Source organism: Acinetobacter sp. MYb191 (assembly GCF_037572605.1).
Taxonomy (GTDB): Bacteria; Pseudomonadota; Gammaproteobacteria; order Pseudomonadales; family Moraxellaceae; genus Acinetobacter; species Acinetobacter johnsonii.
In genome coordinates this window covers 1-56,415 of the sequence record NZ_JBBGZP010000012.1, presented here as the reverse complement: position 1 = coordinate 56,415, position 56,415 = coordinate 1, and the positions used below count along the sequence as shown (strand labels likewise).

49 protein-coding genes, 2 rRNA genes and 2 pseudogenes are annotated in these 56,415 nt (G+C 42.4%); 26 read left to right on the top strand and 27 right to left on the bottom strand.

Annotated elements, in window-relative coordinates; translation table 11 throughout:
* Nucleotides 1-294 (bottom strand): 16S ribosomal RNA (locus WH214_RS06915); the annotation flags it as partial.
* Between the two features lie 428 nt (nt 295-722).
* Nucleotides 723-1,292, bottom strand: a complete 570-nt coding sequence (locus WH214_RS06910; RefSeq protein ID WP_087015069.1) for a peptidylprolyl isomerase — start codon at nt 1,290-1,292, stop codon at nt 723-725.
* Between the two features lie 96 nt (nt 1,293-1,388).
* Here WH214_RS06910 and WH214_RS06905 point away from each other — a divergent pair, with 96 nt between their 5' ends.
* On the top strand, nt 1,389-2,057 hold the full coding sequence (locus WH214_RS06905; protein ID WP_339421957.1) for an acetoacetate decarboxylase family protein: 669 nt from the start codon (nt 1,389-1,391) through the stop codon (nt 2,055-2,057).
* A gap of 48 nt (nt 2,058-2,105) precedes the next feature.
* On the opposite strand, the gene WH214_RS06900 is transcribed toward WH214_RS06905, so the two are convergent.
* Nucleotides 2,106-3,179, bottom strand: a complete 1,074-nt coding sequence (locus tag WH214_RS06900) for an alpha/beta hydrolase (RefSeq protein WP_339421956.1) — start codon at nt 3,177-3,179, stop codon at nt 2,106-2,108.
* A 198-nt stretch (nt 3,180-3,377) separates the two neighbouring features.
* Here WH214_RS06900 and WH214_RS06895 point away from each other — a divergent pair, with 198 nt between their 5' ends.
* Nucleotides 3,378-3,926: a hypothetical protein gene (locus WH214_RS06895; RefSeq protein ID WP_339421955.1), complete on the top strand. Its 549-nt coding sequence runs from the start codon at nt 3,378-3,380 to the stop codon at nt 3,924-3,926.
* A gap of 137 nt (nt 3,927-4,063) precedes the next feature.
* Here WH214_RS06895 and WH214_RS06890 read toward each other — a convergent pair whose 3' ends face one another.
* The gene (locus WH214_RS06890) at nt 4,064-4,291 is read right to left on the bottom strand and encodes a hypothetical protein (protein WP_004697397.1); all 228 of its coding nucleotides are present in this window, start codon (nt 4,289-4,291) and stop codon (nt 4,064-4,066) included.
* Between the two features lie 924 nt (nt 4,292-5,215).
* Between WH214_RS06890 and grpE the strand changes: the two genes are divergently transcribed.
* From grpE to WH214_RS06865, 5 genes are all read left to right on the top strand, one after another.
* Nucleotides 5,216-5,764: a nucleotide exchange factor GrpE gene (gene grpE, locus WH214_RS06885; RefSeq protein WP_168159922.1), complete on the top strand. Its 549-nt coding sequence runs from the start codon at nt 5,216-5,218 to the stop codon at nt 5,762-5,764.
* A 119-nt stretch (nt 5,765-5,883) separates the two neighbouring features.
* Nucleotides 5,884-7,824 (top strand): molecular chaperone DnaK, encoded by a 1,941-nt coding sequence (gene dnaK / locus WH214_RS06880; protein WP_086210894.1) that lies wholly within the window; start codon nt 5,884-5,886, stop codon nt 7,822-7,824.
* 114 nt (nt 7,825-7,938) lie between these two features.
* On the top strand, nt 7,939-8,763 hold the full coding sequence (gene blaOXA, locus WH214_RS06875; RefSeq protein ID WP_339421954.1) for an OXA-211 family carbapenem-hydrolyzing class D beta-lactamase: 825 nt from the start codon (nt 7,939-7,941) through the stop codon (nt 8,761-8,763).
* An 83-nt stretch (nt 8,764-8,846) separates the two neighbouring features.
* A complete protein-coding gene (locus WH214_RS06870) occupies nt 8,847-9,758 on the top strand; it encodes a matrixin family metalloprotease (RefSeq protein WP_339421953.1) in 912 nt (303 codons plus the stop codon).
* A gap of 114 nt (nt 9,759-9,872) precedes the next feature.
* On the top strand, nt 9,873-10,247 hold the full coding sequence (locus WH214_RS06865) for a hypothetical protein (protein WP_005401765.1): 375 nt from the start codon (nt 9,873-9,875) through the stop codon (nt 10,245-10,247).
* Between the two features lie 61 nt (nt 10,248-10,308).
* On the opposite strand, the pseudogene erpA reads toward WH214_RS06865, so the two are convergent.
* From erpA to WH214_RS06845, 4 genes and pseudogenes are all read right to left on the bottom strand, one after another.
* Nucleotides 10,309-10,644 (bottom strand): annotated as a pseudogene (erpA, locus tag WH214_RS06860) (iron-sulfur cluster insertion protein ErpA).
* A gap of 118 nt (nt 10,645-10,762) precedes the next feature.
* Entirely contained in the window at nt 10,763-11,764 is a 1,002-nt protein-coding gene (locus WH214_RS06855) for a putative solute-binding protein (RefSeq protein WP_376699584.1), read from the bottom strand.
* A gap of 231 nt (nt 11,765-11,995) precedes the next feature.
* The gene (locus tag WH214_RS06850) at nt 11,996-13,006 is read right to left on the bottom strand and encodes a putative solute-binding protein (RefSeq protein ID WP_087015054.1); all 1,011 of its coding nucleotides are present in this window, start codon (nt 13,004-13,006) and stop codon (nt 11,996-11,998) included.
* Between the two features lie 254 nt (nt 13,007-13,260).
* On the bottom strand, nt 13,261-14,271 hold the full coding sequence (locus tag WH214_RS06845) for a putative solute-binding protein (protein ID WP_339421952.1): 1,011 nt from the start codon (nt 14,269-14,271) through the stop codon (nt 13,261-13,263).
* Nucleotides 14,272-14,502: 231 nt separating this feature from the next.
* Between WH214_RS06845 and WH214_RS06840 the strand changes: the two genes are divergently transcribed.
* Nucleotides 14,503-16,443 carry an ATP-binding cassette domain-containing protein gene (locus tag WH214_RS06840; RefSeq protein WP_004977711.1) on the top strand — a complete coding sequence of 647 codons (1,941 nt, stop codon included), beginning with the start codon at nt 14,503-14,505 and terminating at the stop codon, nt 16,441-16,443.
* 641 nt (nt 16,444-17,084) lie between these two features.
* Here the strand turns inward: WH214_RS06840 and WH214_RS06835 are convergent.
* From WH214_RS06835 to dnaA, 5 genes are all read right to left on the bottom strand, one after another.
* Nucleotides 17,085-17,453 carry a hypothetical protein gene (locus WH214_RS06835; RefSeq protein ID WP_339421951.1) on the bottom strand — a complete coding sequence of 123 codons (369 nt, stop codon included), beginning with the start codon at nt 17,451-17,453 and terminating at the stop codon, nt 17,085-17,087.
* 169 nt (nt 17,454-17,622) lie between these two features.
* Nucleotides 17,623-20,094, bottom strand: coding sequence for a DNA topoisomerase (ATP-hydrolyzing) subunit B (gyrB, locus tag WH214_RS06830; RefSeq protein WP_004697421.1), 2,472 nt, complete (start codon nt 20,092-20,094; stop codon nt 17,623-17,625).
* Between the two features lie 52 nt (nt 20,095-20,146).
* Nucleotides 20,147-21,229: a DNA replication/repair protein RecF gene (gene recF / locus WH214_RS06825; protein WP_259234656.1), complete on the bottom strand. Its 1,083-nt coding sequence runs from the start codon at nt 21,227-21,229 to the stop codon at nt 20,147-20,149.
* 15 nt (nt 21,230-21,244) lie between these two features.
* Nucleotides 21,245-22,393 (bottom strand): DNA polymerase III subunit beta, encoded by a 1,149-nt coding sequence (gene dnaN, locus WH214_RS06820; protein ID WP_339421950.1) that lies wholly within the window; start codon nt 22,391-22,393, stop codon nt 21,245-21,247.
* A gap of 110 nt (nt 22,394-22,503) precedes the next feature.
* On the bottom strand, nt 22,504-23,883 hold the full coding sequence (gene dnaA / locus WH214_RS06815; protein ID WP_339421949.1) for a chromosomal replication initiator protein DnaA: 1,380 nt from the start codon (nt 23,881-23,883) through the stop codon (nt 22,504-22,506).
* 672 nt (nt 23,884-24,555) lie between these two features.
* Here dnaA and rpmH point away from each other — a divergent pair.
* From rpmH to mnmE, 5 genes and pseudogenes are all read left to right on the top strand, one after another.
* Nucleotides 24,556-24,690: a 50S ribosomal protein L34 gene (gene rpmH / locus WH214_RS06810; protein WP_000831329.1), complete on the top strand. Its 135-nt coding sequence runs from the start codon at nt 24,556-24,558 to the stop codon at nt 24,688-24,690.
* 33 nt (nt 24,691-24,723) lie between these two features.
* Nucleotides 24,724-25,113, top strand: coding sequence for a ribonuclease P protein component (gene rnpA / locus WH214_RS06805; protein WP_039890852.1), 390 nt, complete (start codon nt 24,724-24,726; stop codon nt 25,111-25,113).
* Nucleotides 25,114-25,122: 9 nt separating this feature from the next.
* Nucleotides 25,123-25,443, top strand: a complete 321-nt coding sequence (gene yidD / locus WH214_RS06800; RefSeq protein ID WP_004977726.1) for a membrane protein insertion efficiency factor YidD — start codon at nt 25,123-25,125, stop codon at nt 25,441-25,443.
* Between the two features lie 5 nt (nt 25,444-25,448).
* A pseudogene (yidC, locus tag WH214_RS06795) lies at nt 25,449-27,212 on the top strand (membrane protein insertase YidC).
* Nucleotides 27,213-27,311: 99 nt separating this feature from the next.
* Nucleotides 27,312-28,667 (top strand): tRNA uridine-5-carboxymethylaminomethyl(34) synthesis GTPase MnmE, encoded by a 1,356-nt coding sequence (mnmE, locus tag WH214_RS06790; RefSeq protein WP_339421948.1) that lies wholly within the window; start codon nt 27,312-27,314, stop codon nt 28,665-28,667.
* Between the two features lie 160 nt (nt 28,668-28,827).
* Here mnmE and WH214_RS06785 read toward each other — a convergent pair whose 3' ends face one another.
* The 4 genes from WH214_RS06785 to WH214_RS06770 form a co-directional block, all read right to left on the bottom strand.
* Entirely contained in the window at nt 28,828-30,525 is a 1,698-nt protein-coding gene (locus tag WH214_RS06785; RefSeq protein WP_445206358.1) for an NAD-dependent malic enzyme, read from the bottom strand.
* 210 nt (nt 30,526-30,735) lie between these two features.
* The gene (gene ttdB, locus WH214_RS06780) at nt 30,736-31,344 is read right to left on the bottom strand and encodes a L(+)-tartrate dehydratase subunit beta (RefSeq protein WP_339421947.1); all 609 of its coding nucleotides are present in this window, start codon (nt 31,342-31,344) and stop codon (nt 30,736-30,738) included.
* Nucleotides 31,341-32,240 carry a L(+)-tartrate dehydratase subunit alpha gene (gene ttdA / locus WH214_RS06775; protein ID WP_062031161.1) on the bottom strand — a complete coding sequence of 300 codons (900 nt, stop codon included), beginning with the start codon at nt 32,238-32,240 and terminating at the stop codon, nt 31,341-31,343. Before ttdA ends, ttdB begins: the two co-directional genes overlap by 4 nt.
* Nucleotides 32,241-32,292: 52 nt before the next feature.
* On the bottom strand, nt 32,293-33,594 hold the full coding sequence (locus WH214_RS06770) for an MFS transporter (protein ID WP_339421946.1): 1,302 nt from the start codon (nt 33,592-33,594) through the stop codon (nt 32,293-32,295).
* Nucleotides 33,595-33,841: 247 nt separating this feature from the next.
* Between WH214_RS06770 and WH214_RS06765 the strand changes: the two genes are divergently transcribed.
* Nucleotides 33,842-34,765, top strand: a complete 924-nt coding sequence (locus tag WH214_RS06765; protein ID WP_339421945.1) for a LysR substrate-binding domain-containing protein — start codon at nt 33,842-33,844, stop codon at nt 34,763-34,765.
* Between the two features lie 74 nt (nt 34,766-34,839).
* Here the strand turns inward: WH214_RS06765 and WH214_RS06760 are convergent, their stop codons facing one another.
* Together WH214_RS06760 and WH214_RS06755 are read right to left on the bottom strand one after the other, a co-directional pair.
* Nucleotides 34,840-36,024, bottom strand: coding sequence for an MFS transporter (locus WH214_RS06760; RefSeq protein WP_445206357.1), 1,185 nt, complete (start codon nt 36,022-36,024; stop codon nt 34,840-34,842).
* Nucleotides 36,025-36,157: 133 nt separating this feature from the next.
* The gene (locus tag WH214_RS06755; protein ID WP_004697473.1) at nt 36,158-36,424 is read right to left on the bottom strand and encodes a metal/formaldehyde-sensitive transcriptional repressor; all 267 of its coding nucleotides are present in this window, start codon (nt 36,422-36,424) and stop codon (nt 36,158-36,160) included.
* A 56-nt stretch (nt 36,425-36,480) separates the two neighbouring features.
* On the opposite strand from WH214_RS06755, the gene dmeF reads away from it, so the two are divergent.
* Nucleotides 36,481-37,452, top strand: a complete 972-nt coding sequence (gene dmeF / locus WH214_RS06750; RefSeq protein WP_339421944.1) for a CDF family Co(II)/Ni(II) efflux transporter DmeF — start codon at nt 36,481-36,483, stop codon at nt 37,450-37,452.
* 106 nt (nt 37,453-37,558) lie between these two features.
* A complete protein-coding gene (locus tag WH214_RS06745; protein WP_005401779.1) occupies nt 37,559-38,260 on the top strand; it encodes a DsbC family protein in 702 nt (233 codons plus the stop codon).
* A 57-nt stretch (nt 38,261-38,317) separates the two neighbouring features.
* On the opposite strand, the gene WH214_RS06740 is transcribed toward WH214_RS06745, so the two are convergent.
* From WH214_RS06740 to guaD, 3 genes are all read right to left on the bottom strand, one after another.
* Nucleotides 38,318-38,569: a GlsB/YeaQ/YmgE family stress response membrane protein gene (locus WH214_RS06740; RefSeq protein ID WP_004977734.1), complete on the bottom strand. Its 252-nt coding sequence runs from the start codon at nt 38,567-38,569 to the stop codon at nt 38,318-38,320.
* Nucleotides 38,570-38,741: 172 nt separating this feature from the next.
* On the bottom strand, nt 38,742-39,269 hold the full coding sequence (gene hpt / locus WH214_RS06735) for a hypoxanthine phosphoribosyltransferase (RefSeq protein ID WP_004697480.1): 528 nt from the start codon (nt 39,267-39,269) through the stop codon (nt 38,742-38,744).
* 225 nt (nt 39,270-39,494) lie between these two features.
* Nucleotides 39,495-40,811, bottom strand: a complete 1,317-nt coding sequence (gene guaD / locus WH214_RS06730) for a guanine deaminase (RefSeq protein ID WP_339421943.1) — start codon at nt 40,809-40,811, stop codon at nt 39,495-39,497.
* Between the two features lie 328 nt (nt 40,812-41,139).
* On the opposite strand from guaD, the gene WH214_RS06725 reads away from it, so the two are divergent.
* Nucleotides 41,140-41,613, top strand: a complete 474-nt coding sequence (locus WH214_RS06725) for a hypothetical protein (RefSeq protein WP_078426810.1) — start codon at nt 41,140-41,142, stop codon at nt 41,611-41,613.
* Between the two features lie 380 nt (nt 41,614-41,993).
* Here WH214_RS06725 and WH214_RS06720 read toward each other — a convergent pair whose 3' ends face one another.
* The 3 genes from WH214_RS06720 to WH214_RS06710 form a co-directional block, all read right to left on the bottom strand.
* On the bottom strand, nt 41,994-43,154 hold the full coding sequence (locus tag WH214_RS06720) for a glutathionylspermidine synthase family protein (protein ID WP_339421942.1): 1,161 nt from the start codon (nt 43,152-43,154) through the stop codon (nt 41,994-41,996).
* Between the two features lie 3 nt (nt 43,155-43,157).
* The gene (locus tag WH214_RS06715; RefSeq protein WP_339421941.1) at nt 43,158-43,520 is read right to left on the bottom strand and encodes a hypothetical protein; all 363 of its coding nucleotides are present in this window, start codon (nt 43,518-43,520) and stop codon (nt 43,158-43,160) included.
* A gap of 184 nt (nt 43,521-43,704) precedes the next feature.
* A complete protein-coding gene (locus WH214_RS06710) occupies nt 43,705-44,670 on the bottom strand; it encodes a TerC family protein (RefSeq protein WP_004697489.1) in 966 nt (321 codons plus the stop codon).
* A 400-nt stretch (nt 44,671-45,070) separates the two neighbouring features.
* Between WH214_RS06710 and WH214_RS06705 the strand changes: the two genes are divergently transcribed.
* The 3 genes from WH214_RS06705 (at nt 45,071) to WH214_RS06695 (ending at nt 46,149) form a co-directional block, all read left to right on the top strand.
* Nucleotides 45,071-45,355: a GNAT family N-acetyltransferase gene (locus WH214_RS06705; protein WP_062031177.1), complete on the top strand. Its 285-nt coding sequence runs from the start codon at nt 45,071-45,073 to the stop codon at nt 45,353-45,355.
* 39 nt (nt 45,356-45,394) lie between these two features.
* Entirely contained in the window at nt 45,395-45,679 is a 285-nt protein-coding gene (locus WH214_RS06700) for a GNAT family N-acetyltransferase (protein ID WP_131230955.1), read from the top strand.
* 92 nt (nt 45,680-45,771) lie between these two features.
* Nucleotides 45,772-46,149 (top strand): hypothetical protein, encoded by a 378-nt coding sequence (locus WH214_RS06695; protein WP_339421940.1) that lies wholly within the window; start codon nt 45,772-45,774, stop codon nt 46,147-46,149.
* A gap of 57 nt (nt 46,150-46,206) precedes the next feature.
* On the opposite strand, the gene mpl is transcribed toward WH214_RS06695, so the two are convergent.
* Nucleotides 46,207-47,574, bottom strand: coding sequence for a UDP-N-acetylmuramate:L-alanyl-gamma-D-glutamyl-meso-diaminopimelate ligase (gene mpl, locus WH214_RS06690; protein WP_062031185.1), 1,368 nt, complete (start codon nt 47,572-47,574; stop codon nt 46,207-46,209).
* A 255-nt stretch (nt 47,575-47,829) separates the two neighbouring features.
* Between mpl and WH214_RS06685 the strand changes: the two genes are divergently transcribed.
* The 4 genes from WH214_RS06685 (at nt 47,830) to WH214_RS06670 (ending at nt 52,084) form a co-directional block, all read left to right on the top strand.
* Entirely contained in the window at nt 47,830-48,168 is a 339-nt protein-coding gene (locus tag WH214_RS06685; protein ID WP_004977754.1) for a DMT family protein, read from the top strand.
* 192 nt (nt 48,169-48,360) lie between these two features.
* Nucleotides 48,361-48,873: a 5-(carboxyamino)imidazole ribonucleotide mutase gene (gene purE / locus WH214_RS06680; RefSeq protein ID WP_004697498.1), complete on the top strand. Its 513-nt coding sequence runs from the start codon at nt 48,361-48,363 to the stop codon at nt 48,871-48,873.
* Nucleotides 48,874-48,888: 15 nt separating this feature from the next.
* Nucleotides 48,889-50,010 (top strand): 5-(carboxyamino)imidazole ribonucleotide synthase, encoded by a 1,122-nt coding sequence (locus tag WH214_RS06675; protein ID WP_339421939.1) that lies wholly within the window; start codon nt 48,889-48,891, stop codon nt 50,008-50,010.
* Between the two features lie 790 nt (nt 50,011-50,800).
* Nucleotides 50,801-52,084 carry a lytic murein transglycosylase gene (locus tag WH214_RS06670; RefSeq protein ID WP_339421938.1) on the top strand — a complete coding sequence of 428 codons (1,284 nt, stop codon included), beginning with the start codon at nt 50,801-50,803 and terminating at the stop codon, nt 52,082-52,084.
* A gap of 112 nt (nt 52,085-52,196) precedes the next feature.
* Here WH214_RS06670 and WH214_RS06665 read toward each other — a convergent pair whose 3' ends face one another.
* Nucleotides 52,197-53,324: an anhydro-N-acetylmuramic acid kinase gene (locus tag WH214_RS06665; RefSeq protein ID WP_317455445.1), complete on the bottom strand. Its 1,128-nt coding sequence runs from the start codon at nt 53,322-53,324 to the stop codon at nt 52,197-52,199.
* A 63-nt stretch (nt 53,325-53,387) separates the two neighbouring features.
* On the opposite strand from WH214_RS06665, the gene tyrS reads away from it, so the two are divergent.
* Nucleotides 53,388-54,620, top strand: coding sequence for a tyrosine--tRNA ligase (gene tyrS / locus WH214_RS06660; protein WP_339401459.1), 1,233 nt, complete (start codon nt 53,388-53,390; stop codon nt 54,618-54,620).
* A 1,259-nt stretch (nt 54,621-55,879) separates the two neighbouring features.
* Nucleotides 55,880-56,415: ribosomal RNA gene (locus tag WH214_RS06655) — 16S ribosomal RNA — on the top strand; the annotation flags it as partial.

Sequence of the window (56,415 nt, the reverse complement as noted above, 5' to 3'; positions counted from 1 at the left end):
TCTCAGACCCGCTACAGATCGTCGCCTTGGTAGGCCTTTACCCCACCAACTAGCTAATCTGACTTAGGCTCATCTATTAGCGCAAGGTCCGAAGATCCCCTGCTTTCCCCCGTAGGGCGTATGCGGTATTAGCATTCCTTTCGGAATGTTGTCCCCCACTAATAGGCAGATTCCTAAGCATTACTCACCCGTCCGCCGCTAGGTCGTATAGCAAGCTATACTTCCCCGCTCGACTTGCATGTGTTAAGCCTGCCGCCAGCGTTCAATCTGAGCCATGATCAAACTCTTCAGTTAAAAATCATTAGTAGCTTATGGCTACAAATCTTGGCTCATCAATTTTCTGACAAATATTTCTCAAATAAACTTCGAGTAATTTTTACCATTCAATCAATGAAATATTTTCGATCGATCAATCAGTAAAAATCCACACAAGTTGTTCTTCATAATCTCTTAATGATCTTTCTAACACCTCGTCAGTGCTAGAAGCTGGACTTAATATACTCAACAACTCAGCACTTCGTGCTTCGTTCGTTTCCGTCTATCTCGTCGGTATGGGGTGCATTCTAGACCATTACGAAATCTTTGCAAGTGCTTTTAACTGGTTGTTTTATCGGGTGTTGTATTTTTATGCACTAAAAAGGTTCAAAAACATACAACCACACACTTAACCCAATAATTTTAAAGCAGAAATATAGATTTAATATTTCTGCTCTCTTTTTTCATTACTTTTGCACTGCTGCTGCTTTAATATTCACACTGAGAATTTTAATGGGTTGTTTTGGTACATCTTGATGTGGCCCTGCACGTCCTGTCGGTACTTTAGTAATCTTATCCACCACATCCATACCTTTAGTGACCTGACCAAAAACCGCATAACCTGCGTTATTGGTACTTCTATCTAGAAAGTTATTATCCACCACATTAATAAAGAACTGACTGGTTGCAGAATGCGGTAGGTTGGTTCGTGCCATCGCCAAAGTGCCACGTTTATTCGATAGACCATTGCTTGATTCATTTTGAATGGCTGGTCGGGTTGGCTTTTCCACAAGGTCAGCAGTCATACCCCCACCTTGCACCATGAAACCTGGAATGACGCGATGAAAGATCGTGCCGTTATAAAACTTAGCTTTCGTATAGTCTTCAAAGTTTTTTGCTGAGATTGGTGCTTTATCATTAAACAGTTCAATTTCGATGTTGCCCATTGATGTTTTCATTTCAACAATCGTGTTATTTGCCATGACCGCCATACTCATACATGTAGCCGCCACTGCAACTAAACTCTTCTTTAACATTTCGTTACTCACAGCATTCAGATGTTATTAGATTTCGGTATATTAATCGTTCAGTATAAATAAAACACTACTTCTTCTAAGAAAACGAGAATAACGATGAATGAAGCTTTAGCCCTGTCTCAATTGAGTCAATTTCCACCTTGGCATTTACAAGGTGAAGCCTTTATTTTGAATTATTGGATCAGTCCGCAATTTATCCGACAATATAAAGCGTTTCGTATCGCCCCGTCCCCAATTGGTCGTGTGGTTCAAGTCATGTTGGTTCGTTATCATCAATCCCCTGTTGGACCTTATGATGAACTACTTTTACTCGACCACCCTTTACTGAGCAAACGGCGTTTAAGTTCCATTCCTAAAATTTATGTGTCTACACAGATTTCAGTTGAACATGGTCAACAACTTTGGGGAATTCCGAAAGAGTTCGCTCAGTTTGATTGGTATACACAGAATGAAACTACACAATGCCAGCTTAAGACTCAAAACCAAACCTTGTGTTTAACACTCACCCAATGTAAAAAAGCACGTCCGTTTTATATTAATAGTCATCACATTCCACGTTCCATGCTCAAAATACAGCAAGCGTGGCAAGGTCAACGTTATGAGTTTTCTCCACAGTTTCGCGCGAAGCTAATGAAACTGAAAAAATTTGAATGGCAAAACCATACCACCCTCTTTCCAGACTTTGGCCAAGCCAAGGCTCTACAAAGTTTTTATGTCCCGAGCTTTCAGCTCGTTTTTCCAGAAGCCAAAATCCGCTCTAAATAAAAAAAGAATGTTCCACGTGAAACATTCTTTTTTCCAATTCATGCATCTTTATTTGGCATTCTTATCCCAAAATTTTCTAAAATCCTTTGCCATTTCTATGGTAATTTTTTTTGCTCGACGAGAAATGATGGTGAAGTTCACAAACCCATGGGGTTGATCTAGATAATTCTGATAATAAACCTTATTGCCCTGCTGCTTTAATTTGATGGCATAAATTTCACCTTCATCATGTAATAAATCATGACCTGCGGTGATGACAAAAGCGGGGGCGACACTTTTTAATACGCCATAGGTTGGCGAAACAATAGGATTATCTAAAGCTACCTGATGTTGTTCAGCATACAACGACGTCACTCTATCGACATCTTGCCCCGTTAAGGTCAGTCCATCTTTATAAGCAAAGAACGATGGATGGCGACTTTTGAAATCGACCACGGGGTAAATTAACAGTTGTGCACTTGGCGCATAAGCTTTTGCCGCAGTTCGCTGCGCCACCACGGCACTGATATTGCCACCTGCACTATCGCCTGCCACCGCAATTTGGTTTTTCAAAATTTTGAACTGACGACGGTTTTGATAGACCCAAGCCAAAGCATCTTCACAGGATTGAATCAATAAATTCGGACCAACTTCTGGCGCCAAAGGATAGTCAATACTGAGCACCTGCACTTTGGCATGGATTGCAAGTAAGCGACAGACTTCATCATGACTGTCGAGACTGCCGACCACGAAGCCGCCGCCATGATAAAACACCAGCATCGGAAGTTTCTTATTCGGTGCAGGATGATAATGCCGCGCAAACACAGTTCCACTTTGTAAAGGTAGACGTAAATCTTCCACTTGTTTTACCGTGCTGGGTTTGGCGGTCAACATTTGAATTTGATGATCAAACAATTTACGCGAACGGTGGTAGTCTTCAAAAATAAAGCCCGATTTTCCTTGCTTATATTGAGCCGCCATTAAGCATTTGATAAAGGGGTCCAGTTGTTCAAACTGGTGAGGATAACCCAGCGCTTTAACCAAGCCTTCTTGTGCTACCGTCGGTAAGCGATCAATTACTCGTGCCGCACTGCCTTGGCCTTGTTCCACCCATTGTTGTAAAGTTTGATTCAACACGCCCATGTCAATAATATCCTTTTATCGTTCTTCATATTCTCTACATGATCAGCACTTATGTGACCATTCTCTTATATAAGTCTTCACATCAAGATACATAGCAATACGCCCTATACGCTAATCTTCTTTTAAGAGCTTGTCATTGACAATTTTTATGCCGATTTAGGAGTGTTTTGCTACTCCGTTTTATGAAGGAGACCTGCCATGACTAAAAAAATAATATTCCTCTCGCTCATCAGCACCTTGTTTGTTGGTTGTGTGGCTTTTCCTGAGGATGGCTATTATGACGGACGCTATGACCACCGCTATGATTATGACGATCGACGCTACGACCAGCATGATCGCTATGAACGTGAACGAGACCGCCAACGTTGGGAATACCAGCAACGACAAAACCGCATTGAACGCGAACGTCGCGAGGCAGACCGAAACCGCCAAAGACATGCTGAATGGGAACGCCAAAACCGCGAACAAGAACGGCAACGTATTGAAGCTGAGCGCAAACGGATCGCCAATCAACGTCATCAAGACTGGCAACAGAAAAAGCGTGATCAAGAGCGATTAAATCAAGAACGGAAACGTTATGATACTGAACGTCAGCAACGACAAAATGCCGAACGCCAACGTCGTGAGCAAGAACATCAACGTACTGAAGATCGACGCAAACAATCCAATAACGATCGTAAGCAACGTACTGATGATCAACGCCGCGATCAAAACAAAGGTTGGGATAACTCACGTCAAGAACGATAAAATCGTCATCGCACATCAGACTGACGAAATAACACGGCTGAACAGCTTCTAATTATTTACTCCCTAAAAAAAGACCTTCACGGCATCCTGTGAAGGTCTTTAACAAAGCGAGTTTAAGAGAAGTTCTCTTTTAAGCTTTATTGTTGTGTTGTCGCAGGTGTAGATTGGATGGGTTCAATCTGAGCAGCAGGATCCGCTTGAACCTCTACTCCAGCACTTCCCTCAACGGTTGCTGTTGCATCTGGTGCAGTGGTCACTTGAGCGGACTCAGGTGCAGTACTGGTTTCATTTGAGCTACAGCCCACAATCGCAAATGCTGAACCTAAGAGCGCTAGAGACAATAATGCAGTTTTCTTATTTAACATTCTTTCATTTCCTTTTACGTCATACAAAATAGCAAAGCCAAACTTTGCCTTGCCTATCTTTGTCAAATCCGAAAACTTTTACACACGTGCTGAGTTGTAGTTTTTACAGTTTCGAGTACAACTTGTGCAATTTTTTATTAATTGGGCACAAATGCCGCCTTAGCACTACATCTCCACAACAGCTCAAGTTAATGTGCTGATTCTTCATTGTTTCTCTCTTCGGTGAGCAGCATAAATAGGAACTCTATGCTTAGCCCATCAACTCTTCAGCATTGCAGAACTCTTATATGCTGATACACGATTAAATAATGTTATTTTTAAATTTTAAGCAAAAAAAAAGCTTAACCCAAGGCGGATTAAGCTCGAAAAAGCATACAAAAATAAAGAAACCACAGCCTTAAAAATCGAATTTTGAGCGCAAAGCTCGAATCATCCTGACAGCATTATACCTTTGCACTGAATAAATTACTTTTGGGAGACGTACTATTCAAAAACCTAAATCTCTAAATTAGGAGGGTTTCCCCAAGCTATGCAAATAGGTCGCAGTCACCATACTTTGCTCTCTCCACAAAGTATGATCACCGCTGATAAATTCATTATGTAGACAATCGAAAAATTAGTAAAACAGATAAATTTGATTAAAATAATTCAATGTAACGATTAGACTTTTTCAACATAAAAAAACTCTAGCAGGATTGGAAATGGACCTTCGGACAGAATAAGCGCCAAGAAAGCCTGATTTCAGCAATTTTTTACCAAAAATACATGAATTAATCACTGAAGCCGCTTGAATTTTTGGCTGTTGCCCCGACCTTTTGTAGTAATCCTGAATTCAATAACGCATGGCAGTTCAGATTAACCCAGTTAACACTGATGCCTGAAGGACTGTACATGTTTAAGAACCCATTTAAACGGAGTAAATCAATGGCGACTGAGCACAATCAAGAAGCTCAAGATCTAGGGCAAGAGCAAGCGGATTCACAAACAGCGCAAACTCAAGCTGAAACGGAGCAAGCTGAAGTTTCAGTTGAGGATTTACAAGCTCAAATTACCAATCTTGAAGAAAGCTTAAAGCTTGAAAAAGCACGCACTGCAAATGCTGTATACGAAGCACAAAAAAGTGTAGAGCGTATTCAACGTGAATCAGATAAGCATAAAGACACCGTTCTCGAAAAATTCGCAAAAGAGTTACTGGACTCAGTGGATAATTTAGAACGTGCCATTAGCGCATCAGGTGAAGAAAAAACACCAATGTTTGAAGGTGTGGAACTGACGTTGAAATCGTTACTGACTGCACTGGAAAAATTTGGTGTGGTCGCAGTTGATACAGCAAATGGTTTCAATGCGGACTTGCATCAAGCAGTCGGGATTGATCCAAATGCAAAAGCCAACGAGATCGGAACGGTCTTACAAAAAGGTTATACCTTAAATGGTCGTTTGCTCCGTCCAGCAATGGTCATGGTTGGCGCATAAGCCCTATAAATTCGAGAGTTTGTAAAATTTTTTCTTCATTATCACTTGAAAAAAATTGAACGGCTCTCATATCGAATAACAAGCAAAAACATTGCAAAAATTTTTGAGGAATCATCCAAATGGCTAAAATCATTGGTATTGACTTAGGTACAACAAACTCTTGTGTCGCTGTGCTTGAAGGCGACAAAGTTAAAGTGATCGACAACGCTGAAGGTGCACGTACAACACCATCGATTATTGCGTATAAAGATGGCGAAATCTTGGTGGGTCAGTCTGCAAAACGTCAAGCAGTGACTAACCCTAAAAACACATTATTCGCGATCAAACGTTTGATCGGTCGTAAGTATCAAGACCAAGCAGTTCAAAAGGACATCGGTCTTGTACCTTACAAAATCATCAAAGCAGACAATGGCGATGCTTGGGTTGATGTAAACGACAAGAAACTTGCACCACAACAAATCTCTGCTGAAATCTTGAAAAAGATGAAGAAAACTGCAGAAGATTACTTAGGTGAAACAGTAACTGAAGCAGTTATTACTGTTCCTGCTTACTTTAACGATGCACAGCGTCAAGCAACCAAAGATGCAGGTAAAATTGCAGGTCTTGATGTTAAACGTATCATCAACGAACCAACGGCTGCTGCACTTGCGTTCGGTATGGATAAAAAAGAAGGCGACCGTAAAATCGCGGTTTACGACCTAGGTGGTGGTACTTTTGACGTATCAATCATTGAAATCGCAGACCTTGATGGTGACCAACAAATCGAAGTGTTATCAACCAATGGTGATACTTTCCTTGGTGGTGAAGACTTTGATAACGCGTTAATTGAATTCTTGGTTGAAGAGTTCAAGAAAGAACAAAGTGTGAACTTGAAAAATGATCCACTTGCGTTACAACGTTTGAAAGAAGCAGCTGAGAAAGCAAAAATTGAGCTTTCTTCATCAAATGCAACTGAAATTAACCTACCGTACATCACGGCGGACGCAACTGGTCCTAAACACTTAGTGATCAACGTAACGCGTGCAAAACTGGAAGGTTTAGTGGCTGATTTGGTTGAACGTACAATCGAACCTTGCCGTATTGCACTTAAAGATGCTGGTCTTTCAACGTCTGAGATTTCTGATGTGATCTTGGTGGGTGGTCAGTCTCGTATGCCACTTGTACAACAAAAAGTACAAGAGTTCTTCGGTCGTGAACCACGTAAAGACGTGAACCCTGACGAAGCGGTAGCAATGGGTGCTGCGATTCAAGGTGCGGTATTGTCTGGTGACAAAACTGACGTACTTCTTCTTGACGTTACTCCGTTGACACTTGGTATCGAAACCATGGGTGGCGTGTTAACAGCAATTATTGAGAAAAACACCACGATTCCTGCGAAGAAATCTCAAGTGTTCTCAACTGCTGCGGACAACCAACCTGCTGTAGACATTTCTGTGTTCCAAGGTGAACGTAAAATGGCACAGCAAAACAAATTGTTGGGTAACTTCCAATTGGGCGACATTCCACCTGCTCCACGTGGTGTGCCACAAATTGAAGTATCGTTCGACATCAACGCTGACGGTATCTTAAAAGTATCGGCTAAAGATAAGAGCACTGGTAAAGAGCAATCAATCCAGATTAAAGCAAACTCAGGTTTGTCTGATGCTGAAATCGAAGCAATGATCAAAGATGCTGAAGCGAATGCTGAAGAAGACCGTAAGTTCGAAGAACTTGCGAAAGCACGTAACGAAGCGGATGCATTGGTATCTTCTGCTCAAAAAGCAGTAAAAGATCTAGGTGAGCAAGTAACAAGCGATGAAAAAACTGCTGTTGAAACTGCAGTCGCTGAGCTTGAAACTTCGACTAAAGAAAATGATGTAGAAGACATCAAAGCGAAAACTGAAGCACTTCAAAACATCATCATGCCGATCACGCAACGCGCTTATGAAGCTGCGCAAGGTCAAGGTGGTGCTGAAGGTTTCGACCCGAATGCATTTGGCGGTGACGCTGGTCAACAACAAAAAGCGGACGATGGCGTTGTAGATGCTGAGTTCACTGAAGTAAAAGATGACAAAAAATAATTTGTCTCTTTAATAAAAAACCGCGCGAAAGCGCGGTTTTTTATTACCTAAATATTGTTGTTTCACATTCTATTTTTACATTAGGCTGATAAAAAATTTAGATCTCAGCCACCCATGAAAAATTTACAGTTGGGACTCATCGCCCTCATTACAACCTTCGGTTCCGCATGTACCACAATAAACCCCTCCGTAGAAACAGCTAAAAACCAACATCAGCAAAGCGCGCAGCAGCAGATCCAACAGGCCTTCGATCAACTCCAAACCACTGGGGTGATTGTCATTAAGGATAAACATAGCTTACACAGCTACGGCAATGACTTGAGCCGTGCTCAGACACCCTATGTACCCGCCTCTACCTTTAAAATGCTGAATGCCTTAATAGGACTAGAACATGGTAAAGCAACCAGCACCGAGGTGTTTAAATGGGATGGTCAAAAGCGCAGCTTCCCTGCTTGGGAAAAAGACATGACTTTAGGGCAAGCCATGCAAGCATCTGCCGTTCCCGTTTATCAGGAGCTAGCACGGCGCATTGGCCTAGACCTAATGCAAAAAGAAGTACAGCGCATTGGATATGGCAATCAACAGATTGGCACCGTTGTCGATAATTTTTGGTTAGTCGGTCCACTGCAAATTACGCCTGTTCAAGAAGTCCTTTTTGTAGAGAAGCTGGCCAATACACAACTCGCTTTTAAACCCGATGTACAACATGCAGTACAAGACATGCTGCTGATTGAACAAAAATCGAATTATAAACTCTACGCCAAATCAGGCTGGGGTATGGACCTAGAACCGCAAGTGGGCTGGTGGACAGGCTGGGTCGAAACTTCAACAGGTGAAAAAGTGTATTTTGCTTTGAATATGCATATGAAAACAGGGATTTCAGCCAGCGTGCGTGAGCAACTGGTCAAACAAAGTCTGACAGCGTTGGGAATAATTTAAACCCACAGAGAAGACGCATTTTTTTATGTTGTAAAGGTATTATTTACGCTAAAGTAGCTAAAAATAAAGATATATGAAGAAATATGCGTCAAAGTCTCTTGTTTGCTTTGCTGGGCTTTTTAGGATTGATTCTGTATCAAAATATGCAACAGCCTCAGCTGCGCCTCAATCCACTGCTGGATCGGCTCACTCATCCATTCGATCAGCGTATTCGCTATCGTATTGCGGAAGTCGATCCGCGTTTTGGTCTTAGTGAACATGAGTTAAAGTACATTAGCCAGCAAGCCACGGATATTTGGAAACAGGGTTTAGGCCAAGACTACTTTGTCTATGACCCCAATGCTCGGCTCAGTATTCGACTCATTTATGACCAACGTCAAGATGAGTCGGTACAACGCCGTGATCAACTGTCTAAACTGACACAAAATGAACACGGGCTGAGTCAAAAAAATACTGAACTCAAAGCCATGCAACAAAATCTGGCACGCCACTCAGGTGCTTTAGATGTGCAAAAACAGAGTCTACAAGACCTTAGCCAAAACTATAATGCCATGATCCGTCAGTATAACCAGCACGGCGGAGTCCCTGCTTCGCAGCAGGCGGCTGTACAACAGAGTTTGGCGCAGCTGCGTCAACAGCAACACGTTTTAGACCAACAAATTGCCAGCTTTAACCTGCAAGTGAATGCCTACAATCAAAAGGTAGATGAACTGAACCGCTTAGATCAAGGCCATAATCTGGCCATCGACCAGTTCAACCAACGCTTCCAACCCCGTCTATTTGATAAAGGACTGTTCAATGGGCGTGAAATTCATATTTATGAGTTTGAGTCCAAAGAAGACTTACGTCTGACTTTAGCGCATGAATTTGGCCATGCCCTCGGCATGAAACATCATAATGATCCGAAAGCCCTGATGTACCCAATGCTAGAAGAGCAAGATATGCAGCATTTCCGTTTACAAAGTGCCGATATTGCATTGTTTAATGCCCGTTGAAATGATGAATTGCTAAAAAAATCCCCTAATTTTAATATGTGTATGAAATACAATCACAGCACATCTTGACTCGGGTTCGTGTTATTGTAAATAATTGAATATCCACTAGAAGCTTTGGAGACGAATGTGAGTTACTACCATATCTTAATCGAAGTAAATGACCACATCAGTACGATTGAAGAAACTCGTGATATCGAAATCTTTGATATTGTTGAGATTCAACCTTATCTCCATTCTATTCTATTGCCCTATTTTAACGAGCAGCTGTTAGAACTTGAAGATGAAAATTTAGAGTTTAAGGATGTTTTACATCTGGAAGTTAAACAGACGCTTTTACCAATCAATGACTTGATTGAAGAAGAGCAGAAACTGTTACCGAGTGACACCGATGTCACCATTACTGCCTATGAAGTTTTTAATAACCGTGACTTAAGCCAAGATGTCACCACGATTATTTTTGACTTACTCGATGCGATTAAACTCGATTGAAAGCGAATGATTGCACATAAAAAAAGCCCTCATCATGAGGGCTTTTTTAATCAGATCAGGTTTAGATCGAGAAAGATGAACCACAACCACAGGTCGTTGTTGCATTTGGGTTTTGCACGATGAAACGTGAACCTTCTAAACCTTCAATATAATCCACCACTGAACCGACCAAATATTGATAACTCAATGAGTCAACCAACATTTTCACATCACCATTGATAAATTCTGCGTCGTCTTCATTTTTGTTTTAAGCAAAGTTAAAACCATAAGAAAAACCTGAACAACCACCGCCCGTGACATATACACGAAGCATTAAATCTTGATTACCTTCACTGTCACGTAATTGACGTACTTTATTTGCGGCATTGTCGCTTAGTTCAAGTGCTTGGGCATTCATCTTAGATTCCTCAGTTCGGTTCAGCTGTCTTTCAAATCAAAAAGACCATATTTCGAGTATAGCATACTCAATATATGGTCCCTATTTGAATATTTAAAGTCAAATCAGACTAATTTTCTCAAGATTGTTTGTAATTTTCATCCTGTAGTCCACATTCAAAGTTTTTCGCCGCTTGCTTACAACGGAATTGCCATAACAGTTTCATCATTCGCTTATCGTAAATACCGCGGTTGGTGAGATCAATTCGTGCTTCCCGCATCATCTTTTGATAACCTGGTTGATCTGCTGCGGGCACCTGCATCCAATATTTTTGCGGAATTTCAGCTTTCATTTTACCCAAAATACCGAATGCACGCGGCAGCTGGCCTTTGACCCATTCCCGTGATTTTTGCCCATAACCTGCAGGGAATTTATCTGGACGAATAATAATATTACCTGTGACCTGTAAAATCGGATAATTTACAATCGCCCCTTTCGTCCCCAAGCCTTTATGTAACTCTAAGGGCTTAAAAACCGCAGCAGGCGCACCAATAATATCGACTTGACCGTTATTAAACTTTGCACCAAAGTTCGTGACATCGGCACTCACAGCTTGCGCACCAATTTGTTGAACCATGACTTTTTGCGCTTGATCATAGTCTAAAACCGCAATTTTCTTGCCTGCGGCTTTCGCTACGGTATTGATGCTACGGTCATTCACCAATAAAAAGGCATCCCCCACAGGAATCACACCTGCGACCTCGTACTTACCATTGACCATATGTTTAGCAAAAGTTGGGCTGGCCAAGCCTTGCATCACTTTAACCGCTAAATTGAGATCGGGAATCGCACCAATTGCGTCGAGTGAGCCTGTAAACGAATTAAATTGACGCCCGCGCATGCCTGTAACACTAATGGCATCGCATTTTCCTGCTTTAAAATCCTCAGCAATCACGGCTTCGTTTTGTCCGACCCGCAGTTCAATATCCGCGCCCCAGTTTTTAGCCGCCAACTGATAATCTTTCATCAAGCTATATACATCACCATTTTTACCGACCAAGTCGAATACACAAACCACTTGTTTGGCCTGTGCCATCGCTGTTGCAGAAATGACTAATGTCCCGATACTGAGGCTTTTCATCCACTGTTTCATGTATCTTCCTTTTGACTTATTGTTGTTTATTGTGATGAGCCATTCACTTGTGCTCTTTGTTATTTTTTAATGTCCCGAATGACACTTCACTCGGTTCAAAACCACTCATTTCCTACGCGCTATACAAATTAGCTGCTTCAAATCCATTTAAATCTGTCGGTTAAAAGCAAAAAAGAAAGCTCAATTTAAACTGAGCTTTCTTTGATCCCATTCAGAAAATTACTCACCGCCCAGTGAGCATTCAAAGTTGGCTTTATCCACCGAGCAACGGGCTTTTTTCAACACCGACATCATTGCTGGATCATAAATGCCTCGTTTGGTCATATCCATCCGACCATCACGCAGCATTTTTTGATATTTGGTTTTGTCTTCTGCTGTGAGATTCATTTTGTATTTTGCAGGAATGCCTGCTTCTAAACGACCAATCATTGCGATGCTTTTCGGGAGGTTTTTCACAAACCAATCGCGCGATTTTTGTCCAAAGCCTGCGGGAAATTGATCTGGGCGAATCACAAAGTCAGCTGTCACTTGTAGTACAGGGAAGTTAAACATTGCGCCGTTCGTGCCTAAACCTTTATAAATTTCTAAAGGTTTATAAGCATAAGCCGGTGCTCCGACCATATCGACTTGACCGTTATTAAACTTCGCCACAAAGTTAGACACATCGGAAATCACCGCTTGCGCACCGACGCGTTGCACCATGATTTTTTGGGCATCGTCATAGCCCAAGACTGCAAACTTTTTACCCGCCGCTTTTTCAATGGAATTAATACTTTTATCTCGTACAAAAATAAAAGCTGAACCTAAAGGTGCAATCCCTGCCACTTCATATTTTTTACCCCCAAGATTGGTCACCATTTTGGTCGCATTACGCTGATCCAATGCAAAAGTAATCGCACGTTGTGCAATGGCATTGCTTGGGGCACCGCCCAATGCATCAATAGAACCGACAAATTTATTGTACTGGCGCGCACGCATAGCAGTCATAAATACGCCATCACACTTGCCTGCTTTAAAGTCGTTGTCGGCAACGGCTTCATCTTGACGAGGGATTAAATTAATTTCAGCTCCCCAGCCTTTTGCCGCCAAAGCCCATTCTTGCGCCATTTGATACGACTCACCAGATTTGCCAAGCAAGTCAAATACACAGATGTCCACTTTGGCCGCTTGTGCTGTCGACGCTACACCAAAAGCAGAAAAAGCAGCGAGTGCGAGGGTTAATTTTTTCATTCTTGTGTCCTTGTTCGTTTTGTTGTTTGACAGGTGTCCATACACATGCAAAATATTAAGCAAGTTAAAATTAAAAAAATAGAGCATTTACTCAAAAAACACTGTCAATTGGGCAAATTTTTTTCTTTTCTCTCATTTTTATTTTCAAAGGATTAGTAAAATCATTTTAAATTCATCATATTAAAATAAAAAACCTGCATCATCCGTTTTACATGAATGATGCTTAATATTACAAAGAAATACAGATTTTCGCCTTATTCACCACCCAATGAACATTCAAAATTGGTGCGTTCAACCGTACAGCGGGCTTTTTTCAGCACGCGCATCATGCCTGGGTCATAGATGCCTTGTTTGGTTAAATCAATGCGCCCTTCCCGTAGCAAGCGCTGATATTTTTCTTTGTCTTCTTTGCTGAGCTGCATTTTGATTTTACTGGGAATGGCAGCTTCAAGTCGCTGCACCATAGCAAAGGATTGCGGAATTTTTTGCAAAAACCATTGCCGTGATTGCTCACCAAATTGAGCAGGAAAACGCTCGGGTCTGACAATCAAATCTGCAGTGACATTGACTACGGGAAAGTTAAGCATAGCCCCTTTAGAGCCTAGACCTTTTTCAATTTCTAAGGGTTTATAGGCATATGCAGGTGCAGCAACCACATCGACTTCGCCTGTATTAAACTTTTTTATAAAGTTGGAAATATCCGACATCACAGGTACAGCACCTACTCGCTCCACCATCATCCGTTGTGCTCGATCGTAGTGCAGAATGGCAAATTTTTTACCTTGTGCTTTTTCGATGGTATTTAGACTTCGGTCTTTTACAAAAATATAGGCTGAACCAATCAAGCCAATACCAGCCACTTCATAGTTTTCACCTTGTAATGTGGTGGTCATACGCTTGGTATTTCTAGGATCCAACACATATTCCACCGCCTTTTGTGCAATTTTATTGCTCGGTACTCCGCCTAAGGCATCAATCGAACCTGCGAACTTGTTATACGTGCGCGCGCGCATCGAGGTCATATACACCGCATCGCATTTATCATTTTGAAAAGCTTTATCGGCTAAGTCTTCGTCCTGAAACGAAATCAACTGTACCTGTGCACCCCATTTTTTACTGACCAAAGCCCATTCTTCTAAGAATTTATAAGACTCCCCTGCTTTACCCAGTAGGTCGAAAACACACACCTGCTGTTTCGCTTGCACCATACTGGAGAAAGCACACAGTGCTAGCGTCGATAAAATAAAAAATCCTTTTCTTTTCATTATTATCCCTTCATATTTTTTGTTTTACTGGGGAAATATATCTGTGTGCTATTCCTCAATATAGGTCAAAAAAGGTCAACTTTTAGCTTTCCGACCAAAGGTCAAATGGTTTCATCCTCCCCCTTAAAAGAAACTCTTAGAGGTTTCAGTTCAGATAAATTTTGAATGTTTAGTCTTTTGCTGACGCATCCATTAGAATAGGCGCACCTTTTTCTGATATTTGATAGTTCCATGATTCAGCTTGATCAAGTTTCATTGCGCCGTGGTGGACGAGTGTTATTTCAAAAAGCCTCCATGCAAATCCATCCGGGTTGGAAAGTTGGTCTCACCGGTGTCAACGGTGCTGGAAAATCAACCCTGTTTGCTGCTCTCTTAGGCTCGATAGGTCCTGATGATGGCACCCTGAGCCGCCCTGCCGTATGGACGGTGGCACACATGGCGCAGGAAGTAAAAGCCTTAGATATGGCTGCGATTGATTTCGTCCTGACCGGTGATGAAGAATATTGGAACATTCAACAACAGCTCAACCATCCTGAACAGTTAACTGACACTGAACTGGCTGATTTACATGGCCGATTCGACGAAATTAACGGTTATTCCGCACCCGCTAAAGCCGCTCAGCTTATGGCGGGTCTGGGTTTTATGGAACATCAAAACCAACTCTTGGTTTCGAGTTTCTCTGGTGGATGGCGGATGCGCTTAAACTTAGCGCGTACTTTGATGAGCCGTTCAGATCTATTATTACTGGATGAACCAACCAACCACTTAGATCTCGATGCTATTTTATGGTTAGAAGATTGGTTAAATGCCTATACAGGTACCCTAATTTTAATTTCGCATGACCGCGATTTCTTAGATGCCATTACCAACCGTATTTTGCACATCGAAAATCAAGAACTCACTCTCTATAGCGGTAACTATTCTACGTTTGAAACCACTCGTGCAGAACGTTTGGCACAACAACAACAAGCCTATGAAAAGCAGCTCGAAACACGGGCACATATTCAAAAATATATTGATCGCTTTAAAGCCCAAGCCACTAAAGCGCGTCAGGCACAAAGCCGAATTAAACAACTGGAACGGATGCAGCTGCTTGCTCCTGCACATGTCGATACCCCATTTACCTTTAGCTTCCGTGAACCCACCAAAATGAGTTCACCATTGCTGACTTTAGAACAGGCTGATATTGGTTATGGTGATAAACTGATTGCCACCAATATCAACATACAAATCACCCCGACGAGCCGAATTGGCTTATTGGGGATGAATGGTGCAGGTAAATCAACTTTAATCAAATCCTTGGTCGGTGATTTACCTTTATTGGCAGGACAACGCAAAGCCTCAGAACTGCTGAATATTGGCTATTTTGCACAGCATCAAATGGATTCACTGGATGAGTCGGCCAGCCCAATGCTGCAATTGGCACGCATTGCGGATAAAAAAATCAGTGAAGCGACCTTACGTGCCTTTTTAGGCAGTTTCGGCTTTAGTGGCGAGCGAATGGATACCCCTTGCGAGAGCTTCTCAGGTGGTGAACGTGCACGTTTGGCATTGGCTTTAATCGTGTGGTTACGTCCCAATGTCTTGATTCTAGACGAACCGACCAACCATTTAGACTTAGATATGCGCCATGCCCTGACCATGGCTTTACAAGACTATGAAGGTGCTGTGGTCTTGGTTTCGCATGAACGCCAACTGATTGCCAGCGTGTGTGATGACCTCATTTTAGTCCATGCTGGAAAATCCACCGAATTTGAAGGCGATCTTCACGATTATGCCAACTGGTTACGCCAAGCACGCCTAGAAATGATTAAACAAGGTGGAATCGTAGCGCCGATCGTGTCTAAAGTCAGCACTCAAAAAACTATGGTTTCAAAGGTTGATAAAGAAGCGCAGCGTAAATTAGCTGCACAGCGCCGTGAACAAACGCGTCCGATTCGTAAAAATATCGAAAAATGTGAAAGCTTACTGGCAAAACACCAGCCACGTTTACTCGACATTGAAAGTTTACTCGGTGATGCTGGCCTATATGACGCTGCACGCAAAGATGAACTCATGAAACTGATGAATGAGCAAACCGAACTTAAAAACCAAGTCAGTGAAGCTGAAGAACAAATGCTAGAGCTAATGATGGAACTTGAAGAGCTCGAAAGCTCATTCGAAAACGAATAATCTTTCCTCATACACCCTGCCCGCTCTGTTTATGCATGGCGGGCATTTTTATGTCTTAACCATTTTGATTGATTTACTTTGCTGCAATACCAATCGATCTCGAAAAACGTGCCTTTTCGGTCTATGCATATAACTCAATAGGAAATGCACCCAAATAGTCTGAGCATTTTAAGAAATCATAAGTGATTGAAATTAAAATTATTTCTTAATAAATAAAGCGATAAATTGATTGATTTTTATTGTTTAGATATTCTTAAAAAGCAAAAAATTTGATTGTTTAATTTAGCTTAATTAATTGAATATTCAACTATATACAGTCCTATTTCCATGCATTTCACAGCTTAAAGCCAAATACAACCTTCACAACAGACAGCGAATATCCATCATGTTCAGACATGCACCCTTCAACACAACAAGTTTTGAATTTAAAAAAGAGGGAATAAATTTAAAAGATCCGATTTAAATTTAAAAAATAACGTATGGTTTTAAATTTAAAAACCACACTTGAAACAACTGTGGATAAAATTATACGTATTTTAGCAACTGATATAAAGTGCTATTTTTATTTATCCACAGGCTAATGCTGTTTATTTATTCAGTTGTTTTAGGCAAATCCATCCTCTTTTTTGCGCTCTTTTTCCTTAATTTAATACGGCTCTTTGCGCCTTTAAAAAACATAATTCTTGTATTTTCCATCCCTGATCGAAGACCCATGTTTCTTGGATTTGTTGGCGATTTTCAACCAAACCGATCAAGACCTGACAGCGTGTTTGGTCACGGTTAAACTCAAATTCTTCAAATTCGACATCGGGTTTTTGAGGTTTCCAAACCCCATTTTTCACAGCATGTGCGATCTTTTCATAGCGCGTATAGTTACTCTCCACACGATCAGCTTGCTCATAGACCACCTTAAAATGCTCATCTTCATATTGAGCTAAAACTTCATAATTGCCCGTAAAAAATGCATTCACCCAAATGTCGCGTACTTGTTCTAGTTGATTATCCATCATAATGACCTCACATTTTGCACTGTGCAAAAGACTTGATACTCACATCATGACATCGCTATAAGTCAGTTTAATAACAGTGAGCACTGCTTATATTTTATTCAAAATCACAAGAAATGCTGTAAAAAAAAGCACCCCGTAGGGTGCTTTTTTGGCTTATTTTGTAAAGCGCTTAGGCATCAATATCCGCATTCAATGCATTTTCTTCAATGAATGCACGACGTGGTTCCACATCGTCACCCATCAAACAAGAGAACATACGATCGGCTTCGATCGCATCCTGAATGGTAACTTGCAACATGTTGCGGTTTTCAGGATCCATAGTGGTTTCCCAAAGCTGGTCCGCATTCATCTCACCCAAGCCTTTATAGCGTTGAATCATCATGCCACGACGGGAATCAGATAAAATATGTTGCCATACCTGATGGAAGTTAGTAACTGCAATCTTGCGATCACCTTTTTGTAGGTATGCGCCATCTTCCAACAACGTGAACCAACTCTTGGAGTTTTTCAACAAACGTGCATATTCACCAGAACCCAATAAGCCTGCATCTAATAAATAGCTGTGCGGCAGATTGTGTACATAGATGGTGATACGAGGCAAGTAAGTCTCGATCTTTTGACCATCCGCCAGTTCTTTTTCAAACGTTTCTAAGCTTAACTCAGGACGCAAGCTCGGTTGAATCTCTGCCACAGCACTGCGCACTTGTTCAGCCCACTGTTCAACATAAGCTCGGTCATGGTTTTGATCAAGCTTAAAGCCTTCAACCGAAATCAACGCATCTAAGACACTAGCAGGATAACGTACAGTTAAACGCTGTAAGCTCTTCTGAGACGTTTGATAGTCCGCAATCACATTCGCCAAAGCTTCACCACGGATCGCAGGTGCAGCATCGCTGATGTGCAATTCAAGCTCATCAATCGCGTTTGAAATTAAATAGGTTTCAAGCGCATCATTATCTTTAAGATATTGCTCTTGCTTGCCTTTTTTCAGCTTATACAGCGGTGGCTGAGCAATATAGATATAACCACGCTCCACCAGCTCAGGCATTTGACGGAAGAAGAAGGTCAACAATAAGGTACGAATATGCGAACCATCCACGTCAGCATCGGTCATGATAATGATTTTGTGATAACGCAATTTGTCCGGATTGTACTCTTCACGGCCAATACCACAACCCAATGCCGTGATCAGCGTGCCAACTTCTTGAGATGAAATCATCTTGTCAAAACGCGCACGTTCTACGTTTAGGATTTTACCTTTCAACGGTAAAATCGCTTGCATCTTACGGTTACGACCTTGTTTTGCTGAACCGCCCGCAGAGTCACCCTCGACTAGATACAATTCAGACAATGCTGGATCTTTTTCTTGGCAATCTGCGAGCTTACCTGGTAAGCCTGCAATATCTAACGCACTTTTACGACGCGTCATTTCACGCGCTTTACGTGCCGCATCGCGGGCACGAGCCGCATCAATGATTTTGCCTGCAATTGATTTTGCAGCTTGCGGGTTTTCAAGCAAATATTCAGAGAATGATTTATTCATTGCCTGTTCAACCGCAGGTTTCACCTCACTTGAAACCAACTTTTCTTTGGTTTGTGAAGAGAACTTAGGATCAGGCACTTTCACTGAAACAATCGCAGTTAAACCTTCACGTGCATCATCACCAGAAACCGCTACTTTCTCTTTTTTGAGTAAGTTTTCGTTTTCCATGTAGCTGTTTAGACCACGTGTTAATGCCGCACGGAAACCCGCTAAATGCGTTCCACCATCTTTTTGTGGAATGTTGTTGGTAAAGCAACGTACGTTTTCCTGATAGGTATCATTCCACTGCAACGCCACTTCAACACCAATGCCATTTTCAGCCTGTACGGTGAAATGGAAAATGTCGTTCAGATGGGTTTTGCCTTGGTTAATATATTTCACAAACTCAGACAGACCGCCTTCGTAGTCAAACACATGTTCTGCATGAATACGCTCGTCACGCAAAACAATGCGCACGCCCGCGTTTAAGAAAGACAATTCACGTAAACGACGCGCCAAAATATCAACATTGAAAATGGTTTGGCTAAAAGTTTCAGCACTTGGCCAAAAACGGACAGTTGTACCTGTGGTATCCGTATCCCCCACAACAGTCAGTGGGTAAACCGGATCACCGTGTTTATATTCTTGTTGATGAATATGACCTGCACGATGAATCGTCAGTTCCAACTTACGTGACAAGGCATTCACAACCGATACGCCTACACCATGTAGACCACCTGAAACCTTGTAACTATTGTCATCAAACTTACCACCTGCATGCAGAATGGTTAAAATCACTTCTGCGGCAGAAACCCCTTCTTCAGGGTGAATATCGGTCGGAATACCGCGCCCATTGTCCGATACGCTTACAGATTCATCTTCGTGAATCGTCACCAAAATTTCATCACAGTGACCTGCAAGCGCCTCATCGATCGCATTATCCACCACCTCAAACACCATATGGTGTAAGCCTGAACCATCATCCGTATCACCAATATACATACCCGGACGTTTACGTACTGCGTCCAATCCACGTAATACTTTGATACTAGAGGAATCATAAGCTTTTTCTGTGGTTTGTTCCGTTTGAGAAGCAGCTTGTTGATCTTCTGAACTCATGGTTTCTCCCTAGCGAAAAATAGGTCTATCCCGTGATGGGTAAAATCTAAAATCATTGTGCGACAACTTGAACTTGACCGTTTTCAACACAGAATAATTGATAAGAAATAGATAAATCATGTAAGTGATTTTTGACTGATTCATACTCTAAAGTGGTAATAAAAACTTGACTACCCAGTTGGCTCAATCGCTCAATTAAACGTTGTTGTGCTGTTAAATCTAATTCTGCTGTCAGATCATCTAATAATACCACAGTTTCCTTATTACAAGCATGTAGCATTGCAATCTGTGACAGTTTTAAGGCTATGATTAACAGCTTTTTTTGTCCACGTGACAGCATGACATCGGCATCGCCAAGGCTTGTTTTTAAACGCAAATCTGCCTTGTGTGGACCATACTCGGTATAGCGCCGTTCAAGGTCTTTTTGATGATGACTTTGCAGGTCATTCAGTAACCCTAACTCGGTATGAAAGCCAGGGCTATATTCTAACTGAACCTCGATATCTGGCAGCAGGTGTTTTAAATCTTGCTCAAAAAAGCCCTTCCACTGCTCCACAATGCTGACGCGCTGCGAATGCAGCATTTCCCCATAATCACCAAGCATTTTGTTCCACGGCTCCAAATCTGCCAGACTTAGATTCCGTCGTGTTTTCAGTAAACTATTACGCTGTTTTAATGCCCGTGAATAATATTGCCATGCATGATAAAACTCAGGTTCCACGTGGAACATCAGCCAATCTAATAGTTGCCGTCTAGGCTTGGCACCATGATCAATAATATCGGTACTTTGCGGATCAATCAGTTGCAAAGGAAGAATCTTAGCCAACTGACCTTGAGTGGCAATGTTGTCGCCATTGACCTTGATGAGCTGTTCACCAGACAACAGCTTTTGCATCCCTATTTTTTCAGAACTGGATTGGGCAAAGACAATCGCGTCTTGGGTGTCGGTTTGAATATAGTGTTTCGGAATATGGGTCCGAAAGGAACGCCCAGTCGCCAACAGATGAATGGCTTCTAAAATTGAGGTTTTACCTGAACCATTTTGTCCATAAAAAACATTAAACGGTTGCAATCCATGGAGAGCAACCGTTCTGAGATTTCGAACACGTTCGATGTTTAAACGCGTGATTTGCATGCCTGAACCTAGGGCTTAAACACGCATTGGCATGACCACATAGGTCTGATCTTGATGAGCTGGATCTTGCACTAGAACCGATTGATTTGCTTCGGTCATCGTCATTGACACATCATCACCATCCAATGCGCCTAAGACTTCCAATATGTATTGGGCATTAAAAGACATTTCCATTGGCGCATTATTGTATTGAATCGCCAAATCCTCTACGGCTTCGTCTTGCTCTGGGTTATTGGCACGCAGCTGCAAAGTGTCTGCGGCAAAGTTTAAGAACACACCACGTAGTTTTTCATTACTTAAAATCGAAACACGTTGTAAAGATTGCTTAAAGACATCATGTGCAATTAACACATTTTTATCCCCACCACGTGGAATCACACGGCGATAATCAGGGAACTTACCGTCAATCAGTTTTGTGGTGAAACGAACCGTGGTATCCCCTTGTTCTTTGTCACGACTGGCAATAGAAATGGTCACATTCAATAGTTCACGACCGATTAACAACGCCAATTGTTCATCTTCAATGCTCAATAAACGTTGTAATTCGCCCACTGCTTTACGTGGAACAATCGCTTGAATCAATTGAGTGGCATTTGAGCTAGCGACAGTTTCACACAGAGCTAAACGGTGGCCGTCTGTGGTCACTGCACGCAGTTGATTATTATCAATTTCAAGTAAGGTTCCCGTGAGATAAAAACGCACATCCTGCACCGCCATAGCAAATGCAGTTTTTTCAAATAGGCGCTTTAATTCACGCTGTGTCACCGCAACTTGCGTGCCTTGCGTGTTCTCCGTGGTCAATAACGGGTAATCTTCAGCGGGTAAAGTCCCCAACACAAAACGGCTATTACCAGACTTTAAAATACAACGTTGATCTTCAGTAATTTGTAAGTCTATCAGTGCTGCAGTCGGTAAAGATTTGCAAATATCCATCAGCTTACGTGCAGGAACTGTGGTTTCACCCGCTTGTAAACACGCACCTTCAGCAAGCGTAGTACTTGCAACCAATTCAACTTCTAAGTCCGAACCTGTGATCGTCAACGACGCTTGGTTCACTTGCACTTTAACATTTGAAAGAATGTTTAAAGTATGGCGACGTTCAACCGCTCCTACGACATGTGATAGAACATTAAGTAAGCTTTCTTTCGCGATTTTTAAACGCACGATACATTCCTCGAAAAACTGAAGATAAAATAATAAATAAATGTGTTTTTAGCAGTGTACTATGCGGCAGAACATGCCGCATTGCAAGAATAGAATTTGAGCAATTCCGCTTAACTTTGCAGCAAGCGTTGCAAGTTTTTATAGTCCTCATTGAAGATCGGATCTTCATCGCGCAGACTTAAAACTTTTTCACAAGCATGCATGACAGTACTGTGATCTCGACCGCCAAAGGCCATGCCAATTTCAGGGAAACTGTCGCCAGTTAACTCACGTGCCAAGCCCATTGCCAATTGGCGGGGACGAGCATAAATACGGGTACGTTTGGGCCCAACCAACTCTTTGAGTGGGATTCTAAAGTACTCGCTCACCACGCGTTGAATATTTTCAGTACTGATGGTTCGCGCACGAATGGCCAAGACGTCTTTTAAAGACTCACGCACAACATCCAAATCAATGGCTGTGCCTTTAAAGCGTGAAATAGCCACCACTTTATTCAGCGCACCTTCCAATTCACGTACATTTGCAACCACTTGTTGCGCAATAAATAACGCACAGTTTCGTGGTAATTCCACATCATTGCTTTCTGCTTTTTTCAGCAAAATTTCAATACGGGTTTCAATATCTGGTGGCTCAACCCCAACCGACAAGCCCCAAGAAAAGCGTGAAACCAAACGTGGATCCAATTCCGTTAATTCTTTTGGATAACGATCAGAAGTCAGAATAATTTGCTTAGATTCATCTAAAAGTGCGTTAAAAGTATAGAAAAACTCAACTAAACTTGCCTCTTTACCCGCCAACAAATGAATATCATCGACCAATAATAGATCTAAAGATCGGCAATTTTTCTTAAATTCTTCCACTTTGCCTTGTTGTAAAGAACTGACAAAGTCTTGAACAAAGCTTTCTGCCGTCATATACATGACACGTGCATTAGGTTTGGCTTGCAACAAGGCATTGCCCACTGCTTGCATTAAGTGTGTTTTACCTAAACCAGTCGGGCCATATAAAAATAAGGGATTGTGCTGAGAAGCACCTAACTGGGTTAAAACCTTACGACACGTTTCAGCAGCCATTTGGTTTGAACGACCTTCCACAAAAAGTGAGAAGGAAAATAAAGGATTTAACTGGCGTTTACGGCTGTTTTTAGAATTCCCTTCTTCTTTTTCTTTTTTCGGACGCACAACAAGTGCTGGAGCAGACTCTAAAGCTGCAGTCGTCGTTGCAGGTTGCTCACTCGCAGATAAAATTGCACCTGGGCGTGAATCGACTAAAATTTCAACTTTACGTACACGCCCTTCAGAGAGCTGCTCCACTAAAATTGTAATCAACTCTAGGTGATGTTCTTGAATGTAACGTGTCCAATAGGGATTGGGAGCATAAAGACGTAGTGTGTCATTTAACTCTTCTGCAACTAAAGGGCGTATCCACATTGTAAAGACATTCCCAGAGAGCTCTTGTCGCAAGCGAGTTAAGCAGTCCGTCCAAAGCATGTGAAACCCCTATTCATTCCATCGATAATTAATAAAAACACTATGTACCCACCGAAGCGGGTCGCCATTCTAACCAAGTTATCCACATCTGTCATGGGAAATTCTGCAGATATTGCTCAAAAAGCCTGCTTATGAAAATAAATTTAAATTCAAACACTAGTGTGGATAAGTTTATCCGCAAACTGTGGATAGAATATAGCACAAAGTTATCCACAAACTATTAATTTTATAAAAACAATCTTATCCACACCATATTTTATTGTTTTATAATTAAAAAAATGCCATTTCCACAGAAAAAGACCACCCTAATAGTAATAAATTTGAATTTATAAATTTGAATTTATTTATAAGAGACCTGTTTTCTGGGGATAACTGGAGATCCAAAATGAATTTAAATTTAAAAACATGCATAGCAAGTGAATTTAAAAACTTGTGGATAATTGTGTGGGTAATCTTGTTGGTAACTTATATCACCTTAATAAACAATAATCTAGGTTGTGTATAAGAAAAAAGTGCAGTTGTTTAAATGTTTTCGAGAAAAGAGCAAGCTCAAGCTGCTGTTACAAATAAAAAGGCTTAATTTCACAAGAAAATCGGTTTTCCATTGACAGCTCAAGCAATGAACACTAAACTCGCGAACCTTCATTGAATGATCATTTTTGGAGTTTCGATATGAAACGTACATTCCAACCATCTGAATTAAAGCGTAAGCGCGTTCATGGTTTCCGTGCTCGTATGGCTACTAAAGCTGGTCGCCAAGTATTAGCTCGTCGTCGTGCAAAAGGTCGTCACAGCTTAACTGTTTAATCAATAGTTAACGCTTAAACGATTTTGGGTGTTATGACTACACTTTATGGCTTCAGCACAGAGGTTCGTATTCGCTGTGCTGCCGATTATAAGAGTGTCTTCGATGGTGCGCTTTTTAAAGTGCATCAGCCCCATTTCTTATTTCTAGCAAAACTGACCGAACAACCTCAAAGTCGTTTGGGTATTGTTGTTGCTAAAAAGAAAGTGCGTCGTGCACACGAAAGAAATAGAGTAAAACGTTTGGCTCGCGAAAGTTTTCGCTTGCATCAACAGCAATTAACTTTAGATATTGTGGTTATGCCTAAAATGGGGATAGAAACAGTGCCTAATGCAGAGTTGCACCAGCAATTACAATTTGCTTGGCAAAAATTACAACGTCTTGCCAAAAAGCATCAAAAAATAGCTCCCTCCCTGCAAAAGTAGAGATGGCCAATGGTCCGGTTACTGCATTGGTTAATTCGATTTTATCAAATTGCGATTAGTCCTTTACTTGGACCGCGTTGTCGTTATATCCCTACATGTTCTCAATATTCATTGGAAGCAGTCCATACACATGGTGCTGTGCGTGGTGTGTGGTTGGCTACTAAACGTATTTGCCGTTGTCATCCTTGGGGTGGATCGGGGTATGACCCTGTTCCAAACAAAAGGATTCGTTTTATCTCTTTTCAGCAAATAGATTCTCAAAAGCATCTGGTTGCTGTACCCTTTCGTGATTGTTTCTTGAACCAAAATCACTCTAACCACTTGGGGTAATCGATATGCAACAATGGGCCAGGTTTGCCATTCTCGGGGCCATGTTTGTTGTCGCTTATTTGCTCATTTTGGCTTGGCAAAAAGATTATGGACATGCTGAGACTCAGCCACAGCCACAACAGGCTGCAGCAGTTTCACATGAAGTATCTGCAGATTTGCCAAATGCTCAAACGGCTTCAGCAGCGTCTGATATGCCACAAGCAAATATCGCGACTCAGCAACCAGCTACAGAAGCAAAAGCATCTGTAAATCAACAGCTTATTTCAGTACAAACGGACCTTTATCATCTTTGGATTAATCCTAAAGGTGGTGATATTGTTCGTATTGAATTGTTAAACCATGACAAGAGCAAAGACAGTAACGAAGCATTTGTCATGCTTGAAAGTGATGCAAAACGTACTTATGTGGCGCAGTCTGGTTTAATTGGTCTTAATGGTCCAGACAGTAACCGTAGCGGTCGTCCAATGTATGAGATTGAAAAATCTGCTTATACATTGAATGATGCCAAAGCGGTTCAAACTGAAGATGGAAAAAGCATCAAAGTGTTAACCGTACCGATGGTACTGAAAACAGCTGATGGTGTGGAAATCATTAAAACCTTTACCTTTAAGCAAGGTGAATATCCTGTTGTTGTGAACCATAAAGTGGTGAACCGCAGTGGTCAAAACTGGCAGGGTCAAATGTTTGGTCAACTCAAACGTGACAACTCTGATGATCCAGGCAAATCGGATCAAGGTATTTTCACGCTGGGCACTTTCTTAGGTGGTGCTTGGGGTTCGCCTGAAGAACATTATAACAAGCTTAAATTTGCTAACTTCAATGAAGAAAAATTGAATGTTGAAGCGAAAGGCGGCTGGGTTGCTATGGTTCAGCACTACTTTGTCAGTGCTTGGATTCCTGGTGACTTAAAATTGACGCAAGCCAATGGTCAACCTTATGTCGCGAAATTAGAGTCGCGTTAGTCAACGGATGATATGAATATCATTGGTTTTACTTCGCCGACGATTACTGTGCCTGCTGGTACAGTGGCTGAGATTGATGCGACTTTCTATTCAGGTCCTAAAGTTCAATCTGAGTTAAAAGAGCTTGCAACAGGTTTAAACCAAACTGTTGATTATGGTTGGTTATGGCCAATTGCGAAATTATTGTTCTTGGGTCTTGAGTTCTTCCACGGTTTAGTGGGTAACTGGGGCTGGGCAATTATTTTGTTAACGGTCTTGGTGAAACTGATTCTGTGGCCGTTGTCGTCTAAGAGCTATCGCTCAATGGCGAAAATGCGTGTCATTGCACCTGAAATGCAGCGTATGAAAGAAGAGTTCGGTGAAGACCGCATGCGCTTCTCTCAAGAAATGATGGCACTGTATAAACGTGAACAAGTTAATCCGCTTGCGGGTTGTTTGCCATTGTTATTACAAATGCCAATCTTCCTTGCGTTGTACTGGGTGTTGATGGAGTCTGTTGAGCTTCGTCATGCGCCATGGTTACTTTGGATTCAAGATTTGTCAGCGATGGATCCATGGTTTATTTTACCGCTGTTAATGGGCGCAACGATGTTCATTCAGCAGTCTTTAAATCCCCAACCAGCTGATCCAATGCAAGCGAAAGTTTTCAAAATCATGCCGATTGTTTTCACAGTCTTTATGTTGTTCTTCCCTGCGGGTCTCGTGTTGTACTGGATTGTCAACAACAGTATCACGATTATTCAGCAGACCTTGATCAACAAATCTGTTGAAAAAGACCGCTTGAATAAGGAAAGTGCGTCGAGTTAATCGAGGCAACTTTTCGCGAAAAGCTGAATAAATCCGCTTAAGATGGTAATCTTAGGCGGATTTTTCATTGTGTGACTTTTAAGATTTTAGGTGAATGTTATGTACAACCGAACCACGATTGCTGCCATTGCAACACCACCTGGGCGTGGTGGTGTGGGGGTCATTCGCCTATCTGGTCCCAAGTCATATGAGATTGCACAGGCCTTGACTCAAAAAGACTTACCGAAAGCGCGTTTTGCTGGTTTTCGCCAGTTTTATGATGCCTCTGGCGAGGTGATGGATGAGGGCTTAGCGATTTGTTTTCCGAACCCGAACTCGTTTACTGGTGAAGATGTGGTTGAATTGCAAGGTCATGGTGGCCCTGTCATTCAAAATGCTTTACTGGGGCGTTTGTTGGAACTTGGTGCGATTGCAGCAAAAGCCGGTGAGTTTTCCATGCGTGCTTTTGAAAATGGCAAACTGGATTTGGTACAGGCTGAAGCAATCGCTGACTTGATTGACGCGACGTCTCAAGCCGCTGCACGTTCTGCGGTACGTTCACTACAAGGCGCATTTTCAACTAAAGTAAATAGCGTGTTGGAGCAATTGATTCATCTACGTTTGCATGTGGAAGCTGCGATTGATTTTCCTGAAGAAGAAATTGATTTTCTTGCGGACGGGAAAATTTTAAATCTTTTAGATGGCGTTACGTCTGCTGTGAATCAAGTGCAACAATCGGCTCGTCAAGGACAGTTGCTGCGTGAAGGTTTACAAGTGGTAATTGCAGGAAAACCGAATGCGGGCAAGTCATCACTGCTCAATGCATTAGCAGGTATTGAACGCGCTATTGTGACGGATATTGCGGGTACGACGAGGGATGTCTTACATGAAAAAATTACCCTGAATGGCTTACCTATTACCTTAACTGATACCGCGGGTTTACGTGAAACAGGTGATATTGTAGAAAAAGAAGGGATTCGTCGTGCCATTAAAGAAATTGAGCAAGCCGATCTGTTACTTTTGGTCTATGACTTAAGCCAAGGTGAAGACCCACTCAAACTGGCGCAAGAATATTTTGCTGAGCATATTGAACCGAAACGTTTAATGCTGATTGGCAATAAGTGTGATTTGATGGAAACGACATCGCATATCGAAGATTTTAACGGCTTCCGTCATATTATGGTCTCGGCAAAGCAAGAAACTGGCGTTCAAGCGCTCATAGAAGCGATTACAGCGCATGCAGGCTTCCAGCCTGAAGAAGATACCTTTATTGCGCGTACACGCCATTTAGACGCAATGAAACGCACTCGGCTCTATCTTGCTGAAGCTCGTGAACAATTGGTGGTGTATAACGCAGGTGAGTTGGTCGCAGAGTCGCTACGTTTGGCGCAAAATGCCCTTGGCGAAATTACAGGGGATTTTAGTGCGGATGATTTGCTTGGGAAAATTTTTGGATCGTTCTGTATTGGAAAATAATGCCAATATTAGCATCGTGCCTATTTAGGAAGATGGATATAAAAAAGCACTCAGTTTTAAAGGCTGGGTGCTTTTTTATGTATGGGATGATGTATCTCCCCCCTATTGAGATTATCGCTTTGGTACAATTTTGTGATATTGCTGTGTCGTAACAGACCAATCAAAAGGTAATTCGGCGGTAATCTCGATATTCGGGTTTCCAAACATGCGCCTCAATGGCTTTTTGCAAGCTGGCTTGATCCATCAATGGGGCAACCCCCTCCCTTATCGCGGCAAGTCCCACCTGCAAGGCGATAATTTTAGAGATGTCCTGAATGGCATCAATACTTGGCAGCAAATCATGGTCTGGGTTTTTCAGCATGGGCGAACAGCTGGCTAGTGCATTACTCGCTGCCATTAGCATTCGGTCGCTCACGCTTTGCGCACCTGCGGCAATGACACCTAGACCAACTCCAGGAAAAATATAAGCATTATTGCACTGAGCAATGGGGTAAATATGGCCTTGATGATGTACTGGTGCAAATGGACTGCCTGTTGCGATTAAGGCTTTACCCTCTGTCCATTGAATAATATCTGCGGGGAGCGCTTCGACCTGAGAGGTGGGGTTGGACAAGGGAAAGACGATCGGGCGTTCACAGTTTTCAGCCAGTGCGCGAATAATATCTTCGCTAAATAAGCCAGTTTGTCCTGAAACTCCGATTAATACTGTTGGTTTGGCATGTTGAATGACTTCGAGCAGAGAAATCTCTGGCGCTACATTTGCCCATGTCTCAATGGCACGCAAAGGCTGCGCCAACTTGCTTTGAAAATCGAGTAAGTTGGGTTGCTGTTCAGTCATTAAACCAAAACGATCTACCAAATAAAGACGTGAGCGTGCTTCAAGGTCGCTGAGCCCTTCAATTTTCATTTGTGCAATAATTTGTTCCGCAATACCACAGCCTGCTGAACCTGCACCTAAAATAACAATCGTTTGATCTTTGACCTGCTTTTTCACCACATGAGATGCTGCAATCAGGCTAGCTAACGCTACAGCCGCTGTACCTTGAATATCATCATTAAAACAACAGATTTGTTCACGATAGGTAGTTAGTAAAGGCATGGCATTTTGTTGAGCAAAATCTTCAAACTGTATCAGGGCCTTCGGCCAGCGTCGTTGAATGGCACGAATCACATCATCGATAAATTGATTGTATTCATCGCCACTAATACGGGGGTGGTTCCAACCCAAATACAGCGGATCGTTGCGTAACTGTTGGTTATTGGTCCCAACATCTAGTGTAATGGGCAAGGTATAGGCTGGACTGATACCGCCACAGGCGGTATAAAGCGACAGTTTGCCAATGGGAATCCCCATGCCGCCAATGCCTTGATCACCAAGACCTAAGATCCGCTCTCCATCGGTCATCACGATAACTTTGACATTTTTGCGGTTGACGTTGTGTAGAATTTCATCAATATGCGCGCGATCTGGGTAGGAAATAAAAATGCCACGATGTCGGCGATAAATATCGGAAAAACGTTGGCAGGCCTCACCCACAGTTGGGGTGTAAATGATCGGCATCATTTCACTTAAGTGATGTTTGAGCAGATGGTAAAACAGAGTTTCGTTGGTATCTTGGATATTGCGTAAATAGATATGTTTGTTGATATCATCATTAAAAGATAAATACTGCTGATAGGAGCGGCGACTTTGTTCCTCAATGGTTTCGATCACGTGTGGAATCAGGCCGTGTAAATTGAAGGTATTGCGTTCTTGTATTGAAAATGCAGCTCCTTTATTCAACAACGGCAGTTCTAAAAGTGAATGAGCTGCATAGGGAATATAGAGCGGTTTTTTTATGGTTACATGATCCATCATGAGCTTGATCTCGTTACATCGATTGCAATGTCCGTATTCTGCTGAAAGAAGTATGAATTAAACGTCGAGACGTTGTGGTGAATAGGGACACAAGTGAAGATAAATGCCTGATTTGGCTGTGATGTTTCTGACCAAATGCAGGCTTAGAGTTAAAATAAAGAGAGATAGACAACACCAAACAGGATCTTTTGAGGTGCTGTCTGTAATGCACTATTTAATAAAACTCAGTTCTTTACTAATCCGATCCAGCACTGGTTTCTTTTTGGCTTGGAACTGGGTTTTATTTTGCTGAATAAGATTATTGCCATGGGTATCAATCGAGATGATCAGCGGGCCAAATACCTTGACGCGGTTAATCCATAAGGTTTCAGGCATCCCGAGGTCTTGCCATTCAGCGCCTTCAATTTCCTCGACTTGAGTGGCTGCCAGTACCGCACATCCTCCAGGGAAAATCGCATGGACTGCTTTGTGCTCCTGACAACCTGCGACAGTCTCAGGGCCCATGCCACCTTTACCCACAATCAGTTTCACCCCAGTTTGTTTGATAAATTCGCGTTCAAATTTTTCCATACGCATACTGGTGGTGGGCCCAATGGAGACCATTTCAAAATCGCCATCATCCTTTTTACGCACGATGGGGCCAGCATGGAAAATCGCACCGCCTTCTAAATTCACGGGAAGTTGTCGACCTTGTTCAATTAAGCGGCGATGTGCCACGTCACGACAAGTAACTAAACGTCCAGTTAGATATACCACGTCACCAATTTTAAGATCGGCTAAGTCTTCATCACGTAATGGGGTGGTCAGTACTTTTTTCATAGCACAACTCCTTCATGTGACAGAATTTCATAAGACATATCAGGGTTAATTTTAATTTTGCCACGGCGGTGTGCCCAGCAACCGGTGTTGACTGCCACGCCAATGGTGGATGGGTGACGAGCCGAAGACTCAATATTGACGCCCATGACGCTGTTATTGCCTGTTAAGCCCTGTGGGCCAATGCCAATTTCATTCAAGCCTTGTTCCAGCAAGTCTTCCATCAGTGCAGCACGAGGGTTATCACTTCTTGAGTCTACAGGGCGCATAATGGCCAGTTTGGACAAGCGTGCAGCGGTTTCAACTGAAGTGGACACCCCGACACCGACCAGTAATGGCGGGCAAGCATTCACACCACGCTCGGTAATCACATCCATTACGAACTCAGCTACACCTTCGTAGCCTTGACCTGGCATCAAAACTTTAGCTGCACCTGGCAAGGTACACCCGCCACCTGCCATATAGACATCGATGGTACAGGTATCCTGTTCAGGGACGATGCGCCAGTCTAGCCACGGAATTTGAGTGCCCGTATTGGTGCCGGTGTTTTTCTCATCAAAGGTTTCAACTGCATTGTGGCGCAAGGGGCCTGTACGGGTCGCCTCTTCGGTCGCTTCACGTAAAATTTCCTGCAATTCGCCCAACAGTGGGAAATGTGCACCCGCTTCAACAAAATATTGAATCACACCTGTGTCTTGGCAGCTGGGACGATTCAGTCGATCTGCTGCTTCTTGGTTTTCATCCATCGAATCATAAATTGACTTGGCCAATGGGTTGGTTTCCAAGGTTTTCAGCTCAATCAGTTTACTTTTGACATCTTTGGGTAAACGTTTGCCAATGTAGGCTGTAAATTTGGCCATGGTGTCCGTGAGGGACTGTACGGCAAGTTCTTTGTCCATGGGAGGCTCCTTGTAAAGCGTTAAATTCAGTCAATCAATATAAAAATGAAGATCAGGTGTTACTCAATTCAGCCGAATTGGCTTTGTTTTTTTGAGTAAAACTTAAAATGAGGGTCAGGACGGTAGATAAAATCAGCAGACCTGCGACGAAATACAAACCGCCTGCAAAGCTTCCAGTTTGGTCTTTAACCCAACCGATCATGGCTGGACCCGCAAAGCCACCTAAATTGCCAATTGAGTTAATGGTGGCAATCCCTGTAGCTGCTGCGGCACCCGATAAAAACATGGTTGGCATGCTCCACAGTGGGGGTTTAGAACAACTGATGCCGACATTAACAATGGTGAGTGCTGCAATCAGACCAAACATACTGCCAGTACTGGCTGCAATCGCGAGCCCTACAGCTGCGGTTAAACAGGCCAAGGCCACATGCCATGTGCGTTCATTAGTTTTGTCGGAGTGGCGTGACCAAAGAATCATGGCAACCACAGAGATAATTGGAGGAATGGCATTCAATAAACCGACGGTCATTGAGCTGACGCCCAGTTCTTTAATGATTTGAGGTGCCCAAATACCAAGGGTATACAGTCCTGCGGAGGTACCGAAATAAATCAGTGCCAGAGCTAACACGCGAGGATTGGCCAAACCGCGCAAAATACTGTGATGCTGCTGATCACCTTTATTGGCCTCTTCAGCTTGCATGGTTTTAACCAACCATTCACGTTCATCTGCTTTTAACCATGCTGCTTTTTCTGGTCGATCTGTCATGTAGAAAAACACCACTACACCTAGGATCACCGCAGGAATGGCTTCAATCAGGAACATCCATTGCCAACCTGCTAAGCCCATGATGCCGTGCATTTCCAGTAATGCTGCTGAAATAGGAGAACCAATCGCCGTGGCTATAGGGGCGGCAGCCATAAATAAGGCAATTACCCCTGCTCGGTTTCGTGCAGGGAACCAGTAGCTTAAATACAAAATAATGCCGGGGAAAAAGCCTGCTTCGGCAACACCCAGTAAAAATCGCATAACATAAAAGCTGGTTGAGCTTTCGACAAAGGCCATCCCGCCAGCAATAATGCCCCAAGTCACCATGACCCGTGCAATCCAAATGCGAGCGCCGACTTTGTGCAAAATAATGTTGGAGGGAACTTCAAAAAGGAAATAGCCCAAAAAGAAAATTCCTGCGCCAAAACCGAGAATCGAAGCGGTAAAGCCCAAATCTTCTTTCATGGTAATGGCAGCAAAACCAATATTGACCCGATCAATATAGGCAATTAAATATAAAATCATGATAAACGGCACAATACGCCAAGTGATTTTGCGTAGCGTCTGTTTCTCGATATCCATGTCCATGGCTTATCTCCATATCAGTAGCGATTACCTCCCGATTCGGTCGAAGTCACACCGCAATCGAGTTTGGCGAAAAAGCTCCCCGTTTGTGCACCGTTGTCCTTACACGGTGGACTTTATGACTCACTCAAGTTTCCTTGCTTGGGTGAGATATGTTGTTTGGGGGGTAACGTGATAGGGATATTAGAGGCTTTGCAAAACCGATGAATCGATATAAAGTTAAATCACTCTTGCAAAAAACTGAATAATCATGAGCTCAGATACCGAATTAGCATTTTTTTGTTTACTAATAAAACAGGGCAGTCTGGTTGCAACAGCGCGTGAGTTGAATTTAACACCCCCTGCTGTGTCCCGACGTCTGACACAAATGGAAGAACGTTTAGGGGTTCGGTTGTTGAATCGGACCACCAGACGCATCAGTTTGACCAATGAAGGCGAAATTTATTTTGAGAATGCTTCGCGAATTTTGAAAGAAATTGAAGAAATGGAACAGCAAGTAGCACGCAGTCGCACCACCCCGAAGGGCTTGCTGCGGGTCAATGCCCCATTTGGTTTTGGTCGAACCTACATTGCTCCTGCGATTTCAGATTTTGCGCGAAAATTTCCAGATATTGAAGTCCAGTTACATTTGACTGATCGTCCGATTCATCTGCCGAATGATGCGATTGATGTCTCGATTCACTTTGGGCAGGTGCCAGATTCACGACTGATTGCGAAAAAAATTGCGGCTAATCGACGGCTTCTATGTGCTTCTCCGCGTTATTTGGCGCACGCTGGGGCACCACTTACGCCACGCGAACTGACCCTGCACCAATGCATTGTGTTAAGACAAAACGATGCTGCATATGCGAACTGGCGTTTAACTCAAGGGGATAAGGAAGAGACCGTTAAAGTGCATGGAAAATTGAGTAGCAATGATGGGCAAGTCACCATTGGTTGGGCACTCGATGGCCATGGTATTTTAATGCGCGCTGAATGGGACGTGGCCAAGTATTTAAAAAGTGGTCGTTTAGTTCAAGTTTTGCAGGACTATGAGACGCCCCCTGCCGATATCTATGCGATTTATATGGATCGGCTCGAGCACTCACCAAGAGTGTCCTATTTTTTAGAACATTTAAGCCAGTATTTAAATGAAAATACGGACTTAGCCCATGCCAACAAGAAAAGAACCTAAGTTATAGCAAGGATCGCCTGAAAAATGGCATCTGAAGAACGATCTAAATCCAAATGATTTTGGCTTCACGCTTCCTATGCCGAAGCCAGACGTATACTGCTTTTATGCGCAAACCACAGATAAAAACACAATAAAGCGATGGCAATGCAAAAGCTAATGACCCCGAAACTTAATCCAAAGTGATCTGCCAGATATCCGACGGCCACAATGGGCACAATCGTACCCAAATAACCAATAAAAAGATAAGTCGACATCACTGCAGCACGATTCTCTAAGGTGGTCATGGCATGAATGAGACCAAAGGAACCAATCAAGGTCAGGCCATGTCCGACACCAACGAGAAAATCACTGATAAAGAAAAATGCACTCAGTTGAAATAGCATACACAGCGCCAAAATGCCTAAGCTTGCAATCAAGGTAATTAAGCCATAGTTGAGGCACTTATAAGCAGGAATACTTCTGGCAAAATACTGCACCACGGCCGAGACAATTAAAATACTGGTAATGGCTGAACCGCTAATGAGGGGGCCGTGCCACGGCAAAATATCCCGCACAAATGACGGGGATAAGGATGCAAATAAACTAAACGCGGCAAAGGCACTAAATGCGGTAAATCCAACAATGAAAAACAACTGATGATATTGCACTTCTGGTCGGAGTAGCTTTGGGGCGATACTAAAGGGCTGTGCGGTAAATGTAGGAGACTCAACCCAAAATAAACCAAAGAAACACAGTACAGCGCCAAGAATAACGGGTAGATAAGGACTGACCAACGGATATTCTGAAAATTGAGCTATCAGGCCACCAATCAGTGGGCCTAAGCCAAAGCCTACTGCGGTAATAATCGAACTGAGCTGCGGCGCAATCTGTTGATGGCTTTTGGGCACGGTATACATCAGTCCCAGTAAGGCCGAAGTGGTCATCAAACCAGATGCAATACCAATAATAAAGCGCCCCAAAGATAAGATGAGAGCATCAGAAGCATAAGCGGAAATCACCAACCCGATGCTGATAAACACCAACCCTACTTGTAAGGTGCGTAAATAGCCAATGCTATTACTGGTCCGGCCAAGAAACAGTAAAGTAGCGAGACAACCAAACATATAAGCCACAAAAATATAGGTGATTTGACTCGGCACCAGATGCCATAAGGCTTGATACAGCGGATAAAGTGGACTGGCTAAGGCAGTCCCCATCGTTCCCATCATTAAGGCGAGGCTGACCATACAAAATGGACGCCAAGAAGTGGTTGTTGTCATGCAAATGCCATGCGGCTCTCTCGGTCAAAACAAGAATATTTTGATGCCCAAGAGAAAAAGGATAGAGAGCAACAGTGTATCGGTTTGTGGAAAAAATGGTCAACTAAAAACTTGAAAAAGAACGCAATGAAACTTAGCCATAGCGTTTCAGCAGTTTTAAGAACTCAGCCAACTCTTCTTCATTGACCTGTTCAGCTTGTGCTAATACATGATGGCGTAAGTGTGCTTCAACCAGTTCATTCATTAGTCCATTGACCGCACCTTTAATCGCAGCGACTTGTTGTAAAACGTCGATACAACTGGCATCGGGATGTGTAATCGAGAGTTCAACGGCGTTGACCTGCCCTTGTAAGCGTTTCACACGGTTTAAAATTTTTTTATCTTCATGCAAATGACTCAACACATTGCTCCAAAAATAAATATACTAAGGGGGAGTATATTGGTGAATGATTTTAAATGCAAAATACCCCATCACGTCAGCATACGCATCATTTTGATGACGGTAATCCACTGGCACAAAAACGGATTTTAATGGCGACCATTTTAACGGCAGTCATGATGTTATTAGAAGTGATTGGTGGATGGATTTTCCAATCAATGGCTTTGCTGGCGGATGGTTGGCATATGAGTTCGCATATGTTGGCATTGGGTTTGGCTTATTTTGCTTATCGTGCTGCACGGCATTATGCCCATGATCAGCGCTTTAGTTTCGGCACATGGAAAATTGAAATTCTTGCAGGCTACAGCAGCGCTATTTTGCTGATGGTGGTGGCGGGTTTTATGGCTTTTCATTCAATTCAGCGCCTATTCTCGCCTGTACAAATTCATTATAACGAAGCGATTCCAATTGCTATTTTAGGCTTATTGGTGAATTTAATCTGTGCATGGTTGCTGCATGATGGTCACCATCACCATCACCATCACCATCACCATCACCATCATGATCATGCATCAGAAGTACATAGCCATCATCATGATTTAAATCAGAAAGCTGCGTTTATGCATGTAGTGGCAGACGCAGTGACTTCCATTTTTGCCATTATCGCGCTGATTTTTGGTAAATATTTGGGCTGGGATTTTCTCGACGCTGCCCTTGGAATCGTGGGATCAATACTGGTAGCCAAATGGGCATTGAGCTTAATGCAAGAAACGGGAAAAACCTTGTTAGATGCTGAAATGGATCATCATGTGGTGGATGAAATTCGCGAAGTGTTGGCAGAACTACCGCATACGACCTTGACCGATTTACATGTTTGGAAAGTAGGCAAAGGCAAGTTTTCCTGTATTTTGGCTTTAGAAACGACGGTAGACTTAACTGCGGATCGCGTGCGGGCAATGCTCTCGATTCTTGAGGAAATTGTTCATGTCTCGGTGGAAGTTAATGGCAAGGCTCTAACTGTTCCACGTGAAACTTTGGCCAGTTCATAAGCAAGGCGTGTTGGGTTTCGGTAAAGCCGTGGAAAAAATGATTCAATGCTTGAATAATACGCTCTACACTAGCGCCGTGGTTCTCCGATTGAAAGAGCAAAAAGTGATGATAAAAAAACTGGGTTTGGCACTACTCACAAGTGCAATTGCAAGCATGAGTATGGCCAGCGTAGAAAGTGTTCAAGCCAACTTAAAAAAGAATTATCCAAATATTAATGTTCAAAATATCCAAAAAACAGAAATGTCGGGCATTTATAGCGGATCTTTAGATGGTGAAATTGTGTATTTAGGCGAAGCGGCTGAGCATGTGATTGCAGGTTCGATGGTGCGCTTAAAAGATCAGAAAAATTTAAGTGCTGCCTTATATGTGCAACAAAACTCGCTTGATTGGAACAAGCTGCCGCTAAAAGATGCCATTAAAAGCGTTAAAGGCAACGGCAAACGCCAATTGGCGGTTTTTTCAGACCCAAACTGTCCTTACTGTAAGCAGTTAGAGGCTGAACTGAATAAACTGAATGATGTGACCATCTACACCTTTATTTATGCTATTAAGGCGCAATCGATTGCACCGTCGAAACAAGTATTTTGTGAAGCAGATCCTGCCCTCGCATGGAAAAATTTGATTGCGAAAGGGACTCAACCGACGTCGAAAAAACCGTGTGCCAATCCAATTGAGCGCAACATTGAACTCGGTCGTAGTCTGGGTTTACAAGGGACGCCCGTGGTTATTTTCTCAAATGGCTTTAAAGTGAATGGTGCTGTGCCTTCAACCACCATTGAAAATATGTGGCGTGAACTGGGCTTATAAGAATTCAAATATACAGATAAAAAGCACCTGAATCGGTGCTTTTTTTAATGGATGAGTTTAAGTTTTTTTGGTGACCATGTTGTAGATGAATAAAATAACAATGGCTCCAATAACTGAAGCAATAAAGCCTGCGGCAGAGCCTTCACTATAGAGACCAAGTAAACGACCACCATAAGTGGCTACGAGAGAACCTGCAATCCCCAGTAAAGTGGTGACAATAAATCCCGCTTTGTCATCGCCAGGATGGATAGCACGTGCGATGAGACCTGCAATAAAACCAATCACGATTGCAACAATAAGTGACCACATGAGCCAGCTCCTTTTTTATCATGTCTTTGTTTTTACATCATGTGCAAAAATATCATCGGGCATAATGCGACTGTGCAGTAGAGCGAATCTGCTAAAAACTGTATGTTTTATGTACTTAGCTAACGATAAAAATAAAAAAAGTGGCCTTCGGCCACTCTTCTCTTGATTGGTATTAAAGACCAATTTCACCAATAAATGGCAAATGACGGTACTTTTGATCGTAGTCTAAGCCATAACCCACAATGAATCGATCTTCGACATTAAAGCCTAAAAACTTCACATCGAGTTCAATTTCACGGCGTGAAGGTTTGCTGACTAAGGTACATAGTTCAATTGAGTTGGGAGAGCGTGTTTCTAAAATTTCTAATACTTTGCTCAAGGTGTTGCCTGAGTCGATGATGTCTTCAATGACCAAGACATCTTTACCGCGAATTTCACCGTCTAAATCTTTTAAAATTTTTACATCACGTGAAGATACCGTACCGCCACCGTAGCTCGAAACCGTCATGAAATCGAGTTCATGGGGTTTTGAAATGGTACGACATAAGTCTGCCATGAAAATGACTGAACCACGTAATAAACCAATCAGTACGAGTTCCTTATCACTGTTTGCATAATGCGCATCGATTTGTGCACCAAGCTCTTTTACTTTCGCTTGAATCTCTTCAGTAGAAATCATTACGCTCATTTGAACGGTCATGGGTAGATACCTAAAAATTAAAAAAAATCAAAAATAAAAAAGGCGTTGACCTGCAACACCTCTATATATGCATTAATTTTAATATATCTCTAAACGAGATGCACCCCCTTTTGCCCGCTGGAAATGTAATCATTTCATTGCAGGCGGGATGCAGCTTAGTTTAGAGGCGAAAATCAAAGTTGTTTCAAAACTCGATTAGCTGCTTAAATTTTTGCTATTTGTTACTTAGTTTTGCACATAGGCTTTCTGACCAAAAATATAAGTCGCATGAATATTACGGTCATCACCCATGGTCATTAGGGCAAATAACGCATCTTCAATCCCTTTTGCACGTTGCTGACGTAATGCTTGCAGCGCAGTTGCTTTGAGATCGAGCACAACAAAGTCGGCCTCTTTGCCCAAATTAAAGTTACCGAGTTTATCATCCAAGCTCAGTGCTTTGGCACCGCCCAGCGTAGCGTGGTAGAGCGACTCAAAAGCAGACAGTTTATCGCCCTGAAGCTGCTGCACTTTATAAGCTTCATTCAGAGTTTGTAGTTGGTTAAAAGAGGTCCCTGCACCAATGTCTGTACCCAGCCCAACTTTTACCTGCTTTTCCCAAGTCTTATTCAATGGAAATAAACCACTGCCTAAAAATAGGTTGGAAGTCGGACAGAAAGCAATGGCTGAATCCGTCTGGTGCATGCAGTCCCACTCAGCATCTTCTAAGTGCACACAGTGGGCAAAGACCGAATACGAACCGGTTAAGCCAAAGTGATGATAAACATCGAGATAACCTTGCTGTTCAGGGAATAAGTCTTTTACCCAAGCAATTTCATTTTTATTTTCACTTAAATGCGTATGCACATACACATCTGGGTATTCAGCTTTGAGCTGCCCTGCTTTAGCCAATTGCTCTGGTGTTGAGGTTGGGGCAAAACGTGGCGTAATCGCATAAAGGTTACGGCCCTTGCCATGCCATTTCTCAATCAGTGCTTTAGAGTCCGCATAAGCACTGTCAGGTGTGTCGCACAGATCTTCAGGCGCATGACGGTCCATCATGACTTTACCTGCGATCAGACGCATCTGGTGCTGCCCTGCTGCTTCAAATAGTGCATCGACTGATTCGGTATGCACAGTACAGAAGACTAAGGCTGTGGTGGTGCCATTTTTCAGCAGTTCTTGCACAAAGAATTGGGCAATCTGGTCGGCATAGGCTTTATCTGAAAATTGTAATTCAGTTGGGAAGGTATAGGTATTGAGCCATTCGAGTAGCTGTTCACCATAGGCCCCCACCATTTCTGTTTGTGGAAAATGAATGTGGGTGTCGATAAAACCCGGCACAATCAATTGTTCAGGATAGTGCTGAACCTCGACGCCAACAGGAAGGTGCTGTTGCCCCTCCTGCCAAGATCCAAACCATTGAATTTTGCCATTTTGGCTAATCAGTAAACCATCTTCTACGTAACGCACTTGGTCGTGAATTTCACGCGCTTGGGCAACCGTATTCTGAATATCTAGGAAGCGACCGCGAACCGCCGTCGTTGCAACTACAGAAGACATTTTAAACCTGCGTTTTGACTTTTTTTCGATTGATTGTACCGTAAACTGGATTTTTTTCACGGCTATTTACTGAAGTTTTTATCTGGGTTGTGAACGCTACATTTTAAATGAAAGACTGGAGCAGTATTTTCTAAAAAATTGAACTGTTTTGAGGCCAGACATGTACCTGTGCCATCGATAAGATCATGATTTTTTATGCAATACATAAGCACAAGCTTTGAGCTTAAATGATTCAATCTATTCGCAAAATTTTGTTGAGAAAGTCTTTATCTTTAAATGCTGAATCAGTACAGTGTCGGCATTGATAAAATAAGAGACAATGACCGGCATGTATTTTTGGAATACCAAAGCATTAGCACATGAATTATCTAGCAATACCCTCGATAAAAAGCATTATAAAAATTATTACTTAGTCACCGCCTTACTGGTTTCAGTGGTGTATTACTACGGCATGTATTCACCCTATGGGGATGTCCGTGTGATTGGTGTTGAGGGACTTCTGACTTTATTGATTATGTTTATTGGGATTCAAAGCGCTTATAAAGCCAATGGTGGCGATGAGGGCGAGCATTTCTTAGGTCGAATCACAGCGTTGTCTTTTCCCATTTTGGTGCAAACCACTGTAGCTGGTGTTGTATTTGGCGCATTGTTATTGGGGCTTTATTTTGCTTTTAATCTAGAAGGTACAGCGTTTGATGATTGGTATGAATGGACTATTTCGCTGTTTACCATTTTCCTGCAAATCTTGTTTTTCACGCGTTTGGTGTCTTATATGAAGCGGGTTAAAGCCCATACCATTTAAGCTTGAAAAAAATATTGTTTTCGAATGTATGCCTGTCAGTTTTAGAGTTGACAGGCATTTTCTTTTTCAATTTAAACTTTATTTAATACACGGAAGCGTCACCCGCAACCTGAGTAGTGTTTGGAGTAGATTATTTTTGCAACACAAATTTTTTAATTATAGAAAGTGAATAGGTTTTGCGGAGGACAAATGCTTTCCTTACGAAGCTTCGCTTCTCATTTGGTGAAACAAAAGAATAATTGAGCTCCCAGTATCGAACTTAAAAAAGATAAGACTCCGCCGTGAATAACCTAAAAGTGATGGTGCTCCTACTAAAACGCCTGAACAGACCCGCTTAATCTTTGGACATCTATTTTAAATAGGTGATTTAGAGCACCTCTTTATTCCACAAAATAATGCGCAGCAAAATGCGCATCATTGCCAATCACATCAAACACATCTTCACGCAGTGACATCCCCGCACATTCATCTCCGACCATCCAAAGTCCCAAGGTGGGCAGCATGCCTTCATGCAACGGAGTTTTTACCCAGCGCTGCATGACATAACCATATTTGTCGTAGTCATCGAAGTAAAAACTACCTGAGGCTGCGCCGCAATCGACATTGTTTTGTAAAATATGAATATTTGCGCCTTCGCGCGCTAAGATGGGCTTACGCACCCATTTCCCTGCATAGTGGGCGTGCGCATCATAAGCATGGGTTTCTAACAACAATGGATGATTTGGAAAGCGTTTCCACAGCTCGATCAATAGGGCTTTATTGGAGAGCAGCATTTTCCAACATGGTTCAATCCATTCGGTTTCGGGTTTGAGAAACTGCGAAAAACTTTCTTCCCAAATCCATTCCCACGGATACAGCTTAAATAAATGCTGAATCTCTTGCTGATGCAAATCGACAAAGGCTGTGCCATTCCAACCGATATTTTCCATCGACAGTTCGCTAACATTTAAGCCTGCTTGAAAAGCGGTATCCATGAGGTATTCTAAATTGCCCCAATCTTCACGTCCTGCTTCTTGGCAGGCTGCGAAATGGATACGGTTACGCGTAGGATAGAGCTGTTTCCAGCGCTCAATCAGCTTTTCATGAATGCTGTTGAACTGATCACGGTTTGCAATATTTTCGACCTGTTCAATCCAATGCCACTGTGCAACTGAGGCTTCGAGTAAACCCGTTGGCGTATCGGCATTGTATTCCAGCATTTTGATGGCTTGACCATCATAGGCAAAATCGAAACGGCCATACAGCATCGGCGCTTGGTTTTTCCATGAGTGCTCAATCAGAGGAATCGCTGCTGGGGGAATTCGAAAATATTCGGGATAATGACCACGTTGAATCATATCCTCTGCCACTTCAAGGCACATCTGGTGTAATTCGTTCGAGGCATCTTCTAGCTGTTCAATTTGCTTGAGGCTAAACTCATAAGCCACCCCTTCTGACCAATACATTGAACCATCCCGCGACGGCAAGTTGTAGTAGTCAAAACCAATCTCTTGATGCGCCTGTTGCCAGTTTGCTCGCTTAGGCAGTAGAACTCGTTTCATGTATTAACCTCCGAACGAGCCGCCGCTACGGCCGAAGCCTCCACGAATGGGTTGGGATTTGGCATGGCTAAAAACGTGAGTCGAGATTCTAGGTGTGCCCGTCGAATGACGTCCGCGAGCTTTCAAGACTTGGCCCATGTAACGGACTTTACGGTTATTTTTATAATATTGTGGGCCGATATAAACCCCAGTAGAGCCACTATAGCTCGATTCACTATTTTCGTTAGCAGGTTCGCACAGTTCAAAATGCCAGTCTTGGTAGCAGTTGTATTGGTTATTGTAAACATCCTGTTGTAGGGTTTTAGAACCGCTACATGCCGTGAGTAAAACCGGCACTACAACAAGAGTTAATTTTTTGGTACGCATGGATGAGCAACCTTCAGGTTCTTTTATTTTTACAGGTAAAACCAAGGGTTTTAAGCCCGCTTATCATAGGGAGCTGTTTGCATAAAGTACAGTGCATTTGCACAGAAAATCATAGGATTAAGTCTTATGCATACTAAAATTTTGTCATAAAAAAGCCTTCTCAGAGGAAGGCTTTTTTAAAATATTAGAGGGTGGTTTGATGATGTTTCTTACTGTATCGAATCGACAAGATCGCAGTAATGGTCAGCACCAACACAATAAAGCCCAGTGAAATCCAAATTGGCATATGGAACACATCCAGCATGAGCATCTTAAAGCCGATAAACACCAAGATAATACCTAAACCATACGGGAGGTAATGCATCTTGGTTGCTGCACCAGACAACAAGAAGAACATCGCACGTAGACCCAAAATCGCCATTAAGTTTGCAGTCAACACAATAAATGGATCAGAGGTCACCGCGAAAATTGCAGGAATGGAATCCACCGCGAAAATTACATCCGATGCTTCAACTAAAATTAACACCAAGAACAGCGGCGTTGCCCACAACATCCCGTTTTGACGGACAAAGAACTTATTGCCATGCATTTGCGGGGTAATCCGCATATGTTTACGCAACCATTTTAAGATCGCCATATCTTCGATATTGGTTTCTTCTTCGTTTTGCCCTTTGAAGAATTTGAAACCCGTATACACCAAGAATGCACCGAAGATATACAGAATCCATGAGAACTCTTGTACAAACCATGCGCCAATAAAAATAAAGATGGTCCGTAGAATAATCGCGCCCAATACACCATACAGCAGTAATTGGCGTTGCAGTGCAGGTGGAATGGCAAAAGCAGCAAAGATCATCAGCCAGACAAAGACGTTGTCGACGGCTAAAGATTTTTCAAGTAAATAACCTGCGAAGTACTCCATGACCTTGGTATTGGCCACAGTGACACCTGCAGTTTGTTGTAAATACAGCCAGAGCCCTGCACCAAAGAGTGATGCGACGGAAACCCACGCAATACTCCATAACGCGGCTGTTTTGATTTTAACTTCTTGACCTTCTTTTTGTTTAAAGCCTAAAAAGTCGATCAGTAGCATCACGGTAACAATGCCGAAAAAAGCAAGGTATAGCCATAAATTGCCGATAGATTCCATGAAATCCTCCACATCCAGCAATCGGCCACAAAAAAACCTTGACCTGCTGCCAGATGAAATAAAACATCTGTGACAACATGATCAAGGTCTTGCCTACATTTTAGCGTATGTATTTTGTTCGCTAAAATGCTCAGATACCGACTTTTTGCAAAGTGTAATGACGATAATCTGACACGTGAAAGTTATGCATGGCATTGATTTTTCACGTTTGGAGGAGGCTACTCCCCTTGTTCAACATAAATTTGGTTTTGGATTTGATCCAAAAGTGAGCTAAGCATCGCATATTTTTATGGTTTGAGCAAATATTAAAGAAAATTGTAGATGAAATATAAATGAGACAAAATTTTGCTTCAATTTGTGGCAAGCTAAAAAAGCAGCATAATCAGCTAGAGGAATAATAATGAAAATTCAACATCAAGAAACAGGTAGTAAAGGCGAAGTTTTTGTTGAGCAAGAAAACGAGCGTGTGGCGGAAATGACTTATAGTTGGGCTGGGGATGATAAATTTATTATTGATCACACTTGGGTCAGTGAGTTGCTCCGTGGGCAACATGTGGGGCGTCAGTTATTGGATGTTTTGGTTAACTTTGCCCGTGATAAGGGCGTGAAAATTTTACCCTTGTGTCCGTTTTCCAAATCGGTATTCGACAAAGATCCATCTATTCATGATGTTTTATTCCACTAAGATAGAGAACGATAAATCAATCCATTCAACGAGTATGCTATGCAATTTCAACATGTAGATCGTGATCAAAAAGGTGAGTTTTTTTTAAATAATGCAGACGGTCAGCGCATTGCTGAAATTAGCTATCTTTGGCGGGATGACGCAACCATTGATGCCAACCATACTTGGGTCGATGATTCACTACGGGGTCAAGGTGTGGCGCGTTTGCTATTGGATACTCTGGTTGATTTTTCACGTGAGAAAAACCTGAAAATTATCCCGACTTGTTCTTATGTCGATGTGATGTTTCGCCGTGAGAAAAGTTTTGAGGATGTCGCGGCTTAATTGTTCGCCATTCATCGCAATTCTAAATGCTAAGCTAAAATGAGATCGATATAGCTGCCATTACAGTTCTATTTTGTGTTTTGCAGCGCTGAATGATGGTGAAATCAAAGTATATGAAGACGCTTTTATCTATTGCCCTATTCTGTTCAGTTGCCCCTTTATTGCATGCTGAAGATTGTGTAAAACTTGAGGAAAAGGCAGAACAAAAAGAAGTTCAGATCATTCCACGTTGGGGCATGAAAGTGATTGCTCCAACCAGAGTGTATTTTCATTCAGCACCGAGCAATGCTTGTAAAATCAAAGATCTGTTTATGATTAAAAATGACCATATCACTGCTTATAGCACCTATGATGATGGCCAAGAACAGTGGGTTTCGATCATGTATTTCAGCAAACGCTTGGGAGACACGGTTCAAGGTTGGGCAAAACTAAAAGACTTTGAATATACGGGTACGATGTCTGGTTTTTAATTGGATAAGCTTGTAAAAAACCCGCCATATGCGGGTTTTTTTCTAAGTGAGTACTACTTATTCTGCGTTTAAGGCACTGATCAATTTTTGGTGTAAACCACCAAAGCCGCCATTGGACATGATCACAACCGCATCGCCCTCGCCTGCATCACTGACGATGGTATGGATAATGTCATCCAAAGTGCGTGCAACCACGGCCTTGTTGGGTGCAGCCGCAATGACAGGTTGCAAGTCCCAGTCCAAACCTTCTGGTTGATACCAAATCACTTCATCCGCCAAACGCGCAGAGTGCGCGAGTCCATCTTTATGGCTTCCCATGCGCATGGTATTTGAACGAGGCTCAATAATTGCCCACAACTTACGTTCGCCTAAACGCTTACGTGCGCCTTCCAGCGTCGTATCTATTGCGGTTGGGTGATGGGCAAAGTCATCATACACTTCTACGCCACGTACTGTGCCTAAAAGCTCCATACGGCGCTTCACGCCACCAAAGTTAGACAGTGCTTCGCACGCTGTTTCAATGCTCACGCCGACATGTTCAGCCGCAGCGATAGTTGCCAAAGCATTGGCCACGCTGTGCTGCCCTGTCATGTTCCATTGCACTGTGCCTTTTACCACGCCGTGTTGGAGTACTTTAAAGTGCGAACCATCAGCACTTAGTTGTTCGGCATACAATTCAGACTTGTCATGGGCCTCTAAAGAGGTACGAACCACAGGTGTCCAACAGCCCTGCTCTAAAACTTCATCAATATTGCTTTCAGTAATCGGAGCAATGATACGACCCTCACTTGGAATGGTACGAACCAAGTGATGGAATTGTTTTTGAATCGCTGCTAGATCATCAAAAATGTCAGCATGGTCAAATTCGAGGTTATTCAAAATGGCTGTTTTTGGGTGGTAATGCACGAACTTCGAACGTTTGTCGAAAAAGGCAGAATCATATTCATCGGCTTCGACACAGAAATATTTACCAGCACCTAAACGCGCACTTTCAGAGAAACCTAAAGGTACACCGCCAATCAGGAAACCCGGCTCTAAACCCGCCTGATCCAACACCCAAGCCAACATGGTGGTGGTGGTGGTTTTACCATGGGTTCCTGCTACGCCAAGTACGTGTTTGCCTTGGAGCACATGATCGGCCAAAAATTGTGGGCCTGAAATATATGGTAAGCCTTCATTAAGCATGTATTCAACCGCATCAATCCCGCGTTTCATCGCATTGCCGACGATGACCAAATCAGGATGAGGTTGCAAATGACTGCGGTCATAACCTTGCATTAAGGTAATGCCTGCATTTTCGAGCTGGGTCGACATGGGAGGATAAACGTTTAGATCCGAACCCGTCACTGTGTGGCCAAGATCACGTGCTAAAAGCGCTAAAGACCCCATAAAGGTGCCACAAATACCCAAAATATGCAGATGCATTCCGCCTCACTCCACTGCTTTTATAGACACATCACGTATTGTTGGTGCTGTTGTCGTGATTAATTCGATGTGAAAGCAACCATAGCAAGGCGCTTAGCGAAAAGATAGTGATTCTTGTATCTAATCGTTTAATTATTCTGCGGCTTGAACAACGCTTTTATTTTGTAAAAAAGTTGGCTAAAAAGTGCAATATTTGCTGAATTTCCTAGCAAAAAACGTAGAATAAAATGCTCCTAAACTCGGCGATCTTGCTTCATGTCCCTGCCCTTTATTTTATTGATTATTGCCAACTGTTTTATGACACTTGCATGGTATGGACACTTAAAATTTTTGCCGGGTGTGCCGCTTTGGCAAGCCATTTTATTTAGCTGGTTCATTGCCTTGGTAGAATACAGTTTTATGATTCCTGCGACCCGTATGCTGTCACAGCAAGGCTGGTCAATGGGTGAAATGAAAATCACCCAAGAAGTGGTGACGTTATTGGTTTTTGTACCGTTTATGCTTTTCTTATTTAAACAGCCTTTTAAGCTCGATTATTTGTGGGCCGGACTGTGTTTATTTGGTTGTGTGTATTTTGTTTTTCGCAGCCAATAACTCAAAAAATGAGGCTACAGTCCTCTTTTTATTTAAGTTTTATGCTACGAAATAAAAAAACAAGAAAAATCTGCATTTAGTTGCACGGTTAAATTTTGGAGAGCTGAAAAATCAGTCTATAATACGGGGCTCTTATTAAAGCTTGGCGCTAGTCGAGATTTATCTCTCTTAACTATCTCTGGAAACATTGCAATGAATGCGGCCGCTTCACAAGACACTCCTCTCGTTGGAATTATCATGGGTTCTCAATCAGATTGGGCCACTCTCGAACACACTGCCAATATGCTTAAGCAACTTGGTGTCCCATTTGAAGCGGAAGTTGTGTCTGCGCACCGTACGCCAGATCGTCTTTTTGAATATGCTGAGCAAGCACGTGACCGTGGTATCCAAGTGATTATTGCGGGTGCAGGCGGTGCGGCGCATTTACCAGGAATGTGTGCGGCGAAAACTGATTTGCCTGTACTGGGTGTACCAGTGAAGTCTTCGATTTTAAACGGTGTCGATTCACTGTTATCGATTGTGCAAATGCCAGCAGGTATTGCAGTGGGTACCTTGGCGATTGGTCCAGCAGGTGCAACCAATGCCGCGATTATGGCAGCGCAAATTTTAGGTCTGACACGTCCTGAAATTGCAAAAAATGTAGCCGATTTCCGTGCTGCACAAACTGACAAAGTCGCAAGCAACAATATTCCAGGCCAAGCTTAATACGGGGCATTCCTCATGAATAAAACCATCGGTATTTTTGGTGGTGGGCAGCTGGGTCGCATGATGGCGCAAGCGGCTTTGCCACTGAATATTCAATGTACGTTCTTTGATGTGAGTACAGACTGCCCTTCAGCGGCTTTAGGAACTGTGATTTCAAGCAAAACTGAAAACGGTTTACAAGATTTTATTGCCAGTGCAGATGTCTTCAGCCTTGAGTTTGAAAATACGCCTTTGTCCGATGTTGATGTTTTGACCAAGCAAAAAGATATGCATCCGCCGCGTCAGGCTTTAGCCATTGCACAGCATCGCTTGTCTGAAAAAGCTTTATTTGATGCGCTTGATATTCCTGTTGCGCCTTATAAAGCGGTAAATTCTCTAGAAAGTTTAAGCGCTGCAGTTGCTGAGCTGGGTTTACCGATTGTGCTGAAGACCGCTACAGGTGGCTATGATGGCAAAGGTCAGTTTGTATTGCGCTCTGAACAACAAATTGAACAAGCATGGGCTGAATTAGGCCCTGCTGGAAGTTTAATTGCAGAAAGCTTTGTGACCTTCTCGCGTGAAGTTTCGATCATTGCGGTACGTGGTCAAAGTGGCGATGTGAAAACGTGGCCATTGGCTGAAAACCATCATCATCATGGTATTTTGTCGCACTCGATTGTCCCTGCACCGAATAGTGCGGACTTACAACCCGTTGCACAAGACTACATCACTCGCCTATTGAATCATTTGAATTATGTTGGCGTGTTGACCTTAGAACTGTTTGTCACAGACAAAGGTTTGTATGCCAATGAAATGGCGCCACGTGTGCATAACTCAGGACACTGGTCGATTGAAGGCGCAGTATGCTCTCAGTTTGAAAACCATATTCGTGCAGTCGCAGGCTTACCCTTGGGTTCAACTGAAGTGGTTCGCCCTACGGTCATGATCAATATTATTGGTCAGTATCCACAGTCTGAACAAGTCTTGGCCTTAGAAGGTGTACATCTACATCTTTACAATAAGGAAGAACGTGAAGGTCGTAAGATTGGTCACCTGACTTTAATGCCGAATGATACCGCTCAACTCACGACGCTATGTCGTCAGTTGGCGAAAATCTTACCGAATCCATTGGCACTGAGTGAAGATATGACCATCTAAAGCTTCAGTTGTTGTTAAAAAAAGCGATCACGATAGTGGTCGCTTTTTTATTTGGATTCATTCAGGCATGATTGCGCCTCTTCGAAAAAAGTGACCGTTAATCGGATCAAAATTAAAATAAATTGCGTGTTTTTTATCCGTTTAGATAAAATTAGCGCATAGAAAAATAAACTGAAAGCAAAATAAAGCGAGTTTTGTGTGGAGAAGCACGTTTAAAACAGAACCCACAATTGAATGTGACACAGATGTTTACCTAAAAAAGGCGAAACAGCAGGAATCTCAGTCAACTTGGGTGTGTGGATATCTTTTTAAGTGTGTTTTGAATTTAAAAAATAGAAGTAAAATTTTGAATTTAAAAGTGAGTTTTAAATTTAAATCGATTGTTTAAATTTAAAATGAATTTAAAAGTTTTGATGTGGTTTGAATTTAAATTCAAAACAATAAATTTAAAGACTGCTGAATGAATTTAAAGTTTTGAATTTAAAAATATTGAGCTTTAGTTATGGTGGTTTATTCTATGTATATTATTGATTATTAATGTTAAATAAAAATGTGGATAAAATAAATCTAAAACAAGATGATTGAATTTAAAGTGCTTGCTGAGTCAGAGATTGTTTTTGAATTTAAAAGTTGAGATGTGGGGTTCTGTGGGTAAGTGGTTTTAAATTTAAAAGATGGTTTTGAATTTAAACCAGAATGAATATTCACTTACGTTTTGATTCAGAAAAGTGAAATTGAAAGTGTTAAGGTAAAAAGCATAATTTAGAGATAAAGAATCATTAGGGATTTTATGCAACGTTTTGCTTTTCTTTTAGGTTCATTTTTTTTAGCGGCGACTCAGGTGAATGCTGAGCTCATTATTAATGGTCAAAAAGTTACAGGCAGTTCAAATGTCGCAACTTCCGATTATAGTCCTCAGAATTCATTTCAAAGCTGTATTGCCAATTTAAAAAGCCAAGCGATGGCGAATGGTGTGTCTGCGTCCACTTATGATCGCTACACGCAAAATTTAGCGCCTGATTATTCTGTGATTGAAAAATTAAATTACCAACCTGAATTTTCCACGCCGATTTGGGATTATTTGTCAGGATTAGTGGATGATGAGCGTGTTGCAGTGGGTTGGCAAAAATTGGCGCAGCATCGTGAAGTGCTAAATCGCGTTGCGGCAGCGTATGGTGTGCCTGCGGAGACCGTGGTTGCTGTGTGGGGCGTGGAAAGTAATTTTGGTGATATTTCAGGTAAATATCCATTATTACAAGCGCTAGGCACATTGAGCTGTGAAGGACGCCGCCAAAGCTATTTCCGTGGAGAGTTTTTTGCGGCTATGCGCATTTTACAGCGTGGCGATTTAACTGAGTCACAACTGAAAGGCTCGTGGGCAGGTGCGTTCGGTCATACCCAATTTATGCCATCGACGTATGAAGAGCTAGCCGTCGATTTTGATGGTGATGGGCGCCGTGATTTGGTATCGAGTACTACAGATGCTTTAGCATCAACAGCCAATTTCCTCAAAAAACGCGGTTGGCAAACTGGGCAACCTTGGGGGTTTGAAGTGAAAAATCCGCAAGCGATTTCTCTGAGTGGTGAAAGTCGTCGTAATAAGAAGTCCTTATCTTACTGGATGCAAAATGGCTTGGTACGTGCAGATGGCTCAGCGTTAGTTCAAGGCAATTTATCCTCTAGTTCGCAAGCGGGGCTGATGGCGCCCGCTGGCGAAAATGGTCCACTATTTTTAGTGTTTAAAAACTTTGATGCAATCTATAGTTATAATGCTGCAGAAAGTTATGCATTAGCGATTGCGCATTTGTCAGACCGCTTACAAGGGCAAGGCGGGTTTAGTACAACTTGGCCAACCGATGATGCAGGCACTTCACGTTCTGAACGTCGTGAAATTCAGCAGTTTTTACTGAATCGTGGCTATGATATTGGCGCGGTGGATGGTTTGATTGGTGATAAAACTCGTCAAGCGATTCGACAGGAGCAAATTCGTTTAGGTTTAAGCCCTACTGGACGAGCGGGACAGCAAATTTTAAAAGCCTTTCGGCAGGAAAATGCCAAGTTGATGATGCGTTAACATTAACAGCAAAAAATCGCTGAGATAGATAAAAAGCCAGTCGGTTATTCACCTGACTGGCTTTTTTTGATTTGCTCGGGTTGCGACTAAAAGGTCAGAAGCGCTTTGATGTTTAAACCGCGGTAATCGTCCCGAGAATACGGTCGCCCCGTGCACCTGTCACTGTCGGCAAATTGCCACTGAGTTGTTGGATAAAGCGCATGGCCAACCAAGCAAAGGCGGTTGCTTCCACCCACGTTGGGGCTAAGCCAATCGCGGAGGTGGTTTGTACAGACCAATTGTGTTTACGTAAGCGCCAGCGTAATTGTTCTAAAAGATGCGAGTTATACGCACCACCGCCGCAGACGTAGACTTCACCAGTATCCATATCGGAGCGATAGATGGCTTTTTTAATGGCGCGTGTGGTGAGCTTCATTAAGGTGGCCTGAACATTTTCAGGACTGTCTTCAAGCTCGTCGTATTCAAGGTCATTGCGCCAGTCGGCAATTTGTTCATCTAGCCATTCGAGGTTGAAGTCTTCACGGCCAGTGCTTTTCGGTGGTTCTTTGGAAAAATATTCATGTGATTGTAGGCGATCGAGCAGGCTGCGAATCGGATGGCCGTAAGCTGCCCAATTGCCATTTTCATCATAGGGCTGTCCAGTAAAACGTTCACACCAAGCGTCCATTAAAATGTTGGCTGGGCCTGTATCAAAACCGTAGACCTGATCAGGTTGGCCTGCGGGCAACATGCTGACATTGGCGATGCCGCCTAGGTTTAAGATGACGCGATGAATGCTTTCATGTTGGAACATATCTTGGTGAAAAGCAGGAACCAGCGGGGCACCTTGTCCACCTGCGGCCATATCACGACGTCGAAAATCTGAAATCACAGGAATTTGGGTGATTTCAGTGATGATGTTTGGGTCACCAATTTGCAGGGTAAAGCCATGCTCTGGGCGGTGGCGAATGGTTTGTCCATGTGAGCCAACAGCTTTGATTTGACTACGATCTAAATGACTTTGCTCAATCAGCTGATTGATGCCTTCGCCAATCATCTTTGCTAAAGCCACATCTGCTTTGCCCATACGGTCGATTTCGTTGTCACCGGGCAAAGTGAGTGCCATCAGTTCATCGCGTAAATCTGGGTCGAAAGAAAGAGTGAGGGTGGCGTGAAGCTGCAATGGATCAAAAGAAGCAGCAACAATATCAACACCATCCATGCTGGTGCCGGTCATTACCCCAATATAGATCGCTGTCATGATTATTCTAAAGCCTGCAATGTGCTGAAAAAGTGTTAGTATATCGCACAAATTGAATAACTGATGTGTTTGGGTTTTGTGATGTCAAATTTCCTGCCGGCTGAAGAACAACTTGCTCTCATTCAACGAGGCACGCATGAAATTATTTCTGAAGAAGATCTTCTGAAGAAATTAAAAGAAAATCGTCCTTTAAAAATTAAAGCGGGCTTTGACCCGACTGCGCCTGACTTGCACTTAGGGCATACGGTTTTAATTAATAAACTGAAAACTTTTCAAGACTTGGGTCATGACGTGACCTTCCTGATTGGGGATTATACCGCAATGATCGGTGACCCGACTGGAAAAAGTGCAACACGCCCACCATTATCGCGTGAGCAAGTGCTTGAAAATGCAAAAACGTATCAAGAACAGGTGTTTAAAATTCTTGATCCAAATAAAACCAAAGTGCGTTTTAACTCAGAATGGTTTGCAACCAAAACAGCGGCTGATTTAATTCAGTTGGCCTCACAGCAAACGGTTGCACGTATGCTTGAACGTGATGACTTCACCAAGCGTTATAACAACCATCAACCAATCGCAATTCATGAGTTTTTGTATCCATTGGTTCAAGGCTATGACTCGATTGCCCTTGAGGCGGATGTTGAATTAGGCGGTACAGACCAAACCTTTAACTTATTGATGGGGCGTACACTTCAAGGTCGTTATGATCAAGAAGCACAAGTCTGCATTACGGTGCCAATCCTTGAAGGTTTAGACGGTGTGAACAAAATGTCTAAGTCTTTGGGTAACTATATTGGCGTATTTGATGCACCAGGGGCGATGTATCAAAAAGTCCTTTCGATGCCAGATGCATTAATTGAACGCTATTTCGATTTACTCAGCTTTAAATCTGTTGAAGACATTAAAGTCCTGCTAAAAGAAATTGCTGAAGGGCGTAATCCACAAGAAGTGAAGAAAATTCTAGCCCTTGAGTTGGTAGAGCGTTTCCATGGTGCAGAAGCAGCAGAAAATGCACATAAAGGTGCAGGCAACCTGATTACTGAGGGTGAGCTACCCGAAGGAACACCTGAAGTGACAATTTCACGTGCAGAATTTGGTGGCGAGTTGTTTATTGCAACGATTCTTCGCGTAGCGGGCTTAAACCCAAATGCAGCAGCAGCAAAAGATGCCGTAGCCCGTGGTGCGGTCAAAGTTGATTGGAACGTGGTCGATATGAGTTTCTCTGTTAAAGAAAATGTCACTTTAATTGTACAGTCGGGTAAAAAAGCCATTGCGAAAGTCACTTTTACAGACTAAGTCAGTGCATATATATGCTTTAAGTTATTGATATAAAAGCAGGCTTCGGCCTGTTTTTTATTTTTTAATCTTTATAAAAAAATCAAATAAGTAAATTCAAAAAAAACCTTATAAAAACAATGCTTAATTTTTTCCAAAAACATTGCAATTTAAAATGAGTGTGTATAAGATTTCAACGTCTAGTTGATGTTTTTAACATCGCTAGAAGGGTCAATAAGAATAACTCTCCACAGTTTTCAAGTCTCTTCCCCAAGGGACTTTTTTAAGATAACTATAATAATGACATCTATGGATCAGATAACGATCTAACTCCGAGGAAGAGGTTTTGGGAGAGATCTCTTCCTTTTTTATTGGCAAAAATTTAGTTTTTTAAAATCAGTTTCTCGCAGACAAATAACGAGCTGTCATAAAAGTTGGGTGCAATAGGCTTTTAAACAAAGAAGGTCATCACCTTTACAGGTGTATAGCGCTGCATTTATACAGATGCTTTGTATCATCAAGATTTATCGTAGTTGTTATTTCAGCTCGGTCTTGAATTATCTTGACCATGGTATAGATAGAAGAGGGCTTTGCTATTACGCGAATGAAATAAAAACAGACTAAGCATTCCATTCTTACTAAATCTTAGGTGTTTTTATAGCGATGCGGCAGTTTTTCAGCTTAGGCGTGTATTAAATATAAAAAAACTACATCTTTAGAAAGATGGTTTATCAAAAATACAAAGACGGAATAAATACTGGGCGATTTTAAGTCTGAAAATTTTGCTAAAAGATCTCTAAGACTCCGCTGAAAGAAAAAATAAATTTTAAGCTTAAAAAGACTTTTAAGGAGTGGAAATGAAATGCTCATGTTGAAAGAAATAAGAGAAAAAATTATAAATATGATCAAAAAATAGATGAAAAATACGGTTTTTCTTAAGTTTTGTAGAAAAAACCAACGCCCGTTTCAAATAAATGAATTTGGGGGTTGCAAAGATTTCGTAATGGTCTAGAATGCACCCCATACCGACGAGATAGACGGAAACGAACGAAGCACGAAGTGCTGAGTTGTTGAGTATATTAAGTCCAGCTTCTAGCACTGACGAGGTGTTAGAAAGATCATTAAGAGATTATGAAGAACAACTTGTGTGGATTTTTACTGATTGATCGATCGAAAATATTTCATTGATTGAATGGTAAAAATTACTCGAAGTTTATTTGAGAAATATTTGTCAGAAAATTGATGAGCCAAGATTTGAGCCATAAGCTACTAATGATTTTTAACTGAAGAGTTTGATCATGGCTCAGATTGAACGCTGGCGGCAGGCTTAACACATGCAAGTCGAGCGGGGAAGTATAGCTTGCTATACGACCTAGCGGCGGACGGGTGAGTAATGCTTAGGAATCTGCCTATTTAGTGGGGGACAACATTCCGAAAGGAATGCTAATACCGCATACGCCCTACGGGGGAAAGCAGGGGATCTTCGGACCTTGCGCTAATAGATGAGCCTAAGTCAGATTAGCTAGTTGGTGGGGTAAAGGCCTACCAAGGCGACGATCTGTAGCGGGTCTGAGAGGATGATCCGCCACACTGGGACTGAGACACGGCCCAGACTCCTACGGGAGGCAGCAGTGGGGAATATTGGACAATGGGCGAAAGCCTGATCCAGCCATGCCGCGTGTGTGAAGAAGGCCTTTTGGTTGTAAAGCACTTTAAGCGAGGAGGAGGCTACTTAGATTAATACTCTAGGATAGTGGACGTTACTCGCAGAATAAGCACCGGCTAACTCTGTGCCAGCAGCCGCGGTAATACAGAG

What these genes read in the sequence shown, in the direction of transcription:
- WH214_RS06835 (WP_339421951.1), bottom strand. Translation starts at nt 17,453, where the DNA reads ATGATGGATAATCAACTAGAACAAGTACGCGACATTTGGGTGAATGCA.
- WH214_RS06855 (WP_376699584.1), bottom strand. Translation starts at nt 11,764, where the DNA reads ATGAAAAGCCTCAGTATCGGGACATTAGTCATTTCTGCAACAGCGATG.
- WH214_RS06705 (WP_062031177.1), top strand. Translation starts at nt 45,071, where the DNA reads ATGAAAATTCAACATCAAGAAACAGGTAGTAAAGGCGAAGTTTTTGTT.
- WH214_RS06745 (WP_005401779.1), top strand. Translation starts at nt 37,559, where the DNA reads ATGATAAAAAAACTGGGTTTGGCACTACTCACAAGTGCAATTGCAAGC.
- WH214_RS06895 (WP_339421955.1), top strand. Translation starts at nt 3,378, where the DNA reads ATGACTAAAAAAATAATATTCCTCTCGCTCATCAGCACCTTGTTTGTT.
- hpt (WP_004697480.1), bottom strand. Translation starts at nt 39,269, where the DNA reads ATGACCGTTCAAATGAGCGTAATGATTTCTACTGAAGAGATTCAAGCG.
- dmeF (WP_339421944.1), top strand. Translation starts at nt 36,481, where the DNA reads ATGCAAAATACCCCATCACGTCAGCATACGCATCATTTTGATGACGGT.
- WH214_RS06890 (WP_004697397.1), bottom strand. Translation starts at nt 4,291, where the DNA reads ATGTTAAATAAGAAAACTGCATTATTGTCTCTAGCGCTCTTAGGTTCA.
- purE (WP_004697498.1), top strand. Translation starts at nt 48,361, where the DNA reads ATGAATGCGGCCGCTTCACAAGACACTCCTCTCGTTGGAATTATCATG.
- WH214_RS06675 (WP_339421939.1), top strand. Translation starts at nt 48,889, where the DNA reads ATGAATAAAACCATCGGTATTTTTGGTGGTGGGCAGCTGGGTCGCATG.
- dnaK (WP_086210894.1), top strand. Translation starts at nt 5,884, where the DNA reads ATGGCTAAAATCATTGGTATTGACTTAGGTACAACAAACTCTTGTGTC.
- recF (WP_259234656.1), bottom strand. Translation starts at nt 21,229, where the DNA reads ATGCAAATCACGCGTTTAAACATCGAACGTGTTCGAAATCTCAGAACG.
- WH214_RS06720 (WP_339421942.1), bottom strand. Translation starts at nt 43,154, where the DNA reads ATGAAACGAGTTCTACTGCCTAAGCGAGCAAACTGGCAACAGGCGCAT.
- tyrS (WP_339401459.1), top strand. Translation starts at nt 53,388, where the DNA reads ATGTGTTTGGGTTTTGTGATGTCAAATTTCCTGCCGGCTGAAGAACAA.
- yidD (WP_004977726.1), top strand. Translation starts at nt 25,123, where the DNA reads ATGGTCCGGTTACTGCATTGGTTAATTCGATTTTATCAAATTGCGATT.
- WH214_RS06670 (WP_339421938.1), top strand. Translation starts at nt 50,801, where the DNA reads ATGCAACGTTTTGCTTTTCTTTTAGGTTCATTTTTTTTAGCGGCGACT.
- WH214_RS06665 (WP_317455445.1), bottom strand. Translation starts at nt 53,324, where the DNA reads ATGACAGCGATCTATATTGGGGTAATGACCGGCACCAGCATGGATGGT.
- WH214_RS06905 (WP_339421957.1), top strand. Translation starts at nt 1,389, where the DNA reads ATGAATGAAGCTTTAGCCCTGTCTCAATTGAGTCAATTTCCACCTTGG.
- WH214_RS06765 (WP_339421945.1), top strand. Translation starts at nt 33,842, where the DNA reads ATGAGCTCAGATACCGAATTAGCATTTTTTTGTTTACTAATAAAACAG.
- WH214_RS06710 (WP_004697489.1), bottom strand. Translation starts at nt 44,670, where the DNA reads ATGGAATCTATCGGCAATTTATGGCTATACCTTGCTTTTTTCGGCATT.
- WH214_RS06845 (WP_339421952.1), bottom strand. Translation starts at nt 14,271, where the DNA reads ATGAAAAGAAAAGGATTTTTTATTTTATCGACGCTAGCACTGTGTGCT.
- guaD (WP_339421943.1), bottom strand. Translation starts at nt 40,811, where the DNA reads ATGTCTTCTGTAGTTGCAACGACGGCGGTTCGCGGTCGCTTCCTAGAT.
- mpl (WP_062031185.1), bottom strand. Translation starts at nt 47,574, where the DNA reads ATGCATCTGCATATTTTGGGTATTTGTGGCACCTTTATGGGGTCTTTA.
- ttdB (WP_339421947.1), bottom strand. Translation starts at nt 31,344, where the DNA reads ATGAAAAAAGTACTGACCACCCCATTACGTGATGAAGACTTAGCCGAT.
- blaOXA (WP_339421954.1), top strand. Translation starts at nt 7,939, where the DNA reads ATGAAAAATTTACAGTTGGGACTCATCGCCCTCATTACAACCTTCGGT.
- WH214_RS06700 (WP_131230955.1), top strand. Translation starts at nt 45,395, where the DNA reads ATGCAATTTCAACATGTAGATCGTGATCAAAAAGGTGAGTTTTTTTTA.
- WH214_RS06715 (WP_339421941.1), bottom strand. Translation starts at nt 43,520, where the DNA reads ATGCGTACCAAAAAATTAACTCTTGTTGTAGTGCCGGTTTTACTCACG.
- WH214_RS06870 (WP_339421953.1), top strand. Translation starts at nt 8,847, where the DNA reads ATGCGTCAAAGTCTCTTGTTTGCTTTGCTGGGCTTTTTAGGATTGATT.
- rpmH (WP_000831329.1), top strand. Translation starts at nt 24,556, where the DNA reads ATGAAACGTACATTCCAACCATCTGAATTAAAGCGTAAGCGCGTTCAT.
- WH214_RS06850 (WP_087015054.1), bottom strand. Translation starts at nt 13,006, where the DNA reads ATGAAAAAATTAACCCTCGCACTCGCTGCTTTTTCTGCTTTTGGTGTA.
- WH214_RS06685 (WP_004977754.1), top strand. Translation starts at nt 47,830, where the DNA reads ATGTCCCTGCCCTTTATTTTATTGATTATTGCCAACTGTTTTATGACA.
- WH214_RS06910 (WP_087015069.1), bottom strand. Translation starts at nt 1,292, where the DNA reads ATGTTAAAGAAGAGTTTAGTTGCAGTGGCGGCTACATGTATGAGTATG.
- grpE (WP_168159922.1), top strand. Translation starts at nt 5,216, where the DNA reads ATGGCGACTGAGCACAATCAAGAAGCTCAAGATCTAGGGCAAGAGCAA.
- WH214_RS06900 (WP_339421956.1), bottom strand. Translation starts at nt 3,179, where the DNA reads ATGGGCGTGTTGAATCAAACTTTACAACAATGGGTGGAACAAGGCCAA.
- WH214_RS06740 (WP_004977734.1), bottom strand. Translation starts at nt 38,569, where the DNA reads ATGTGGTCACTTATTGTTGCAATCGTGATTGGTTTTATTGCAGGTCTC.
- WH214_RS06725 (WP_078426810.1), top strand. Translation starts at nt 41,140, where the DNA reads ATGTATTTTTGGAATACCAAAGCATTAGCACATGAATTATCTAGCAAT.
- WH214_RS06695 (WP_339421940.1), top strand. Translation starts at nt 45,772, where the DNA reads ATGATGGTGAAATCAAAGTATATGAAGACGCTTTTATCTATTGCCCTA.
- WH214_RS06760 (WP_445206357.1), bottom strand. Translation starts at nt 36,024, where the DNA reads ATGACAACAACCACTTCTTGGCGTCCATTTTGTATGGTCAGCCTCGCC.
- dnaA (WP_339421949.1), bottom strand. Translation starts at nt 23,883, where the DNA reads ATGCTTTGGACGGACTGCTTAACTCGCTTGCGACAAGAGCTCTCTGGG.
- gyrB (WP_004697421.1), bottom strand. Translation starts at nt 20,094, where the DNA reads ATGAGTTCAGAAGATCAACAAGCTGCTTCTCAAACGGAACAAACCACA.
- WH214_RS06785 (WP_445206358.1), bottom strand. Translation starts at nt 30,525, where the DNA reads ATGATGGATCATGTAACCATAAAAAAACCGCTCTATATTCCCTATGCA.
- WH214_RS06770 (WP_339421946.1), bottom strand. Translation starts at nt 33,594, where the DNA reads ATGGACATGGATATCGAGAAACAGACGCTACGCAAAATCACTTGGCGT.
- rnpA (WP_039890852.1), top strand. Translation starts at nt 24,724, where the DNA reads ATGACTACACTTTATGGCTTCAGCACAGAGGTTCGTATTCGCTGTGCT.
- WH214_RS06840 (WP_004977711.1), top strand. Translation starts at nt 14,503, where the DNA reads ATGATTCAGCTTGATCAAGTTTCATTGCGCCGTGGTGGACGAGTGTTA.
- ttdA (WP_062031161.1), bottom strand. Translation starts at nt 32,240, where the DNA reads ATGGACAAAGAACTTGCCGTACAGTCCCTCACGGACACCATGGCCAAA.
- mnmE (WP_339421948.1), top strand. Translation starts at nt 27,312, where the DNA reads ATGTACAACCGAACCACGATTGCTGCCATTGCAACACCACCTGGGCGT.